General features: G+C 68.7%; 40 protein-coding genes and 2 pseudogenes (1 of these 42 running past the window's edge). 22 read left to right on the top strand and 20 right to left on the bottom strand.

From position 1 onward, the window contains the following. Positions 1 to 58: 58 nt before the first annotated feature. The 4 genes from AC2YHT_RS20885 to AC2YHT_RS20900 are packed head-to-tail and all read right to left on the bottom strand — an operon-like array spanning position 59 to position 2,368. A complete protein-coding gene (locus AC2YHT_RS20885) occupies positions 59 to 589 on the bottom strand; it encodes a hypothetical protein (RefSeq protein ID WP_487291814.1) in 531 nt (176 codons plus the stop codon). Continuing rightward, positions 586 to 1,395, bottom strand: coding sequence for a hypothetical protein (locus AC2YHT_RS20890; RefSeq protein ID WP_487291815.1), 810 nt, complete (start codon positions 1,393 to 1,395; stop codon positions 586 to 588). Before AC2YHT_RS20890 ends, AC2YHT_RS20885 begins: the two co-directional genes overlap by 4 nt. Further along, on the bottom strand, positions 1,392 to 1,958 hold the full coding sequence (locus tag AC2YHT_RS20895) for a hypothetical protein (protein WP_487291816.1): 567 nt from the start codon (positions 1,956 to 1,958) through the stop codon (positions 1,392 to 1,394). The genes AC2YHT_RS20890 and AC2YHT_RS20895 overlap by 4 nt, the downstream gene beginning before the upstream one ends. Next, entirely contained in the window at positions 1,958 to 2,368 is a 411-nt protein-coding gene (locus AC2YHT_RS20900; RefSeq protein ID WP_487291817.1) for a hypothetical protein, read from the bottom strand. The genes AC2YHT_RS20895 and AC2YHT_RS20900 overlap by 1 nt, the downstream gene beginning before the upstream one ends. A 76-nt stretch (positions 2,369 to 2,444) precedes the next feature. On the opposite strand from AC2YHT_RS20900, the gene AC2YHT_RS20905 reads away from it, so the two are divergent. Next, entirely contained in the window at positions 2,445 to 3,227 is a 783-nt protein-coding gene (locus AC2YHT_RS20905; protein WP_487291818.1) for a hypothetical protein, read from the top strand. Here AC2YHT_RS20905 and AC2YHT_RS20910 read toward each other — a convergent pair. The 8 genes and pseudogenes from AC2YHT_RS20910 to AC2YHT_RS20945 all read right to left on the bottom strand — a co-directional run. Continuing rightward, positions 3,220 to 3,668, bottom strand: a pseudogene (locus tag AC2YHT_RS20910) (IS6 family transposase); the annotation flags it as partial. The gene AC2YHT_RS20905 and the pseudogene AC2YHT_RS20910 sit on opposite strands and share 8 nt — an antisense overlap. Positions 3,669 to 4,081: 413 nt before the next feature. Next, the gene (locus AC2YHT_RS20915) at positions 4,082 to 6,598 is read right to left on the bottom strand and encodes an RHS repeat-associated core domain-containing protein (RefSeq protein WP_487291819.1); all 2,517 of its coding nucleotides are present in this window, start codon (positions 6,596 to 6,598) and stop codon (positions 4,082 to 4,084) included. A gap of 50 nt (positions 6,599 to 6,648) precedes the next feature. Further along, positions 6,649 to 10,677, bottom strand: coding sequence for a transglutaminase domain-containing protein (locus tag AC2YHT_RS20920; protein ID WP_487291820.1), 4,029 nt, complete (start codon positions 10,675 to 10,677; stop codon positions 6,649 to 6,651). Between the two features lie 106 nt (positions 10,678 to 10,783). Beyond that, positions 10,784 to 12,991, bottom strand: coding sequence for a beta strand repeat-containing protein (locus AC2YHT_RS20925; RefSeq protein WP_487291821.1), 2,208 nt, complete (start codon positions 12,989 to 12,991; stop codon positions 10,784 to 10,786). Positions 12,992 to 13,701: 710 nt separating this feature from the next. Next, the gene (locus AC2YHT_RS20930) at positions 13,702 to 13,884 is read right to left on the bottom strand and encodes a hypothetical protein (protein ID WP_487291822.1); all 183 of its coding nucleotides are present in this window, start codon (positions 13,882 to 13,884) and stop codon (positions 13,702 to 13,704) included. Between the two features lie 166 nt (positions 13,885 to 14,050). Beyond that, entirely contained in the window at positions 14,051 to 14,890 is an 840-nt protein-coding gene (locus AC2YHT_RS20935) for a hypothetical protein (protein ID WP_487291823.1), read from the bottom strand. Next, positions 14,887 to 16,251, bottom strand: coding sequence for a hypothetical protein (locus AC2YHT_RS20940; protein ID WP_487291824.1), 1,365 nt, complete (start codon positions 16,249 to 16,251; stop codon positions 14,887 to 14,889). The genes AC2YHT_RS20935 and AC2YHT_RS20940 overlap by 4 nt, the downstream gene beginning before the upstream one ends. A 29-nt stretch (positions 16,252 to 16,280) precedes the next feature. Continuing rightward, positions 16,281 to 20,378 carry a CHAT domain-containing protein gene (locus tag AC2YHT_RS20945; RefSeq protein ID WP_487291825.1) on the bottom strand — a complete coding sequence of 1,366 codons (4,098 nt, stop codon included), beginning with the start codon at positions 20,376 to 20,378 and terminating at the stop codon, positions 16,281 to 16,283. Between the two features lie 267 nt (positions 20,379 to 20,645). Between AC2YHT_RS20945 and AC2YHT_RS20950 the strand changes: the two genes are divergently transcribed. The 6 genes from AC2YHT_RS20950 to AC2YHT_RS20975 all read left to right on the top strand — a co-directional run bounded on the left by AC2YHT_RS20950 (position 20,646) and on the right by AC2YHT_RS20975 (position 29,347). Next, entirely contained in the window at positions 20,646 to 20,999 is a 354-nt protein-coding gene (locus AC2YHT_RS20950; RefSeq protein ID WP_487291826.1) for a trypco2 family protein, read from the top strand. Between the two features lie 12 nt (positions 21,000 to 21,011). Then, complete coding sequence (locus AC2YHT_RS20955) at positions 21,012 to 22,478, top strand: S1 family peptidase (RefSeq protein ID WP_487291827.1); 1,467 nt, start codon at positions 21,012 to 21,014, stop codon at positions 22,476 to 22,478. Then, positions 22,475 to 23,608, top strand: coding sequence for an AAA family ATPase (locus AC2YHT_RS20960; RefSeq protein ID WP_487291828.1), 1,134 nt, complete (start codon positions 22,475 to 22,477; stop codon positions 23,606 to 23,608). The genes AC2YHT_RS20955 and AC2YHT_RS20960 overlap by 4 nt, the downstream gene beginning before the upstream one ends. A gap of 4 nt (positions 23,609 to 23,612) precedes the next feature. Further along, positions 23,613 to 27,674, top strand: coding sequence for a hypothetical protein (locus AC2YHT_RS20965; protein WP_487291829.1), 4,062 nt, complete (start codon positions 23,613 to 23,615; stop codon positions 27,672 to 27,674). Between the two features lie 384 nt (positions 27,675 to 28,058). Beyond that, on the top strand, positions 28,059 to 28,772 hold the full coding sequence (locus AC2YHT_RS20970; protein ID WP_487291830.1) for an alpha/beta hydrolase: 714 nt from the start codon (positions 28,059 to 28,061) through the stop codon (positions 28,770 to 28,772). A 32-nt stretch (positions 28,773 to 28,804) separates the two neighbouring features. Next, positions 28,805 to 29,347: a nucleoside 2-deoxyribosyltransferase domain-containing protein gene (locus AC2YHT_RS20975; RefSeq protein ID WP_487291831.1), complete on the top strand. Its 543-nt coding sequence runs from the start codon at positions 28,805 to 28,807 to the stop codon at positions 29,345 to 29,347. 164 nt (positions 29,348 to 29,511) lie between these two features. On the opposite strand, the gene AC2YHT_RS20980 is transcribed toward AC2YHT_RS20975, so the two are convergent. Beyond that, the gene (locus AC2YHT_RS20980; RefSeq protein ID WP_487291832.1) at positions 29,512 to 31,092 is read right to left on the bottom strand and encodes an ABC-F family ATP-binding cassette domain-containing protein; all 1,581 of its coding nucleotides are present in this window, start codon (positions 31,090 to 31,092) and stop codon (positions 29,512 to 29,514) included. A 141-nt stretch (positions 31,093 to 31,233) separates the two neighbouring features. Then, positions 31,234 to 31,905: a hypothetical protein gene (locus tag AC2YHT_RS20985; protein WP_487291833.1), complete on the bottom strand. Its 672-nt coding sequence runs from the start codon at positions 31,903 to 31,905 to the stop codon at positions 31,234 to 31,236. A 258-nt stretch (positions 31,906 to 32,163) separates the two neighbouring features. On the opposite strand from AC2YHT_RS20985, the gene uvrA reads away from it, so the two are divergent. After that, positions 32,164 to 35,073, top strand: a complete 2,910-nt coding sequence (gene uvrA, locus AC2YHT_RS20990; RefSeq protein WP_487291834.1) for an excinuclease ABC subunit UvrA — start codon at positions 32,164 to 32,166, stop codon at positions 35,071 to 35,073. 86 nt (positions 35,074 to 35,159) lie between these two features. On the opposite strand, the gene AC2YHT_RS20995 is transcribed toward uvrA, so the two are convergent. From AC2YHT_RS20995 to AC2YHT_RS21010, 4 genes are all read right to left on the bottom strand, one after another. After that, positions 35,160 to 36,089 (bottom strand): hypothetical protein, encoded by a 930-nt coding sequence (locus AC2YHT_RS20995; protein WP_487291835.1) that lies wholly within the window; start codon positions 36,087 to 36,089, stop codon positions 35,160 to 35,162. Positions 36,090 to 36,170: 81 nt separating this feature from the next. Continuing rightward, positions 36,171 to 37,031: a hypothetical protein gene (locus tag AC2YHT_RS21000; protein ID WP_487291836.1), complete on the bottom strand. Its 861-nt coding sequence runs from the start codon at positions 37,029 to 37,031 to the stop codon at positions 36,171 to 36,173. 2 nt (positions 37,032 to 37,033) lie between these two features. Next, entirely contained in the window at positions 37,034 to 37,813 is a 780-nt protein-coding gene (locus AC2YHT_RS21005; RefSeq protein WP_487291837.1) for a hypothetical protein, read from the bottom strand. Positions 37,814 to 37,896: 83 nt separating this feature from the next. Beyond that, entirely contained in the window at positions 37,897 to 38,892 is a 996-nt protein-coding gene (locus AC2YHT_RS21010) for a hypothetical protein (protein ID WP_487291838.1), read from the bottom strand. Positions 38,893 to 38,980: 88 nt separating this feature from the next. Between AC2YHT_RS21010 and trmFO the strand changes: the two genes are divergently transcribed. The 3 genes from trmFO to AC2YHT_RS21025 all read left to right on the top strand — a co-directional run bounded on the left by trmFO (position 38,981) and on the right by AC2YHT_RS21025 (position 44,972). Next, positions 38,981 to 40,381: a methylenetetrahydrofolate--tRNA-(uracil(54)-C(5))-methyltransferase (FADH(2)-oxidizing) TrmFO gene (trmFO, locus tag AC2YHT_RS21015; protein ID WP_487291839.1), complete on the top strand. Its 1,401-nt coding sequence runs from the start codon at positions 38,981 to 38,983 to the stop codon at positions 40,379 to 40,381. A 126-nt stretch (positions 40,382 to 40,507) separates the two neighbouring features. Beyond that, a complete protein-coding gene (locus tag AC2YHT_RS21020; RefSeq protein ID WP_487291840.1) occupies positions 40,508 to 41,212 on the top strand; it encodes a hypothetical protein in 705 nt (234 codons plus the stop codon). Positions 41,213 to 41,576: 364 nt separating this feature from the next. Further along, positions 41,577 to 44,972: a TonB-dependent receptor gene (locus AC2YHT_RS21025; protein WP_487291841.1), complete on the top strand. Its 3,396-nt coding sequence runs from the start codon at positions 41,577 to 41,579 to the stop codon at positions 44,970 to 44,972. Between the two features lie 28 nt (positions 44,973 to 45,000). On the opposite strand, the gene AC2YHT_RS21030 is transcribed toward AC2YHT_RS21025, so the two are convergent. Both AC2YHT_RS21030 and AC2YHT_RS21035 read right to left on the bottom strand, forming a co-directional pair. After that, positions 45,001 to 45,807 (bottom strand): DUF1365 domain-containing protein, encoded by an 807-nt coding sequence (locus tag AC2YHT_RS21030; protein ID WP_487291842.1) that lies wholly within the window; start codon positions 45,805 to 45,807, stop codon positions 45,001 to 45,003. Next, positions 45,804 to 47,144: an NAD(P)/FAD-dependent oxidoreductase gene (locus AC2YHT_RS21035; RefSeq protein WP_487291843.1), complete on the bottom strand. Its 1,341-nt coding sequence runs from the start codon at positions 47,142 to 47,144 to the stop codon at positions 45,804 to 45,806. The genes AC2YHT_RS21030 and AC2YHT_RS21035 overlap by 4 nt, the downstream gene beginning before the upstream one ends. Positions 47,145 to 47,285: 141 nt before the next feature. Here AC2YHT_RS21035 and AC2YHT_RS21040 point away from each other — a divergent pair, with 141 nt between their 5' ends. From AC2YHT_RS21040 to AC2YHT_RS21090, 11 genes and pseudogenes are all read left to right on the top strand, one after another. Continuing rightward, positions 47,286 to 48,386: an SAM-dependent methyltransferase gene (locus tag AC2YHT_RS21040; protein ID WP_487291844.1), complete on the top strand. Its 1,101-nt coding sequence runs from the start codon at positions 47,286 to 47,288 to the stop codon at positions 48,384 to 48,386. A 21-nt stretch (positions 48,387 to 48,407) separates the two neighbouring features. After that, positions 48,408 to 48,818, top strand: a complete 411-nt coding sequence (locus tag AC2YHT_RS21045; protein WP_487291845.1) for a DUF2177 family protein — start codon at positions 48,408 to 48,410, stop codon at positions 48,816 to 48,818. A gap of 89 nt (positions 48,819 to 48,907) precedes the next feature. Continuing rightward, positions 48,908 to 49,438 carry a sigma-70 family RNA polymerase sigma factor gene (locus AC2YHT_RS21050; RefSeq protein ID WP_487291846.1) on the top strand — a complete coding sequence of 177 codons (531 nt, stop codon included), beginning with the start codon at positions 48,908 to 48,910 and terminating at the stop codon, positions 49,436 to 49,438. Continuing rightward, positions 49,435 to 50,163 carry an anti-sigma factor gene (locus tag AC2YHT_RS21055; RefSeq protein WP_487291847.1) on the top strand — a complete coding sequence of 243 codons (729 nt, stop codon included), beginning with the start codon at positions 49,435 to 49,437 and terminating at the stop codon, positions 50,161 to 50,163. The genes AC2YHT_RS21050 and AC2YHT_RS21055 overlap by 4 nt, the downstream gene beginning before the upstream one ends. A 227-nt stretch (positions 50,164 to 50,390) precedes the next feature. Continuing rightward, a complete protein-coding gene (locus tag AC2YHT_RS21060) occupies positions 50,391 to 51,485 on the top strand; it encodes a mechanosensitive ion channel family protein (RefSeq protein ID WP_487291848.1) in 1,095 nt (364 codons plus the stop codon). 351 nt (positions 51,486 to 51,836) lie between these two features. Next, a pseudogene (locus AC2YHT_RS21065) lies at positions 51,837 to 53,075 on the top strand (allantoate amidohydrolase); the annotation flags it as partial. Between the two features lie 79 nt (positions 53,076 to 53,154). Next, on the top strand, positions 53,155 to 54,384 hold the full coding sequence (locus AC2YHT_RS21070; protein ID WP_487291849.1) for a pyridoxal-phosphate-dependent aminotransferase family protein: 1,230 nt from the start codon (positions 53,155 to 53,157) through the stop codon (positions 54,382 to 54,384). 145 nt (positions 54,385 to 54,529) lie between these two features. Continuing rightward, positions 54,530 to 55,444: an allantoinase PuuE gene (gene puuE / locus AC2YHT_RS21075; protein WP_487291850.1), complete on the top strand. Its 915-nt coding sequence runs from the start codon at positions 54,530 to 54,532 to the stop codon at positions 55,442 to 55,444. Further along, entirely contained in the window at positions 55,441 to 55,962 is a 522-nt protein-coding gene (uraD, locus tag AC2YHT_RS21080; RefSeq protein WP_487291851.1) for a 2-oxo-4-hydroxy-4-carboxy-5-ureidoimidazoline decarboxylase, read from the top strand. The genes puuE and uraD overlap by 4 nt, the downstream gene beginning before the upstream one ends. Beyond that, complete coding sequence (locus AC2YHT_RS21085) at positions 55,963 to 57,147, top strand: urate hydroxylase PuuD (RefSeq protein WP_487291852.1); 1,185 nt, start codon at positions 55,963 to 55,965, stop codon at positions 57,145 to 57,147. A 35-nt stretch (positions 57,148 to 57,182) separates the two neighbouring features. Next, positions 57,183 to 57,671, top strand: partial view of a TetR/AcrR family transcriptional regulator gene (locus AC2YHT_RS21090; RefSeq protein ID WP_233248149.1) — the 5' portion only. It continues 174 nt past the right edge of the window; the window shows 489 of its 663 coding nt (coding positions 1–489); the start codon lies at positions 57,183 to 57,185; the stop codon falls past the right edge of the window.

Here is a 57,671-nt window from a genome sequence, read left to right on the forward strand (position 1 = left end):
CCGGCGGCCGCCCAGGCGGCGACGCCGAGCGCCAGCCCGACCGGCGCGGCGGCGAGGATCAGCGTGAGGCGGCGGTCCAGCAATAGAAGCGTCCCTTGAGAGCGATGCGGACGGCGGCGGCGTCCTCCGCGTGCAGATCGACGGCGTCGGCATAGGCCAGGGCCGGGCCGCGCTGAAGGGCGTCCACCAGCCCGACCGCGGCGGCGTAGGGGCCGCGCGCGGCGATCTCAAAACCGGCGGGCGACAGCGGATCGCCGAACGCGGCCTGGCTGGCCGCGACCTCGACGCGGACCTCGCTCAGCCCGGCGGCGGCGGCCAGGCCGTTCAGGCGGGCGCGCAATACGGCCAGATCGGCGGCGCCCGTCGAGGGGCAGACCGCCTCGGCCGCGTAGACCACGCTTCCGCTTCGCCCAGCCAGCAGGCCCTGGGTTCGCTGCTGCACGGCGTCGACGGCGGCCAGCCGCGCGTCGAGATCAGCCGGCTGGGCCAGGCTGGCCAGACCCCAGGCGGCGACCAGCGCCAGGCTCGCGGCGACGACGAAGCCGCCGAACATCAGCACCGGTCCGGGGACGGCGAGGCGCGGGCTCATGGCCGGACCTCCGCGGCGGTGGGGGCGGCGGGCGAGCTGGCGCCCACGCCCCAGAGCCAGACCCCGCGCCGCACGGGCGCGCCGGAGCGCTCCACCGGCCGGTCGGAGGCGACGAAGGGCGAATCCTTGCCGCGGCTTTCCACGGCGGTCAGGCCCGGCTCCCAATGCCAGGCCAGGATGCGGGCCTCGGGTCGCTTGCCGCGGGCGCTCCAGGCCAGTTCGGACAGCGGCGCCTCGAAGCCCGGCCCGCGGTCGCGATCCTCGATCGCCGCCGACAGCTGGCGCTGACGGCGCAAAACCTGGGCGCGCCTCAGGTCGGCGGCGGCGCGCGTCTCCAAGGCCGAAAGGCGCTGCTCGGCTTCTTCGCCGGCGTGCCGGGCGGCGGCGGCGGCGAGGATCGCACCGAACACCAGAAGCCCCGCGCCCAGGCCGACCCCGACCAGCAGGCGCAGGCGGCGACGCTGCTGCTCGGCGGAGACGAACACCACCTTGTGGCGCTCGCCGCTCAGCAGGACCTCGGCCTCCAGCCGTTCGCCGACCTCGGCGCGGCGGACGTAGAAGGCGGCGAAGCGGGTGGGACGGCCGGCGCGCCAGGCTTCCAGTCGCCGCACCTGGTGGGCGACCTCGCCGAACGGCAGCGGCGCGGCGTGGCGCGCCTCCAGGCCCGCGGCGCGGACCTGCTCCCAGGGCCAGCCGGGCGGCGCCGTGATCGAGCGCGCGAAGACCCGGGCCTCGGCGACCTCGGGCTCGGGAGCCGCGTCGACAGCCTCGGCCTCGATGAGCTGGAGATTGGCGGGGGTGATCAAGACGCGTTCCTGCACTGGCCGGACACCCCGTCGAACTGGCACGCGCCCGGCTGACGCGACCAGATCCGCCCCACGGCCAGGGGACGCCCACCCCGCCCCGCGTCGACCACCGCCACGGCCAGCAACGGCCGGCGCGGGGTGGGCGAGGCTGGCGGCCAGGCGTCGTGGACGCCGGCCGCATCGACGAAGCGCAGCACCGGCCGGGCGGCGCCGAACACGACGCTGCGGCGCACGCCGCGCGCATCGACCATCGACAGGACCCCGCCGTCCGCGTCGCTCGTCAGCGCCAGGCCGCAGACGGCGTCGCCGCCGCAGGGCAGGCTGGCGGCGCCGGCCGAGCCTTCGGCGGGCCCGGCGTCGGACCAGGCCGGGCCGACCTGGGCCATCTGCCGGTCGAGCGCCTGCTGCAGGCGCCCCTGGCGGGCCTGCGCCTGGACGCCGGCGGCCGCGCCGGCCTGCAGCCGCCCGATGACGTGCACCGCCTGGGAAAGGCCGCCGATCGCCAGCCCGATCATGACGATCGCCGCCAGCGCCTCGGCCAGGGTGTAGCCGTCCTCGCGCATCAGGCCGCCTCCGGACAGGGGCGCTCGGTGGAAAGCTCATAGCGGCGGCGGCTCTTCTCGCCGCGCAGCCGGACGACGACGCGGCACAGCCGCGGGCGCAGGGTCTGGCCGGTAATCGCAGACACCTCGCGCGACCACGCCAGGCGGTCGCTGCGGCCGGAGGCCTGGTCGATACGGGCGGGCGCGGTCTCGGCCAGATAGCGCAGCAGGGCCTGGGCGGCGGCGATCTCGGCGGCCGTCTCGGCGGCGCGCCGGGCCGCCTGGGCCGCGGTCAGCACGAGCGCCAGACACATGGACAGCACGACCAGCGCGACCAACGCGTCGACCGCGGCGAACCCGTCAACGCCGCGCGGGTCGCGATGAAAAACGCCGGTGGTGATGGCAAATCCGGCGCGCGTCGCCCCAGACACGCACCGCCCCTCGTACAAGAACTTCCGAACGTCGAATCTATCATATAAGCCCGGCGCGCAACCAGTGGTTACTCGCTTGATCTTCGCCCCGAACGCCCGCCCCGCGCGAAACCGCGCCCGCCGCGACACACTGGCGATCGCCGCGTCGGTCGGACTGCACGCGGTCCTGCTGCTGGCGATCTTCGGTCTACCGGGCGGCGAATTGGCCGCGGCCGGCGGCGGCGAGGCGGAGGGCCCAGTCGAGCCCTATGTGGCGGTGGAGCTTTCCGGCCGCGCCGGCGCCGAGCAGCCCGATCCGGCCGAGACGCAGGCGGCCCAGATCGCTCAACTTCTGGCCAAGCTGCGCCAGGCCGATCCCGCAATCGCCATTCCCGTGCCCCAGGACCAGCCGCGCGCCAGCGCCCGCAGCCTGCTCGAGGCGGTGGAGGCCGCGCGCACCGAACGCAGCCGCGGCGAGGCCGACGGCGTCGGTCAGGGCAAGGGACAGCGCGACGACGGCGGACAGGGCGCGGGGCGCGACCGCGAGGGCCAGACCGCCAAGCCCTCTGCCGGCCCGCGGTCGTCGGCCCCGACCAACGGCAAGGGCGCCGGCGCGGGCGGCCTCTTCGGCTTCGTCGAGCCCTGCTGGAAGAAGCTGCCCGGACGCTCGGGCGTGGCGGTGAAGCTGGAGGTCACCCTCGACAGCCGCGGCCTGATCGCCAGCCCGCCGAGGATCCTGCGCCCCGACAGCGCCCCGCCGAGCGACGCCCGCCTGATCGCCGAAGCCCGCGCCATCGCGGCGCTTAGCGGGTGCCTGCCGTATACGGGCGGCGGCGGCTTCGCTGGGCGGCCGCAGGCAGTGGACTTCCCGGCGAGGTGAGGAATCTCTGGGCGGAGGCCTGGGACTTGAAGCCCTGCATCTTTCGCTCCCGTCGCCGGATCGGCAGGCGGCCATTTTCGGCGCGATTGTTTTCGCGCAATCGACCGGGACGATGCAGGTCGTGCAGGTCCAACTCCCAGAGCGCGGCGGTGCAGGAACCAAGGCCGTCGGTTGTGATCGACAGCGGCCCGACGGGCTGGTTACGCAGCAAGCGCTTGATTAACTTCAGCGCGGCGGCCGCCTCCGCTTCAGATTCTTGGCGATCTGCGGTCCGAACTTGATCGTCTAGCAGCGGATCGCCTCGTAGCTGACCTCAATCCCACGCTGCGCCAACAACTCTTGGAGGTCACGGAAGCTCAGGGTGAAACGGAAATAGAGCCAAACGGCGTAGCGGATAACCTCGGCCAGGAACCGGTGACACTTGAACGACAGAGCACGCATGGCGCGCTCCTGCCGCTTCCAACAAGCCACGTCCTGCCAAAGCGCCTCGCAGCGCTCCGGCTAAGCCGACAACACCTCACAGCCCTCCATTCCTAAACCATGCCTGAAATCGAATAGGGTCCGCACTACGCTTAGCCTCTTCTGCCAACTCCTCCACCCTCGCGGAGATAGACTGAGGCAAGGAATCGCATCCTTCAATTACAAGATCATCTATGTGGAAATTGAAATCAAAATCTGCATACTCGAATTCACCCTTTATTCTATAACCCTCCATTGCCGACAAAATACAACCTTTTTCATGTGCATATCGCCACAAACAACGCAACTCATCCGCATCTAAGAGATCAGTTCCCTTAGCCGACAACCCTCTCGTTAGTCGCCCTTCCAAAATTATATTGTCCATAATCTCGATCTCATGGCCCAGAAGGTTTTTCAGGGGGCTTTTCAGGAGGCTTCGCGGGCGGCTTTTGCCTTGGGTTATTTCTATCGTTTACCTGTATAACCTGGCCGGTTCGGTTGTTTACTCGAACGAAATTGCCATTTTTATCAACGTAAACCGTAGTCTTGTCTTTCGGATTGCTGTTGTCTTTACCCTGCTCATATTTGTCGTCGTGGTTTTCGATAACATCGTCAACCTGCCCTGGCGTCCAGCCTTTGCCCTTGAGATAGTCGCCTCCGTCTCCTCGCGAGCCGTGGTCTCTAACTTCCCTCCCGTCTGGCGTCGTGAACGGCTCACTGGGATGAAAATGATCCCAAACTTTCCCGCAGAATGCAGCGCACAGCACGCCGCCTAGCTCAATCGTAGCGGCCAACCCAGCACCAATGACAGCCCCTGGCGCACAACCCAATTCGATGGTCGCGGCACAGCCGGCCCCTGCCATCGCCGGCATAAGCGGACCTAGTCCACTGGGATCGGTCTTATTAAGCGGGTCTCCACCCGTGTAGGCATAGAGGTTGAGATCGTCCCGATACCCGATGGGGTCGGTCTGCAGGAACCAGCCGCGCGCCGGATCATAGGCACGAGCCTTGTAATAGTAGAGCTTCATTTCCGGCAAGGCGATCTGGCCGGTGTAGCGGAAGCGACTGCCCGCGCCCCAGCTGTCGCCCGGCTCGCCATAGGGGCCGTAGGTGTAGACGGTGGCGACGGCGCCGGTCGAAGATGCGATCACCGAGCCCTGGCGATCGGCGTGCAGGCTGCGCGGATCGGAGAAGCCCGCGCCCTCCCACCAGAGGATCGCTTCGTCGACGCCGTAGCTGGGCACGTAGCGCCGCAGCACGTTGCCCGAGGCATCGTACTCGGCCACCAGTTTTTCGCCAGCATAGAGGAACTGGGTGACGGTTCCGTTGATCGTAGCCTGGTAAAGCCGGCCCGTCGGGTCGTAGGCCATGCTGGCGCTCGCCGGTCCAGCCAGCGCCGTCAGCCGGTTCTCGCCGTCATAGGCGAAGTTGCGGCCGGCCCCGTCGTTGATGATGTTGCCGTTGCAGTCGTAGCCCTTACCCGAGGCGGCGCAGCCGCCGCCGCCGATCGCCACGATCGCCGCGTCGCGGTTGAGGCCGTCAGCCGTAGCGCTGAGACTGGTGCTGGTCGCCCCCCAGACATAGGCGTTGTTCGAGATCGACTGACTGGTGGCCTGGCCGGCTGGATTGTAGCCAAAGCCGAAGGTCACGTCCTGAGACGTGCCCGGCAGGTCGTGTGACAGGCTGGTCAGGCGATTGCCGCCATCGAAGCCCCAAGTCGTCGAGGTTCCGTTGAAGACGTTGGTCGCCGAGGTCCGCCGCCCCAGATCGTCGAAGCCGTAGGTGACGAACGGACTGTTGGTGGTCAGCGCCACGGACTTCAGGCGGCTAACCGCGTCGACCGTGTTGGCGACGTAATACCCGTCTGGCCAGGTCATCCGGATCTGGTTGCCAGTCTTGTCGTAGGCGTAAGCCATGGTGCGGCCGAAAGTCGTCTCGCTCACCCGGCGGCCGGCTGTATCGTAGCCGTAGGTCACGGCCTGACCGCTCGAAGTGAACACCGCTATGGTCCGGCGACCAGCCAGATCATAGGCGAAGTTGACATCGGCGATGCTGCTGCCGCCCTTGGAGACCATCCGATTGAGGGCGTCGAAGCCGTAACCGAAGGTCGATCCGTCGCGCTTGCGCCAGTTGGTGCGGTTGCCGTCGACGTCGTAGCCGTATTGCTCGAAGTCGGTCGTGCTCGACACGCCCGCCCCTCGGGTCGTCGACGGGAAGTTCTGCTGAACCAGCCGGTCGAAGCCGTCATAGGTCAGCGTGGTCTTGTTGCCGTTGGCGTCGGTGGTCGTCTGCTGCTTGCCGTTGGCGGTATAGGTGTAGGTCGCGTAGGTGCGCTGGGCGCTCGTTCCGACAGCTTGCAGGGTCTGCAAGGTCTGGCTCGCAAGATCGTAGACCGTCTTGGTCACACGGTCTGGACCTTGCGATCCGGCGGTCTGCAGCGCGCAGGCGTCGGGGCGATCACTGGCGTTGTAAAGATCTGTGAAGATCCCGCTGTTCATCCGCACGGCCGTGCAGACGGCCTGGTTGACGCTGTCGTAGCTGGTCTGGGTCAGGGTCGCCGCGCTGGTCCCCGGATAGGCGTAGACCTGAGTCTTGTTGCCGCTGGCGTCGTAGCGCGTCAGCGTCGACTGGCTGATCACGAAGTTGGTGTAGCTGACCACCCCCGCGCTGAGCGCAACCGAGTCCACCGTGCCGACATCAAGGCGCACCACGCGCCCCGTGGCGTCGTATGTCGTCAGCTCCGCCCGCCGCTTGAGCGCCCCCGAAGACCCGTCCGGATCCGGCCCGATCTTCATCGTCGGCCGCCGCATGGCGTCGTACTGGGTGTAGCTCGTATAGTCGGCCGTCGTGTAGGTCTGCGCTCGCACAGCGCCGACACTGAACAGATTGGCCAGAACGGTCGCGACGACCATTCCAGTAGCCCAGGGCCTCAGCTTCATTTCTTTGCTTCCCGTCGGCCGGCTCACGGACACACCCCCGCGCGCGGATCGGTCTCGCTGACCACGTTGCCGGTCGCGTCGAAGCTCTTGCAGCTGGTCGCCGCCACGCCGGTCGGATCCAGCGTCGAACTGGTCGGATTGCCCAGGGCGTCATACGCAGTCGTCGTCACCACGCCCGTCGGGTCGGTGACCTTGGTCCGCTGGCCGTAGGCGTTGTACTCGAAGGACCAGACCGGCCGGACGCCGCTGACCGCCGGCTGGGTCGCCGTCGAGACCTCGCCAACGCCGTTGCCCGAGGCGACATAGGCGAAGTCGGTCTGATTGCCGCGGGCGTCCTTCACCCACGACGGCTTGTTCCAGGTCGCGTCGTAACCAGCGGTGACGCTGATGGCGGCGAGGCTCGAGCCGGACTTGGCCGTCTTGTCGAGCTGGATGACGTTGTCGCTGCCGTCGTACTTGAACTGGTCGATGTCGCCTTCCGGATAGGTGCGCGACGCGACACGGCCAAGGCCGTCATAGGTGCTCTTCACCGTCCGCCCGAGCTCGTCGATGTGGCGGACGGACCTGCCGCGCTGGTCGTAATAGACCACGTAGCCGCCGCCGAGCGGGTTCACGCGCTCGCCACGCCCGCCTTCACCGATGTAGAAGGTATGGCTCTGGCCGGTCTGGTAGCCGACGCCGTCCTGCGCCGCCATGACCCGGCCCAGGCTGTCATAGGTATAGGCCGCGGTGGGAACCGTGCTTCCGGGCTCGTAGGTGCGAACGATCTGCTTGTAGGGAATAGGCCGCGCCGTGGCCGAACGCGCGACGACCGGCGCATATTCCACTCGCCACCAGCCGCCGTTCGCATCCTTCCAGGCGTCGCCGGCGGAGTCGAACGTGTAGTCCGTCGTGGCGATCAGCGATCGGCCCAGGCTCGTCTTGCGCGTGCTGTAGTCGATATAGACGCCCGACGGCCAGGTGCGGCGGACGACCGAGAAGCCGTAGGCGTTGGCGCACTCCATCTCGGTGTCGTAATTGACCTTCCAGGGCGACATCGTCACCGTCTCCCCGTCCGCGTGGCGCAGGGAGAAGCTCATGCTCATCTCGTCCCAGCGTCGCGAGGTCGAGATCGTCTTACGGATGGTGCCGGGCCATTCGGAGTGACAGACGTCGCGCACCTTGGCCCGCGCGCCCGTCTGGGTCAGCACGCCCGGCGATCCCACCGGCGCGCGCCAGGTTCCGTCGGCGAGCTTCACGTACTGCGCGCCCTTGAAGCCGTAGGTGAGCGTCGCGACGTTGCCGACGAACTGCCGACGCCACCAGTCGGCGGCAAGCGTCGCATAGACGTCGCGCGAAAGATCGCTCAGCCCGCTCTGGGCGAAGATGTCCTGCTGGACGGCGAAGGCCGCCAGCGACTGGGCGGCGGCTTCCGGCCGGGTCTGGCCCATGGCCTCGAGACCTGAAGCCGAAACGGTGAACCACGGCGTCTCGTCATTGGTCCAGCTGTTCTGCGGCGGCCCGCCGCAATAGCCGAAGAAGCAGGCCGTCGGCCCGGCCTTGTAGGTCTTGCGGTTCTGGACCGCGAAAGGCTCCTCGCCATTGCCCGTCGAGGCCAGGACCGGCGTCGAATAGGTCATGACGCCCGTCTTCAGGTCGACGCCCATGACCGAGCTTCGATCCACGAGCCTGTCCTTCAGGCGATCGGCCGCACGGCCAGGATCGAAGACGCCGGCGAGTTCGGGCTCGTTGCCGCCGCCGCCCTTCGACATGCCGTCGTAGCCGGTGATGACGTGCGCCACCTGCAGCACCTGGCCGTCGGCGTCACGCCTGGTCGCCACGAACGCGCCGCCGCGCTGGCGGGTCGGATCATAGTTCGAGGTGCACCACTTCGAATTGAAGAGCCACAGGATCACACAGTTCTGCTCTCCCGAGATCGGACCGAACCGGGCGCCCGGACCGAGCATCGCCTCGCCAGGCGCGGTGATCGAAAATCCGGCATCGACGAAGAGCTGAAGGTCGTAGTTCAGCTCGGTCTTCAGGTTGGTGCTCAGCGAGAAGTTGAACGGCGGGCTCGACGAGCAGCCGTCGGTCGCTCCTTCGTAGACGATCGCCGAGCTGATGCGGCCGGCCTGGGTCGAGCCGGAGAAATCATAGAAGCGTCGCTGTCCAGCGGCGCACGGATCCTCGTCGTCGGGCGTGTTGGCCCAGGCGAAACGGGTCGCCGTCGACGAGGTGTCGGGCATGCCTTCGACCTGCTCCAGCATGCTGCCTTCGAGCGCAGCCGCGCTGGCCGCCACCGAGCGCGAGAGCGCGGGAACGCGGCTCTGGTCCGAGCCGGCGCCGCTCACCGCCAGGGTCGTGTCGATGTTGATCGAGGTGAACTGGTCGGCGACCTGGAAGTCGTAGGGAAGACTGGAGTTCTCTGGGTGGTTCTGGATGACCGTCAGGCCGTGACGCCAGGCGATCAGACCCAGGCTGTGCTGATGGTCGATGCGCGCGTCGCCGACCGCCCCCTGCAGGGCGAACATGCGGGTGACCTGCGCCAGCCACGAGGCGGCTATGCCGTGGCGCTGCTCGACCTGCAGCGGTTGGTCGCCCTGATAGCAGACATAGGACGGGTCACAATCGTTGGGCGGTGGAGCCACCCAGCTCGGAAGCGTGCGCTTGTCCTCAGCCTCGCCGCTCCACTTGGAGGCCAGGGCGGACGAGACGTTGCCGAAGCCGGCGACAATGGTCAGGGGCACCGTGAACAGGGCGTCCTTGGTGACGCTCTGGTCCCCAAACGTCCCGCTCGAGGCGGCGTAGGGGTGGTTGATGGCCAGTGTCACGTAGCCTGACGGCCGCGACCCACAGGCGCCCTGCTTCGTGGTGTCCTTGTCCTCGGTGTAGGTCTGCAGCGCGACGTCGTCGACGACCAGCGACACCGTCTGGTGGCAATAGTCCGTCGGGACCTTGACGCTCGTGGAGTCGAAGTTGGTGTTCAGCCCGAAGCGGCGACCATAGAAGTCGTCGGTGTAGAGCACGCGGTCGAGCAGCGTCACCGGCACGGTGGCCGCCTGGGTCACGGTGACCTGCAGGGTCGTGCGGTACTGGTCGGGGATGTCGCCCGTGATCGTCTCGGCCGAGCCGGTGGAATAGCCGGCCGGGGTCGCGTTGCGCCAGCCGCCGGTCGGCGCGTACTCCTGGACGATCTGCGGCAGGCCGACGACGTCGTCGAGGTCTCGCCCCGCCGCCTGGGCCGTCAGAACGGCCTGGAGTTGCGTGCTGCGCGCCTGGAGATAGGCCTCCAGGCCGGTGGCGTTGATGCTCTTGATGTAGGCCGAGCCGGAAGAGGTGTCCGAGCCAGACGACACCGTCGAGCCGGCGGTGCTGGCCGCCGCCCCGGTAGTGAAGCCCATGTCGGTCTTCACGTCGCGGAGGCTGGTGGCGGCGCGGGCCTTGAAGCTGGGATCGAAGGCGTACCAGGCGCCGCCGATCTGGACCTCGGACCAGACGTGCAGCAGCGTGACTGATGAGATCGCGCCGCTGGTCGCACAGCTGGCGTCGGTGGTCCCGTTGACGCTGGCGGGAACGCCGCCGCCCGCGAGCAGCTTGCAGGCGGCCTTGGCGTCGCTGATCCCGGTCCAGGAGGCAAAGGCCTCGCCCGTCATAGTGACGGGGCCGATGCGGTAGCGGGCGGTGTAGCCGGCCTGACGCACCAGCTCGACGAACAGCAGGTTCTGGTCGAAGGGCGTGCCCGAACGGTCGATCATCGCCCCCAGCGCGCCCTTGCGGACCCCGAAGGCGAACTCGGTGGTGATCTGGTTGTGGACGTATTCGTAGATGTTGTCGGGGCTGCCGCGCAGCGCCCGCGCGCCCTCGACGATCTCGGGCGGCCGGCCTTCGAAGCCGCTGACGCCGACATAGGACGAGGAGTGGGTCGTGCCGGTCCCGTAATAGGCCTGGGCCTGGCTGGGCGAAACCGCCTGGGCCTGCAGGAAGCTCATCGCGGGAAGCGTTTCACCACAGGCGCCGGTGGCCCACAGCAGCGCGAACGCGCCCGCCGACGCCAGTCGTGCAGATTTCTTCAAGCAGCAATCCCCCGATCACAGATTGGGTGAGACAAATTGGGAAGAGCGGCGGGACGAGCCGTGATCTCGTCCCGCCTTTGGCGGTCGCCGGTTCGCGGCGCAGCGATCACTGAACGATGCCGTTGACGGTGCCTTCGACGTCCACCCAGGCGGTGGCGGTGTGGCCGTTGCCGTCCGAAATCGTGTAGCTGAACTCGTTCGAGCCAGCGACGACCTTGCTCAGGGTGACCGTCGTCGAGGTGAAGGTGACCTTCGCCCCCGTGCTCGGCTGGGTGACCGAAATGATCGTCAGGGTGTCGCCGTCCGCGTCGGTGTCGTTGGCCAGCACGGCCAGCGTCTTGGCGGTCGATGTCTTCTCGATCTCGTAATAGTCGCTGTTGGCCAGCGGCGCGGCGTTGGCGTTCACCGTGACGCTGACGGTCGCCGCCGCGCTGGTCCCGCCAGGACCCGTGGCGGTGTAGGTGAAGCTGTCGGACCCGACATAGCCGGTGGTCGGCGTGTAGGTCGCCGTCGTGCCGCTGATCGAGACCGAGCCGTGGCTCGGGGTCGAGGCCGCCAGGCTGGTGTAGACGCCGCTGGGCGACAGGGTGATCGCCTTGGCCTTGTTGTAGGCCGTCGTGGCCGAGACGGCCGCCACGGTGGGCGCGGCCGGGACGTTCACCGTCAGGCTCGCCGTCGCCGCCGAGCTCGTGCCGCCCGGGCCGGTGGCCGTATAGGTGAAGCTGTCGGACCCGTAGTAGCCGCTGGTCGGCGTGTAGGTCGCCGTCGTCCCGCTGATCGACACCGCGCCGTAGCTGGGCGACGAAGCCGTCGCCAGGCTCGTATAGACGCCGCTCGGCGACAGGCTGAACGAGATGGCGGTGTTGTAGGCGGTCGTGGCCGAGACGGCCGAGACGGTCGGCGCGGCCGGTGTGGCGACGGTCAGGCTGACGGTCGCCGCCGAGCTCGTGCCGCCGGGGCCGGTGGCGGTGTAGGTGAAGCTGTCGGCCCCGTAGTAGCCGCTGGTCGGCGTATAGGTCGCCGTCGCCCCGCTGATCGACACCGAGCCGTGAGCCGGCGACGAGGCCGTCGCCAGGCTGGTGTAGACGCCGCTGGGCGACAGGCCGAACGAGGTCGCGGTGTTGTACGCCGTCGACGCCGAGACCGCCGAGACGGTCGGCGCGGCCGGGGTGGCGACGGTCAGGCTGACGGTCGCGGCCGAGCTCGTGCCGCCGGGACCGGTGGCCGTGTAGGTGAAGCTGTCCGAACCATAGTAGCCGCTGGTGGGCGTATAGGTCGCCGTCGTCCCGGAGATCGACACCGCGCCGTGACCCGGGGTCGAGGCCGAGAGGCTGGTGTAGACGCCGCTCGGCGACAGGCCGAACGAGGTGGCGGTGTTGTAGGCGGTCGAGGCCGAGACGGCCGAGACGGTCGGCGCAGCCGGCGCGGCGACAGTGATGCTGACGGTCGCGGCCGAGCTCGTGCCGCCGGGACCGGTGGCCGTGTAGGTGAAGCTGTCCGAACCGTAGTAGCCGCTGGTCGGCGTGTAGGTCGCCGTCGTCCCGCTGATCAACACCGAGCCGTGAGCCGGCGACGAGGCCGTCGCCAGGCTGGTGTAGACGCCGCTCGGCGCCAGGGTGATCGCGGCGGCGGTGTTGTAGGCCGTCGAGGCCGAGACCGCCGAGACGGTCGGCGCAGCCGGGACGGCGACGGTGATGCTGACGGTCGCCGCCGCGCTCGTGCCGCCCGGACCGGTGGCCGTGTAGGTGAAGCTGTCCGAACCGTAGTAGCCGCTGGTCGGGGTGTAGGTCGCCGTCGTGCCGCTGATCGACACCGCGCCATGGCCCGGGCTCGTGGCGGCCGCCAGGCTGGTGTAGACACCGCTGGGCGACAGGGCGATCGCCTTGGCCGTGTTGTAGGCGGTCGAGGTAGAGACGGCCGCCGCGGTCGGCGCCGCCGGCGTCGCCACGGTGACGCTCACGGTCGCGGTCGCCGTCCCGCCTTTGCCGTCCGAGATCGTGTAGGTGAAGCTGTCGGCGCCGTAGTAGCCGCTGGTCGGCGTATAGGTCAGCGACGCGCCGCTGTTGATCACCACCGAGCCGTGACCGGCCGAACCGACCGCTGTGATGGTCAGGCCGTCCCCGTCGGTGTCGGCGTCGTTGCTTCGCGGATCGAAGGTCAGCGCCCCATTGTAGCTGACACTGATGGCGTCGGCGCTGGCGGAGGGAGCGCGGTTGGCCCGTACCGCCGACTGTTGGGTCCGGTTGCCCGCCGCATCATAGGCGTAGGTCACCGTATCACCGGTCGAATAGGCGACCGCGACGACCCGCCCCAAAGCGTCATAGCTGTAGGAAACTGTTTGCTGAGACCACGCTACAGCCGGCGCACTTGCGATCAAACCAGCGCACATCAGGCGCCAGCCCTTCCCCCGAAAGGCCATATTCAACACCGCCCCAAGCGCGTCTTAATCACGCATACAACCCGAGACAGCAGTACTATCAGTCGACGCACTCAAACAATGCGAGATTGAGTTATTTTTAAATACAGAATGGCTACAAATTGACACTTATCGCAATAAGTGTAAAAATTAATTCGCCACACCTTATGCACAAAAGTACAACGATACTATAAATCACAATTCTTTATCTTTAAATGATTACAACACAAATATGTTGATGAGTAAAATACTATTTTATAATACATAACATTGCATTTTATTCTTAAATAAATAATAACTCTACGCGCAACAGTCATCGTAAATCTGATTGTTTCGGAAAAATACGTCGCCGGAAATGGATGCATGCAGCCGACAATCATTGACTGACGAATGCATCCCGCCGCCTGTGCGATTCGATCGCCGGGCCTTGCGCCGCAAGCTCCAACAGGCCCGACCAAATATACAATGGGCACAGAAGGGCTCGCGTAGCCTCACCTTAGCGACGCACATGCACAGCGACGTCGGAACCCAAGACGCCAGCACCGAAGCTGTCGCGGCCAGGGTGAAAGAATACACCCCGAGTTGAATTAATCAGTTGTACGCACGCCTCACCGGCTTCCCTTACGGCGCGCACCTGGTGAGCGCGCCTCGCACAGCCGCTTGATCGAGGGAAAGCAGGCCCAGCCGTCGCCGTCGTCGCGTGCGTGCTCGGCCAGGGCCACCAGCAGGAACTTGGCGCCGGAGCTTTCAATGGGCGTGCGGAACGCCCAGCGGATCGCTTCGAGGGCCATCAGCAAGCCTCATGACGGAGGCCAAAGACGTTAGACAGAGACCTGAAATTCCTTAGAAAAATCAAAGCCCGACTTGAAAGCGTTAGACAGCTCAAGCCCTTGTTCTCATTGGGCCGCGGGACACCCTCCCGGGCCGCGATGCGGCTGCGGCCGCTTGTTGTCGGCGTCACTGCTCCATCGCGCAGGGGGAGGCCGCCTGCGGGTCGGACCAGTACCAGAGAAGGCTCGCCGCCGTCTTGGGGTCGGACGCCCGCTGCAGGGCCGCCAGGCCGTAGCGGCGGACGTCGAGGCAGGCGAGGCCGAGGGCCTGGTCCGCCGGCGAAAGGCTCGCCCAATCCTGCCCTCCGGCGAGCGTCGGCGGCGCGTCCGCCACCTGGAAGCCGCCGGTGAGCGAGGTTTCGGCATTGTCCAGGACGAGGCGCCAGCGCCCCACGCGCGGGCGCCAGTTCAGCTCGATCAGGTCGCTTTCAGGGGCGACCGAGGCCGTGGCGGCCAGGCGTCCGCGCGGATCGTAAAGGGACAGGCGCGTAGGCTGCCCCGGAGGCGTGATCGGCACGCGCAGGCGGCCCGTATCCTTGGTCAGCACGGCCGAACCGTCCGACAGGCCGGCCACGCCGAACATGTAGGCCGACGGCCGCAGCGACCCCGTCGAGCGCGCCGTCTCGGCCTGCTCGTCGAGAAGCCCCTTCAAGGCCTCGCGGGCGAGGCCGATGATGTAGTCGATCCGGGTGGGAACCGGGTAGCTCGTATTGGCGGCGACGATCTTGGGCGCGAAGCGCCCGTAGAGCGAGAGATCGACCTGGCGCGCGCCGGCGAACACCAGATCGCCCACGCACAGGTCGTCGCGCACGGTGACGCGGATCGATCGACCGTTCCGTCCCACGACCACGGACGTATCGGCCGGCTGCAGGACGCGCCCGGCGGTCTGCCGATCAGGGCAGCCCTGGGCCGCCGCCGCGCCGGCGACCCCCAGCGACGCCAGGAGAACGAGGACGGGCAGTTTCATGGCTTCTCCTTGGCTCCCATCACGTCCACCAGGATCGAGACGATGGTGACCGACAGCAGCACCATGGCGATCCCGGGCCATGCGCCGATCGGCGCGAACCAGGCGGCCAGCGCCGCCAGGGGCCAGGCGCAGGCCACGGCGCTGAGGATGCCGGTCACCGTGGAGTTGGTCAGGGCCAACGCCGCAACCGACGAAGCACCGCCGCCCTGCTGCTTTGGCCAATGGCGCAGGCCGAAAACCGGCTGCTTCTCAGACAGCTTGTCCCTCAGCCAGGCGCAGGCCGCGAACATCAGGCTGGCCGCCAGGCTCAAGACCGGCGACAGGAGGATGTTGGCCCAGGCCGGCCAGCGCGGCGCGTTCATGTAGCGCACCGTCGTGTCCAGGTGGGCGGCGATGAGGATCGCCCCCGAGATCGGCGAGTCCCAATAGGCGCGAAAGTGGTCGGGAGCGCGGCGCGTGTCCTGGCCGATCACGACAACGGCCCCCGCCAGGGCGCCGACGGTCTTGCGGGGCTGGGCCAGCATCGCCGACAGGCCGATGACGGCCGGCTCCTCGGCGGCGCTCCCCGCTCGGCCCCGCGCCTTGACCACCGGCTCGGGCGGGCGCGCCTCGCGCTCGGCGCCGTTGCAGGCCGCCAGGAGATCGGGCGCGGCGTCGCGATAGAAGTCCGACGTCCAGGCAGGGCCGAGCTGTCCGCCGCCGCTCCGCGTGAACTGCTCGACGATCCAGCCCAGGGAGGAAAGGCCGAACGGCCGGCCCTCGCGCAAGGCGCAGCCATACTGGTGGAACAGGCGCACGGCGCCATCGACCGTCGGCGCCGGGATCGAGCAGGCCCAGCCGAGGCGCGTGGCGCTGGTCGCGGTCGGGCTGAGCAGGTCGTCATAGGGGGTGTCATGCCACCGCCTCAGGTTCTGCACGCCCGCGGCCCGTCCCGCCGGCTCGCCGCAATCCTCGGACCGGATCATCAGGAGCGGCGGCGCCCTGGGCGCCGAACGCCAGCGCTCCAGGGCCTGGCGCAGCACGGCCTCGTCGGCTTCCGGCGCGATCGGGGCCACGTCGATGTCGAGCACCACCATCGCGGGCGGAGCCGGCGCATCGAGCACCGTGTTCAACAGGTTGGCGATGACGACGCGGTCGAAGGCCTGCACGGGCGGACTGCGGCGCGCCGTGTCGACACGCGCGTCCCAGTCGGCCTGGTCGGCCAGGATCACGACCAGCGGCGCGAAGGCGGGCGTGCGGTTCAGCCGCCCGGCCTTGCTAAACAGATCGTCCGCGTTTTCCCGCACGGCCCCGCTGAAGACGGCCGGCAACAGGCCGACACGCTCCAGACCCATCGCCAGCCAACAGAGCAGCGTGGCCATGACCGCGACGAACAACCATCGCGGCGGCGTCATACTTTGAGGCCAGGCGGCTTGGGCGGCCCAGCCGGCGGCGCCCCCTCGCCCACCACCTCGAACTGTCCCCAATAGGCGGGAGACTCCAGGTCCTTCTGCGCGCGCAGCCGCGCCAGGGTTATTTGCAGGGCCTGGGATGCGCCGCGCCGCCTTCCCGCCAGTTCCTCGACCACGATCGGCGCGAAGCGGGAGGCCGCGCGATCGGCCACCGGCATGTGGGCGGCGATGACGCTGTCGGCGCCGCCCAGCAGGAAGGCGCGGGTCATGCCGCCCAGCGGACCGAGCGTGTCGTCCGGCGCCGCCGCGGTGGCGCAGGCCGCCAGCACCACGACGCGGGCCTTCAGGCGCAGCGCAGCGGCCTCGTCGGTGCTGAGCAAGGCCTCGCCGCAGCTCCGTGTCTGGTAGAGCGCCAGGGCCTGGGCGACCGGACGCCCGCACTGGACGCCCAGGCGCCCCGCCACGCCGTGGGTGTAGAACAGGGCCACGTCGAAGGCCTGCCCCCTCATCCCCAGCAGCTTTGACTTGGTCGCGTTCTGGTCGCGCAGGATCACCTTGTCGCCGCCGCTGGCGGCGCCCGCGATCTGGTCGAGCGCGCTGCGCGCTCCGGGCGTGGGCGGCAGGGTGTAGTTCAGGTCGAAGTCCACCTGCCCGCCCCTCTGCTGCCCCCGGAAGACGATGTCGCCGACGGCGAGCACGCGGTTGCTGGGAGCGACAGCCTTCATCGACCGCATCGAAAGGAAGGATTCCAGCGAGGGCGAAACCATGATCTGGCGGTCGATGCCGAGCCATCCGCTCTCCCCCAGGCCCGCGACGGGCAAGGCGGTGATGGGGAAATCGGAAAGCTCGCGCGGCGGGACCCAGACCAGCCGCTGGCCGGCCTTCAGATAGTCCTGGGCGGGCGCGCCGATCACGCGCCAGAGCTCGGCGGCGTTGGCCCGGTTGAAGGTGCGGGGCGCGCCGCCCGACACACTAAGGGTCATGTCGCCCTTGTAGACAGCCACCAGGCGTCGCAGCTGGTCGTAGGAGATCGGCGCGGTGACGATCTTCGGCGCCTTGTCCGGCGCCATGGCCAGCATGATCACCTGGTTGTTCAGAACCAGGCCCGTCAGCAGAACCTCCTCCGGGGTCAGGGAGGCCTGAAGCGCACGGTACCCCACCGCCTTCTCGACCACCCCGGCCCCCCTCAACGCCGTCTGGTAGCGTGTCCAGGCCTGCTCCTCGGCGGCCCGGAGCATATCGAGCTCGCCGCCGCCCACGGACAGCGCCATCGCCGACCCGGTCAGGTTCAGGTCCCGCTGGGCGTTCACCGTCGCGCTGAGGCTGGCGGCTTCGAGCCCTTGCGACTTCTGTGACCAGTCGAAATAGGCCTGGCGCACGGGCGCCGACAGCTGAGCCGCCTGCAGCCGGGCGCTGAAATCCGCGCCCGCGACGTTGCGGTTCGCCCCGTCCATGGCGTTCAGCACGACATCGATGTCCTGGGTCGACGGCGAGGTCATGCGCTGGATGCGCGAGGTCGCGAGCCAGGCCTGGATGCTCCAGGCCTGACGGTCCTGCCGCCAGGCGCGCATCTGCGCGGCGACCGTGGTCCGCGGGATGGCGTAGACCGACTTCCGGGCCTCGACCCAGAAACCGGCCACGGCTTCGGCCTCGTGCGGCCGGTCATAGAGGATCAGCCACTCGACGGCGTAGCGATAGACGGCTTCCGGCACGATCGCGCCGTAGGAAAGGCGGGTCTTCGGCGGAACCGCGCTCCACCAGTCGACCCCGGCAGCGACAAGGTCGCCCATGAACGCGGCTTCCTTCTTGTGGCCGCTGCGCTTCAGGGCGGCGAGATGCACCGTGGCGACGTAGAGGCTTCGCTCCAAGAGGGGCTCGAAGCCGCTCATCGCATTGACGACGTTGCTCGTCGTGATCTCGGTGAAGGGCTCCAGCCCCGTCGGATTGAGCGCCTTCCTGAACTCGACGTCGGGCTTGCTGTCGCCCATGCTTTTCATCGCGTAGGCGACCAGCGCGGCCATGGCGTCGGCGTTGACCGGACGGCTCGGCGAGACGCCCCACAGGAAATCCCCGCCGACGGCTTCGACCGCCTGCCGAACCTCGGCGGCCGCCAAGGGGTGGTCGCTATCGATGCTCGTGTCGAGAAGCTCGTCCCGATCAGCCGCATCGGCCAGTTGGCCGAGAACATCCAGACCCGTGGTCTGGTAGAGATCCTTCTGGACCGCCGCCAGCATCGCGCTGGCGAAGACCCGCGAGGCGGCGTCGTATTCGGACGAGCCCGGCGTTCCGGAGAGCAGTTGGGCCTGGGCCCTCTGGATCTCGGCCGAAGGATTTTTGCGGGCGAGATATCCCCCAATTCGCTTGACCGCGATCGCGTTGGCGCGCGTCGCCGCGGGCAGGTCGTTGTTGGCGATCGCGGCCTTGACCACGAAGCCGTCCGACAGGCTGGTGACGAGCGGGAAAACCCAGTCATAGGTCCCCAGGGCTCCGGCGATAATCTCGTCCTTGTCGGAATCGTCCTCGTCGATCTGCTTCGCCAGGAAGTTGGCGAGCGTGATCCTGAACGGCCTCTGATTGGAGTCCAGCCAGCCGCGCAGCGCCTCGGCGTCGCGTATCGTCTTGGGGCTGGGCTCGCGCAGCATGTTGGTGACGACCGGCCGCAGCTTCTGCGCCAGGCCGCCCGCATAGGGCAGGAACTTCGCCAGGGCCTCCTCTTGCTCCTCGTCGCCCTCCGCGGACTTGGCGAGGGATTTGCCGATCTCCTTGAAGACGGCGTCGCCCATCGCCCTGTCCAGGACGTCGGCCAATCGGGTCATGTCTCCCGAGGCGTAGGTGGCGACAAAGCCGCCCAAGCTGAAGCCCAGCCAGGGAACGTCATCCTCTTCAATAGCGAGCAGGTCGGTCGCTTCGGGGGCGTCGTATTCGTCCGACGTGTTGTATCGCTTGCGGATCAGATCGGCGACGCTCTGGGAATCGACCTGGTCGAGCGCGGTCCGGAAGTTGCGCAGGCCCGCGCTCGTGTCCCACGCCACGAAGGCCTTGCCGCTTTCGACCAGGCAGCGGCCCAACGCCGGCGCCCGATCCTTCACCGCGCGCGCCGGGCCGAAGGATTCGACGTTGGCGGCGCTGTCGTCCGAGACCGCCACCATCAGGGACAGCGTCGAATTGACGATCGTGGCGAGGCTGTTCGCCCCTTGCCTGGGAAGCGACGGCGAAGTCGTCGCCTGGGCGAGGCTCATGGACGTGCCGCCCGGCAGCGATCCGATCAGCAGCGGGACCAGGTTCTCTATCGAGTAGGCCGAGCGTTGACGGAAGGTTTCGGCCTGCTTGCGCAGCCGCGCGGCCTCGGCGCGCGCGTTCCCGATCTGCTTTTCGCCTCCCGAGATGCCGTCGACCTCCAGGGCGATCGACAGGTGTTCGTAGTGTTCGGCGAGCCGGGTCGAAACCGTCTGTATCGACATGCTGAGCGGCCTGGCTAGCTTGGGCCGGCTCATGGCGATCCGGAGGAACTCGCTGTCGGCGACAGCCGCCTCGTCGGCCAGGGCCTCCTTGCGCAGCCCGTCGGACAGCACCAGCAAGATCGGCAGAAGCCTCGGGCTGTCGGCGCCCCAGCGCCGACGGCTCTCGACCAGCAGCTGCCTCAGGTCAGGCGTGACGCGCTTTCCATCCTTGGCCGCCAGGATGATCCGCGCGTTGATCAGCCGCTTGACCACGTCGAAGGGGTGGTCCACCGGCAGCGCCAGCGCGGTGACGTCGAAATCGTCTGGCAGGTTCGTGTCGTCGTACGAGATCGCAAGATCCGCCTCGTCCGAAGGCTTGTCCTCGATGAAGCCGGTCTCATAGGCCGTGCGGCTCGCGGCCAAGCCTACCTCCTGCATGGCCAGGGCGCCACGCAGGACGTAGGCTTCTTTCTGGCCTTCGCGATTGAGCGTCCTGAGCGAGGGGTTGGCCAGAAGGAAGCGGGTGAAGGCCGGACTGGCGAACACGGCCTGCTCGCACGCGATGCGCGGATCCCGGGCGGCGGCCGTCGGCGCGCTCGACGGCGTCAAAAGCACCAGAGCCGCCACCGCCGTCACGCCGGCGCGCCATTGAGACACGCGAAAACGCCATTGCCGCCACATCTCCGCCCCCCGCAGAAACAAGACCCGCCAAAATCTGACGCTCGCCCCTAGGTCGAGTCAACAGCGTTATCCCAAGCTGATCCTCAATCTGAGCCGGCGCCGGCGCGAGATCGGGGGCGGCTCATCGTGAGCGGGATTTGGGCAATCGACTCAATCGATAATTTTACAGAGCACCACCTCTTGCCAAAGTAGAGTGATTTCGAGGATCATCGTTATGCGAATTGGTCTTCAGGGGCAGTGATCATGACGCGTCAAACCATTCCGCTGGCCGAGGCCGTGCAGGCGCTGCGGCTGGAGCTGGAAGAGGCCGTGGCCCAGGCGGACGGCCAACGCATCCGCTTTGACCTGGGACCGGTGGAAGTCGAATTCACCGCGGTGGTGACGCGCGAGGCCAAGGGCGGGGCCAAGGCCTCCTTCAAGGTCCTGGGCGTTGGGGTCGAAGCCGAAGGCGGCGGCCAGTACGGTCGCGAGGACACCCACAAGGTGAAGTTCACCCTGACGCCGGAAATCACCCGCGCGCCGGGGGCCACGCCTGAGCGGGTCAAGATCGGCGGCAAGGCCAAGAAGGCGCTGGGCGCGCGCCGCCAATCGGGCTGAAGGGAACCGCGGATGGATCCGAGACGCGTCGCCCGTATCGGCTACCAGCGCAGCCTCGCACTCGGTTCGGGCTACTTCCTGTCCGACAGCCTGGTGTTGACGGCCAAGCACTGCCTGGCCCCCAAGGACAAGAAGGACACCTGCCTGGTTCAACCGCTGGGCGGCGGCCAGCCGCTGAAGGCAAAGACGCTCTGGACGGACGACCTTCTGGACGTGGCGCTGTTGCAGACGCTCGAAGCCAAGGGATGCTGCGGCCTGGCGCCCCATCCGGCCCAGTTCGGCAAGGTGCCGATCACGACCCTGGACAGTTGTCGCGTCGTCGGACGCGGCTTTCCCTCCGCACAGGTGCTGGATGGCGAACAGGGAGACTATCAAGTCTCCGGCGTGCTGGCCTGGGCTCACGCCTTCAAACACTTCGACCTGCAACTGACCTCGCCGGTGCCTTACCAAGATACGGACGACGGCTCCGGATGGGGCGGGCTGTCGGGCGCGGCCGTGTTCGCCGACCGCATGCTGCTCGGGCTCGTTCTTTCCTACCCCGTCAATTTCAAGGGCAGCGTCCTGCAGGTGCTGCCGATCGCCCGGCTGTTCGAGACCCCTGACTTCCAGAGACATGTCAGCTCCGCGACCCTGAAGGACTGGGGCTCTAACCGAGACCTCAAGGAGTCGGTGACTCCGCTGCTCAATCACATCGACCGCAGCCGCCAGGTCGGGGATGTGGAGCGCGCCGCACAGCCGCTGCTGACCCGTCGCCAGGGACGGCCGATGCGCTTCGTGATCGATTGCAAGGCCGAGGACGAACCGCAGCGGCTGATGGAACGGCTGGCCGGCGCCCCTCTGCTGCAGGCCCTGCTGGGAGACGCCCAGGCGACCGAAACCATCACCGCCCTCGAGTGGCCGCGCTCGACCCACATCGATCCGAACGAGGAATGGGCGCTGATGCTCGAAGCCCTGGCGAGCCAGCTGGGCGCCCCGCCGGGAGAAGAGGCGACCCCCGCCAACGTTCGCAAATGGTTGGACGGCCAACCCCGCGGCCGGGCCTTCTGGCAGCTGATCCAGAGCTCGGGCGCCGGGCGCGGGCATGGCGCGCTGCTGGCCCAGTGGCTCGATTTCTGGCGGCAGGTCGACGCCCTGGGCGACGGCGTGCCGGCGCTGCTGTTCCTGTGCTTGATGTATGACGGCGAGCCCGCGGCGGAGCGGCGCTTCTTCGCCCCCCGGCGCGGTCCGCCAGGCCCCGAGCTCATGGACGTCTTGCATGATGCCGAGGCGTACGGGATGTCGTGGATCGAGCCCCTGGGGCAGATCGTCCGCATCGTCGATGTTCCGGCCTGGATCAAGGAGCTGATCCGCCGTTGCCCGCAGATCGAGCCCGGATTGTTCCGGACGTTCGAGGACAGCCTGAACACGCGCCTTCCGGGCGAGCGGATCAGCATGAAGACGTTCTGCGACAACGCCACCGCCACCTTGGAGGCCCTATGACCAGTTCGGACTCGTCCCGTCCCGACTGGTGGGTGGCGCCGCGCGCGGATCGCACCGGAGCCCTCGCCCTGCCAGAGCCGGTCTATGAGCGCTACAGGGACCCGGCGGGCTACGATCCGGGCGATGAACTGACCGCGGCCGTCAATGTCGCGCTGTTGCTCGGCCAGCCCCTGCTGATCACCGGCGACCCGGGCTGCGGCAAGACCAGCCTCGCCTTCTGGCTCGCCACCCAGATGGGCCTGAAAGGCCCGCTCGTGCACGTCGTCAAGTCCACGACGACCGGCAAGGAGCTGCTCTACAGCTTCGACGAACTATCGCGTTTTCGCGACGCGCAGAATCAGACGCCTCCCCGCCCTCACCAGGATTATCTGGAGCTCAACGCGCTGGGCCAGGCCATCGTCTTCTCCGCCGCGCCGCGGAAGAACCTGAAGCGCTCGACCGCCACCCACACCGAGACGGCGACGGTGGGCCCCGGGGCCTCGGCCAGCGCCTCCATGCCCCTGGAAGGCCATGCGGGGCCGCTGATGTCGGGCCATGCGGCTGCGATCCAGGCGCCCGAGCGCCATCAGGACCTCTATCAGGGCCCCTTCCCCAAGATGCGCCGGCAACTGGTGCTGATCGACGAATTCGACAAGGCGCCGCGCGACACGCCCAACGATCTCCTGACCGAGATCGAGCGCATGGCCTTTCGCATTCCCGAACTCGGGGTGACGGTAGAGGGCGACAAGGCCAATCGGCCGGTCTTGGTGATCACCAGCAACTCGGAGAAGACGCTGCCCGAGCCGTTCTTGCGACGCTGCGTCTACTACCATATCCCGCCGCCGGACGCGAAAAGACGCCTCGATATCATCGCCCGGCGACAAGTTCCCTTCGCCCGGCGAAAGGGTCAGTATCAGCAGGCCATGGACCTGTTCGAAGCCAAGCGCGCGAGCCTGGGCCGCCGCCCCGGCACAGCCGAACTGCTGGCCTGGCTCGACATTCTCGATCACGTGCTTTCGCCGGACGGCTCGATTTTCAGCCAGTCCGAGGCGCTGAAGACCAGCTTCACCGCCCTGGCCAAGACACGGGAAGATCTCGAGATCGCCAAGCGTTTCGCCCAGGCGGAAGCCACGACGTCCACGGCCGGTTAGGCCGATGACGGCGGCCGCCCTGGACCTCGAGACCGTCGCGGCCCAGCTTCGCGGCGGCGGCTTTCGGCTCAGCGTGGCCGACGACCTGCGCATCGGCCTGCTGCTGGAGCGGCTGGGAGAGGCGGGCCTGACGGGATTGAGCCCCCGAGACCAGGTTTCGTACCTGGGGCCGATCGTCTGCCGCGTTCCCGAAGACTGGCCTCGACTGCGCGAGCTCCTGGGCGTGACGGAGACGCCCGTCGTCGCCCCGCCCCCCAGGGATAGAACGGCGTCGCGAGAAGAACCGGCCTCGACCAGGACGCGGGCCAAGGTCGACGGGCGCTCGGCGCTCGGCTGGCGGTCCAAGGCGAAACGATTTTTCTCCTCAACCAGGCTCCGCCTTGCCTTCGGCGCGATCGGGCTCGTGATCGCCGTGAGCTCCCTGGTCTGGTTCGGCGTTCGGGGATCGCAGCCCTTGGCGACCGTGGCTGCCCCGCCGCCCCTGGCCGAGAGGCCCGCCGACCCAGCGGTCGAGGCTCCGGCCGCCGCGCCGGTGTCGCGGTGGCCCGCCCGGCTGATCCTGGGCGGCGTGCCCTTCCTGCTGGCGGTCAGCTACATCCTGGCCGCGCGAGCGGAACGGCGGGCCAAGGGCCTGATGCGCGGCCCAGCGCCCGATCGAGCCGAGCGCCAGATCCTGGACCTGGCGCTGGACGATGAAGATCTCTTCGCCCGAGGCCTGGTGGCGGCCGACCTGCGCGACCTGCGACGCCACAAGCTGGTCGAGAGCGACGAACTGAACATCAACGCCACCCTGGACCGAACGGTGCGGTCGGCCGGCTTCGTCGAGTTCGTGCACGCCCTGCGGCCCGCCGCGCCCAGCTATCTGGTGCTGGTCGACCGCACCAGCCGTGACGACCACCAAGGCCAGTTCGCCGACCTGATGGTCCAGAGGCTGCGCGGCGAACAGGTCGATCTGGTGCGCTACGACTATCGCGGCGACCCGCGCAGCCTCGCCCGCGCCCTCGAAAGCGGCGAGTCCGAGTTCATCGAGCTGGAAACCCTGCGCGCGCTGGCCGACGATCGACGGCTGCTGATCATCGCCGACCCGGCCTCCTTCTGGGACCCCGTGCGGCGCGTCTGGCGCGACTGGGTCGAGGGCCTGCTCGGCTTCGAGATCAGCGTGATCGTCTCGCCCAGGCCGCGCAACGCCTGGACGGCGCGCGAGCAGGAACTCGCCGCCCTGGGTTTCGACCTGATCGAGGCTACGCCGACCGGCTTGAGCGAGCTGGCGCGGCGGACGCGGGCGGAGCCGGCCTCCGTGCGCGCGCCGCTGACGGCGCAGCCCAGCGCCCTCGACCGACGGCTCGCCAACCAGCCCTATCGCTGGCTGTCGGACGCAGCCCCCCGGCCCGACGAGATATCGGCCCTCCTCGTCGACCTGAAGGCCGCTCTCGACGCCGAGACCTTCCTGCATCTCTGCGCCGTCGCGGTGTTCCCCGAGCTCCAGGCGCGCCTGACCATCGCCGTCGGTCGCGCCCTGCGCGACGGCGAAGGAAGGCCGATCCTAACCGAGGCCCGCTTGGCCGATCTGAGCCGGCTGCCCTGGCTTCGGCAGGGGCGTATTCCGGACTGGCTGCGCCTGGCCCTGGTGCGCGATCTGGTCGGCCGTCCCAAGGACGAGGAAAAGGTGCGCCAGATGTGGGCGGCGGCGCTGAATCCTCCGGATGAGGCGCAAGAAGCGGCTCGCCTGAAGCTCGACGTGGCGGCGATCGCCGGCTTGCAGCGCGGCCTGGCCGCCGTGCGATCGCCGACCAGTCGCCGCGAGACGCTACTGCTCGATTTTCTCGATCGCGCCAAGCTGCCGGAACTGGCGGTAGGCCTGGACGGACGCCGCGCCACGCGGGCCCCCGCCTGGGCGGCCCGAGACCTGTGGGCCCTCGGCCTGTCCTTGACCGCGGCGCTCTGCCTGGGCGCCCTGGGAGGCGTCACGCCCGACCTCGTGGTCGCTCTGGCGGACGGACCCGAGCAGGCCGTGTTCGGATGGGGCGGCCTGGGGCTAGCCTGGCTGGCGGTGCTCACCTGGACGCTCATGGCCGTAACCCCGCCCCGGCTGCCGCCCTGGCTGCCACGCGCCCTGGCGGCCGCGGGACTGATCCTGGCGCTGCTGGCCTTGGCCACCAGCGAGAAGTTCGGATCGATAGTCGGCGTGGCCGCCACCCTGATCGCCCTTTGGTGGTGCTATCCCGCGCCGGCCCGACCACCGCCCGTCGCCCGGCTGGATCCCATGCGCCTGTTTCGTGGCGACCGCTCGCTGCTGACAGCCGCGGTTCTAATCGTAACCAGCCTGTCGATAGCCTGGATCGGCTTGTGGCTCGTTCCTGACGAGCCGCTGCTCGCCAGCGCCGCGACCTATTCGGCGCCTTTCGTTTGCGTCAGCGTCTGGATCGCCAGCACCTATTTCGGAGCTCGCCTAGGCCTCGCCCCCAGGCAGGAATGGGCTGTCGCGACAGCCTTTATCGGCGGCGCAATGCTCTCCGCCCCGTTCATCAAGGAGATGCGCCATCTCTACGTCGTCATAATCGGGGGCCTGGCGCTTGCGGGCCTGGCCCTCTGGCGCGCCGGAGTCATCAGGTCACGGTTCGTCGTCGCCGTGTTGGCCATGACCCTGGTGTGGAGCCTGGCGTTCATTTCGTTGGGCGACCTCGATACCGGCCTGGCTTTCGGCGCTGCCTTCATACTGTGCCTCTACATTTTCCCCGGCGGCGCGCTGTTGCTCGCCAGTCGCACGGCGCCGGTGGAGCATCCGGGCCGCGTCGCGCTCGGCCTGCTGACGCCAATGGCCATCGGCGCCGGGGCCGTGCTGCTGTTCAGAGACACCACCAAGGGAACCCTAATCAACGTGCTTGCGGCGACCGTGATGCCCTGCTTCTGGCTCACCTTGCGGGTGGCGCGGCCGGAGCTCTGGCGCGCTGGGCCGGCCCCGGCGCGATCGCCAAGGCCGTGGCGAGCGGTGGCGCTCTGGCTGCCGATCGTATTCGTCGTGGCAACCGGCGACGGCGTGCTCGAAGAACTGTCGCTTTTCAGCTCGCCGCTGATCCTGCCGTTTGCGGCCTGGTTCGGCCGTCGCTATGGCTGGGGACCGGCCGCGCTACTCATCGGCCTCGGCGGCGCGCCGTTGCTGGTCAGCATCACCAACCGCGGAGTTCGCAACGACGATTTGGGGCTGTACCTGGCCGCCTTGGCGGTGGCCCGGCTCGCCTCCAGCCCGACCTTGGTCAAGGCCTGTCGCGACGCGAACACCCTGGGCTGGCCGCAAACGCTGGTGTTGCTGGGACCGCTGATGATGTCAGTTTCGGCGGAGGTCAATTCGGGCCTTGGTCTCGGATGGCGCCCCTACGTTCTGGCCCATCTGCTTTTCCTGCTGGTCGGCGTCTCCAAGGCGTCGTTGCGGAACCTGGTCACGGCCGGAGGCGTCGCCGCAGCGATATCCATCGCCCTCCACACGGTGCTGCCGGACCAACAGCTGTCGGCCCTGTATTGGAAGATCACGATATCGCCCCTGCTCAGCAGCCCGTCACAGGTCTCGACCGCCGCGCTGATGCTATTGTGCGGCCGCGAGCTACGTTACCCTGGCTTTCTCGCCCAGATCGCGAGCCGATGGCTCGGGTATCCCAAAGGCGCTGTGGCCATCGCCGAAGCGGCCCTTCTCGGCGGCGCGGCCTTGGCTTCGACCATCTTCCCGCTGCCGCCCCACGGCGTACTCATCCTGTCCCCCGACGCCCTGCCGGCGCTAGCCTTACTGCTTGTCGCCGCCGGTTGCGGTCGGCGCGAACTGATTGCCGCGGCGGGGCTGCTAGCGGCGCTCTACGCGGTCGGGCTGTACCTTTCCCTTTTGCCAGGCCCATTGCTGATATTCCGCTTCAACCCCGGACCGGTGCTGAGTTGGGGCGTGACCGCCCTGATCGGCGCGGAACTGATGCTGCGCTGGACCAGGCCTTCGGAGCCGACCTATCGGGCGATGCTCGAAAACCTGGTGCGCAGGCTGCTGTCCCTCCGTCGAGATCGCCGCCATGCCGAAGCCGCCTGAGTATAGTTCGGTCAGGGAACGCCTGGAGGCTAGGCGGCAGGCCAAGAAAGCCGTGCCGTTCCTGCCGCCCACGCCCGTGGCCTGGGTGCTGGCGGCCCTGGCGCTGGGCCTTTCGTTAGCCAGTTGGCTCAACAATGCGCGAGCAATCCGCCTGCCGTGGTGAGCCCTCCCCTCGCGCCGGAGGCGTCTCGCCCGGCGCGCTTCAGGTCTTGTGGCCCAGACTGAAGAACAGGTTCAGCGCCACGGCCGAGACCGTGGCAAGCAGCACGCCCGAGCCCAGCAAGGGCTCCTAGACGCCCCCCACGAAACAGCCTGAGCGGTATGGGAATACTGGCTTGGCGGACTCTCTCACCGCCACTACTCTTCCTCGCGGGGAAGCCTCACATGACCTTAGTCGATCCGACGACCCAGGATGACGGCCGCGCGCGGCAAGGCGTGCTGCTCCTGCATGGCCACAGCCGCACCGGCCGGTCGATGGGCAAGCTGGCGACGCGGCTGAGGGCCGCCGGCTTCGCGACCTGGGCGCCGACCTATTCCTTCCGCGCCCCGCTGCCCAAGGTCGTGGACCGCCTGCTGCCCGAACTCGCCGCCTTCGAGCGGTCCTTCGACGGCCCGCTGCACATCGTCGCCCACTCGCTTGGCAGCCTGGTCGCCCGCGCCCTGCTGGTCAGGCAGCGGCCCGATCCCCTCGGGCGGGTCGTCATGCTGGCCCCGCCCAACGGCGGCAGCGAATGGGCCGACGTCCTGTCCCGCGTGCGGCTGAACCGGATCGCGCTGGGGGCTATGGCGCCGCACCTGCTGACGGCGAGACCGCAGGACGGCGCCAGCCTGCCCGCCGCCGTCGATTTCGAGCTGGGCGTCATCGCCGGCGACCGCGCGCTCGATCCGATCCTGCCCCGGCTGATCCTGCCCCGCCCCAACGACGGCAAGGTCTCGGTGGCGGCGACGCGCATCGCCGGGATGAGCAAGCACGTCGTGCTGCCGGTCACCCACACGCTGATGATCTTCAATCCCCAGGTGGGCGAGCAGGTGCGGGCCTATCTGGAAACCGGGCGGTTCCTCGACGTGGAAAACGACGCCCTCCGCCGGACCGCGTGACCATGCGGGTGCGCCTGGCGTAAAGACGCGGCATGATCCGCCCACCCCTCTATTTTTCCGCCCTCCTCGCCGCCCTGAGCCTGTGCATGACGACCAACGCCCTGGCCGCCCCGACCGTCGTGACCTCGCCGCAGACCCTGCCCGCCGCGCATGATCGGCCGCGCGTGTTCCTGGGCGGCAGCATCGACATGGGCAAGGCGGTCGACTGGCAGGCCCAGGTGATCGCGGCCCTGGCCGACCAGGACGTGGTCGTCCTCAATCCGCGCCGGCCCGACTGGAACCCGGCCTGGAAACCCGTCGCCGACGAGCCGGAGTTCCGCCGCCAGGTCGAATGGGAACTGGCCGCCCTGGAGAGCGCCGACGTCATCGTGCTCTACCTGACGCCCGGCTCGCAGTCGCCGATCAGCCTGCTGGAGATGGGCCTGCACGCGCGCTCGGGGAAGCTGGTGGTGCTTTGTCCCGAAGGCTTCTGGCGCAAGGGCAATGTCGACATCACCGGCGAGAAGTATGGGGTCAAGCAGGTGGAGAGCCTGGAGGCCCTGATCGCCGAGGTGAAGGCGCGGGTTAAGCGGTAGCTCACCGCTCTCGGGACCTCTTCCCGTAAAATCCCCGCGAAAGCGGGGACCCAGGTGTTTTATCGTCGAGCGCCGTGGGTTTCAGAAAAAGCCTGGGTCCCCGCTTTCGCGGGGATTTCACGGAGAGAACCGGTGAGAAACGGAGAGAAGGCGTCACCTCCTCTCTACAGCTCCACCTCCCGCTCCACCCCGATCCCGGCCAGGAAATCGGGGTCGTGGCTGACTACCAGCAGCGCCCCGTCATAGCCCGCCAGCGCCGCCTCCACGGCCGCCACCGAGTCCAGGTCCAGGTGGTTGGTCGGCTCGTCGAGGATCAGCAGTTGCGGCGGGGTGGGTCCCGCCAGCACGCAGGCCAGGGCCGCGCGCAGGCGTTCGCCGCCGCTCAAAGACCCGGCCAACCGGTCGGCGGCGCTGTTGCGGAACAGGAAGCGGGCGAGCGCGGCCTGGGCGGCGTTGCGGTCGGCGGCGGGGTGCAGGCGTTGGAAGGCCTCGCGCAGGGTCTCGTCCGGACGCAGGATGGCCAGCGACTGGTCGAGCATCACCGCCGGGACGCCGCGCGTCACAGTGCCCGCCGTCGGCGCCAGCACGCCGGCCGCCAGGTTCAGCAGGGTCGACTTGCCCGCGCCGTTGGGGCCGCGCACCGCCACCCGCTCGGGACCGGCCAGGCGCAGGTTCACCGTTTCCAGCACTGGTGACCGGCTAGGCCAGCCGAAGGCGACCTCCTCCAGGGCCAGCACCAGCCGCCCCGCCGGCAGGCCGGTGGGCGGCAAATCAAAGCCCAGGGTTCGCGCCCTCTCGACCCGCTTTTCGGCCGCCTCCACCGCCTCGCGGGCGCCGGACTGCAGCCGCTCGGCCAGGCGGCGCTCCTTGCCGCCGGTGTTCTCGGCGCGCTCGGCCCGGGCGCCGAGCAGGATCTTGGGCTCGCTGCCCTTGGCGGCGAAGCGCTTGCCGGCGGCGTCACGGCGCGCCTTGCGTTCGAGCGCGGTCTGGGCCTCACGGGCGGCGCGGCGCTCGTCGCGTTCGGCGCTGTCCAGAGCCCGGCCGGCGGCCTCCACCTCGGCGGCCTTGCGCTCGGCATAGAGGTCGTAGCCGCCGCCGTAGCTGGCCGCGCCCAGGCTGGAGATCTCGACAATGCGGTCCATGCCGCGCAGCAAGGTCCGGTCGTGGCTGGCGACGATCGCCCCGCCCTTCCAGCGGGCCAGCACCAGCGCCACGAGGTCTCGCGCCTCGGCGTCGAGGTGGTTGGTCGGCTCGTCCAGCAGGATCAGGTCGGGCGCGGCCAGCAGCAGGGCGGCAAGGCCCGCGCGGGTCTGCTGGCCGCCGCTGAGGGCGCTCGCGGGCCGGTCGGGATCGAGACCGGTCAGACCGACCTCGGCCAGGGCCTCGTCCAGCCGCACAGGCAAGGTCCAGTCGGCCTCGGCGAAGTCGGTGTCGTCGCCCTGCCCCGCCTCGATGCGCGACAGCCGCCGCCAGGCCTGCCCGACGCCCAGGCGGTCGGCCAGGATCGCGTCCGGCGCAAGCTCCGGCGTCTGGTCGAGCACGCCGATCGTCCCGGCGCGGGCGATGGTCCCGGCCAGGGGCGCCCGCGCGCCGGCGATCAGCGCCAGCAGGGTCGACTTGCCCGCGCCGTTGCGACCGACCAGGCCGACGCGCTCGGCGCCGACCGACAGGTTCAGGTTTTCGAAGAGAACGCGGCCGTCAGGCGCGGCGGCGGAAACGGAATCCAGTGTGATGAAGGCAGGCATGGGAAACCACGAACAGGGAAACGGGAAGGACGAAGCGGTCTTCCGTCTGGCTGATCATGGCGGCCTCCATCAGGGGTGGAGCCGGGCTTCTACGCCCGCGAACCGGGTTCGGCAAGCCGGGCCCCAAATAGGAGCTTCGCGTCAGCAGATCCCGTCGCGCAGGCGCGGCTGCTCGGCGCGGCCGGCGCGATAGGCGCCGCAGCGGGCCTGCTTGCGGGCGTCTTCGGCGAAGGGCGGCGGGGGCGGCGGCAGGCCCCGGGGTACGAACTTCGCGGGCGGCGGGGCGGGACGGCCCACGGGTCCCATCCGCGGCGACGGAGCCTTGGCGGCGAGACTGCCCCAGCACTTGTCCTTCTCCTCGTCGGTCAGGTGCTCGCTGCTCAGGCCCTTACAGGCACGGTGATAGCGGCCCCAGCGGAAATCCGGATTGCCTTCGGTCAGCTTCCAACGATCGACGGCCCGGGAATCGAGGCGCCAAGCGGGGTCGATCGGCGGCGCGGCGGGGCCGAGCGAACCGGCCGACGACGCGCCCTCCCCTTCGCCCGTCGCGGCGGACGCGACGCCGTCCGGATCCGCCCGAGGCCTGGAAGCGCTGAGCGCTGAAGGGACGGGCGACGTTCTGGCCGCTCGCTTCGGCGCGGGCGGCGGGTCTTCCTCCTCCGTGCGGTCGAGCTCGACCAGCATGGCCGGCGGCTCCACCGGCGGCGGCGTGCGCTCGACCAGCGACAGCAGACCGATCAGCAGCAGGTTGGCCGCCAGCCCCGCCGGGGCAGCGATCGCCCATCGTCCGACCTCGCGTCGCCCCCGCCCCATCGTCCGCCACCGAAGATTGCTCTGACGACGAATGCTCGCGCTTCGATGGCGTCCGAAATTCGACCGCGCGGCGCCCGCTTTGCGCCCTCGAAAGCGCCTCCTGCTGACATCTGATGTCAGCAGGACTGGCAGCAGGATGGCTGCGGCGTTTGTTCGCATGTTGTTCTTGTGTTAATGCCGCGCCAGCGCCCTACATATAGCCGCTGCGCCGCGCCTCGCGCGTGGCTCCCAATCCGACCTTCGAGCGTTCCGGACACCATGGCCGAGCAACTGAACTTCATCCGCGTCCGCGGCGCCCGCGAGCACAATCTCAAGGACGTCAGCGTCGACATTCCGCGCGGCGAGCTGGTCGTGCTGACCGGCCTGTCGGGCTCGGGCAAGAGCTCGCTGGCCTTCGACACCATCTATGCCGAGGGCCAGCGCCGCTACGTCGAGAGCCTGTCGGCCTACGCCCGCCAGTTCCTCGAGCTGATGAGCAAGCCGGACGTCGACCTGATCGAGGGCCTGTCGCCGGCCATCTCGATCGAGCAGAAAACCACGTCGCGCAACCCGCGCTCGACCGTCGGCACGGTGACCGAGATCCACGACTACATGCGCCTGTTGTGGGCGCGGGTCGGGGTTCCCTACTCGCCGGCCACCGGCCTGCCGATCGAGAGCCAGACCATCAGCCAGATGGTCGACAAGATCACCGTCCTGCCCGAAGGCACGCGCCTCTATCTGCTCGCCCCCGTCGTGCGCGACCGCAAGGGCGAGTACCGCAAGGAGATCGCCGAGTGGCAGAAGGCCGGCTTCCAGCGGCTGAAGATCGACGGCGAATACTATCCGATCGAGGACGCCCCGGCCCTCGACAAGAAGTTCAAGCACGACATCGACGTGGTCGTGGACCGCGTGGTGACCAAGGCCGGCATGGAGCAGCGTCTCGCTGACTCTCTGGAGCAGGCCCTGCGCCTGGCCGATGGCCTGGCCGTGGCCGAATGGGCGACGATCGACGAGGGCGAGAAGGAGCCCAAGCGGCTGCTGTTCTCCGAACGCTTCGCCTGCCCGGTCAGCGGCTTCACCATCGCCGAGATCGAGCCGCGGCTGTTCTCGTTCAACAACCCGGCCGGCGCCTGTCCCACCTGCGACGGCCTGGGCGCGAAGCTGGCCTTCGACGCCGACCTGATCATCCCGGACAAGGACAAGACCCTGCACAAGGGCGCCGTCGCGCCCTGGGCCAAGGGTCCCTCGCCGCTCTACACCCAGACCCTGCAGGCCCTGGCGCGCCACTACGGCTTCTCGATGGACGAGCCCTGGTACAAGCTGCCGGAAAAGGCCCGGACCGTGGTGCTGAACGGCTCCAAGGGCGAGAAGATCAAGTTCACCTACGACGACAACGCCCGTAAGTACGAGGTCGACAAGCCCTTCGAGGGCGTGCTGCCGAACCTGGAGCGCCGCTGGCGCGAGACCGACAGCAGCTGGGTGCGTGAGGAACTGGGCCGCTACCAGTCCGACACCCCCTGCGAGGCCTGCGGCGGCAAGCGCCTGAAGCCCGAGGCCCTGGCCGTGAAGGTGCATGGCCTGGACATCGCCGCCGTCTCGAACCTGGCCATCCGCCCGGCCCGCGACTGGTTCACGGCCCTGGAAGGCCACCTGACCGACAAGCAGCTGGAGATCGCCCGCCGGATCCTCAAGGAGATCAACGATCGCCTGCGGTTCCTGGTCGATGTCGGCCTCGACTACCTCAACCTGTCTCGCGGCTCGGGCACGCTGTCGGGCGGCGAGAGCCAGCGCATCCGCCTGGCCAGCCAGATCGGCAGCGGCCTGACGGGCGTTCTGTACGTGCTCGACGAGCCGTCGATCGGCCTGCACCAACGCGACAACACCCGCCTGCTGCAATCGCTGCAAGGGCTGCGCGACCTGGGCAACTCGGTGCTGGTCGTCGAGCACGACGAGGAGGCCATCCTCACCGCCGACTACGTGATCGACATGGGCCCGGCCGCCGGCGTCCACGGCGGCGAGATCGTCGCCGAGGGCAAGCCGGACGAGATCATGGCCAATCCGGCCAGCGTCACCGGCCAATACCTGACCGGCGCGCGCGAGATCGCCGTGCCGGAAGAGCGCCGCCCGATCAACAAGAAGAAGATGCTCAAGGTCATCGGCGCCAAGGGCAACAATCTGAAGGAGGTCACCGGCGAGATCCCGGTCGGCACCTTCACCTGCATCACCGGCGTCTCGGGCGGCGGCAAGTCGACCTTCACGATCGAGACCCTCTACAAGGCCGCCGCGCGCCGCCTGAACAACGCCAGCGACGCCCCGGCGGCGCACGAGCGCATCGAGGGCCTGGAGAACTTCGACAAGGTCATCGACATCGATCAATCGCCGATCGGCCGCACCCCGCGCTCGAACCCGGCCACCTATACCGGCGCCTTCGGGCCGATCCGCGACTGGTTCGCCCAGCTGCCGGAAAGCAAGGCGCGCGGCTACGGCCCGGGCCGCTTCAGCTTCAACGTCAAGGGCGGCCGCTGCGAGGCCTGCCAGGGCGACGGCGTCATCAAGATCGAGATGCACTTCCTGCCCGACGTCTACGTCACCTGCGATATCTGCAAGGGCAAGCGCTACAACCGCGAGACCCTGGACGTGCTGTTCAAGGGCAAGACCATCGCCGACGTGCTGGACATGACGGTCGAGGAGGCCGCCGACTTCTTCAAGGCCGTGCCGCCGATCCGCGACAAGATGGAGACCCTCAAGCGCGTGGGCCTCAGCTACATCAAGGTGGGCCAGCAGGCGACGACGCTGTCGGGCGGCGAGGCCCAGCGGGTGAAGCTGTCCAAGGAGCTTTCCAAGCGCGCCACCGGCCGCACGCTCTACATCCTCGACGAGCCGACCACCGGCCTTCACTTCGAGGACACCAAGAAGCTGCTGGAGGTGCTGCACGAGCTGGTCGACCAGGGCAACACCGTGGTCGTCATCGAGCATAACCTCGACGTGGTGAAGACCGCCGACTGGCTGCTGGACTTCGGTCCCGAAGGCGGCGACGGCGGCGGCGAGATCGTCGCCGTGGGCTCGCCCCAGGACGTGGCCAAGGTCGAGGCCAGCTGGACCGGCAAGTACCTGAAGGAACTGCTCGACCGCCACGAGGAGCGCCGCCTGGCGCGGGTGGGCGAACTGAAGAAGACCAAGCGGGCCTGATCAGGCGTCCGCCCGAAGCGAGCTTGAAACAACAAAGGGCGGCGGGTCTCCCCGCCGCCCTTTTTCATGTCGGTGTCCCTGGGGGATCAGACGTCGAACGGCCCGCTGGGGGCGGCCGGCTTGGCCGCCCGCTCGACGATCTCGCGATAGATGAAGGCCGACGGGGCGTAGATCGTCACGCTGGTCAGCACCGTGATCAGGCCGCCGACCGCCAGGCTGAGCACGCCGGTCGGGGTGAGCAGCGACTCCAGCGTCAGCTTCTGCGACTGCATCAGGTCGTTCAGGGTGTCGAGGTTGAAGCCGCTGAGCGCGCCGCCCAGCAGGGTGATGATCAGGAACAGCAGCAGATAGACGACGACCGCCAGGATGGTGGCCACGAAATAGGCCCCGAACATCGGCCAGAAGCGCCCCTTGGTCAGGGCGAACGAGCCGAAGACGTTGATCTTGCCCTCGGTGAAGGTCAGCACGTTGGCCAGCGACAGGCGCACGCCCAGGAAGATCAGCACCCCGAACGAGGCCGGCACGATCAGCAGGCCGACCAGCGCGGCCAGGGGCGGCGCAATGGCGCCCAGGATGACGAGGATGAGCGTGACCGCGACCAGCAGGACCAGATAGGCCGCGAACAGCAGCAGGCCCAGCAGGATGGAGACGCCGGCCTGGCGCAGCTCGTCGGCGCCGAACCGCAGATAGGCGCGCCGGGAGGCGGCCGGGCGCAGCACCGCGCGATAGATCGCCGCCAGCAGCACCGAATAGAAGGCGACGCTGTAGACCAGCGAGAACAGCGCAAACGGACCCAGCTTGGCCATGGCCTGCAGGGTTTCAGTCGGATCGGTGGAATTGTTCTGGCTGAGCGTCGTGAACGCTTCCAGCTCGGCGCCGAACAGGCCGATCATGGCCACGGACACGATCGCCGAGACGATGGTCGCGATCAGGACCCAGACCGCGACGGTCTTGAAGTGCTCGCGCACCAGGACGAAGCCTGAAATAGCCGCGTCCGTCGCCGAAAAGGTCTTCATCTTGCTCTTGCTCGCCCTGTGCGGTGTGTCGCAGGCAGGAACGCGTAACAAGCTTCGTTGGCCAGGGACAGAGCCCGGGCCTCAAATATCCGGGTGCAGCTGGCGATAGGCGCGGGCCGGGCCGGCGGTCAGGATCACCGTCTGGACGGTGAACATCAGCGGCGCGATCAGCACGTTGGTCAGCAGGCCCAGCAGAACGAACAGCTTGGACCCGCCGCCGACCAGGGCGATGACCCCGGTCAGCAGGCCGCCGACCAGCGAGAAGACGATCGGCGTCAGCACGAAGGCCATGAACAGGTTCAGCACGAACATGCCCAGCAGGCCCCAGAAGTGGCCGTGGGTCAGCACCCAGGCCTCGCGCAGGTTGATCCTGCCCTCGGCGAAGGTCTGGGGCGACAGCAGCGACAGGCGCACGCCCACCCACATCGACAGGCCGATGACGCCCAGACCGCCAACGAAGGCGATCCAGGCCGCGACGCTGCGGGCGCCCGCGCCGGCCACGGTGGCGGTCAGCAGGGTCACCAGGCCGCTGGGAATGGCGGTGACGAACAGGGCCGCGGCCCAGGTGATCAGGGCCACGACGAACAGCCGGACCTCGTCGGCGCCCAGGCGCAGATAGGCGCCGCGGTTCTGCTCGGGATGCAGCACCGAGCGCAGGATGGCGCTGGCCAGCACCGCGCAGATGGCGGCGGCCAGCAGGATCAGCAGGGCCATGGCCCCGCCCAGGTGCGCGATCAGGTCGAGCACCTCCTTGGGGTCGGCGGTGAAGCGGGTCTGGGCCAGGTCGCGCCGCACCTCCTCGCCGAAGGCGACGGCCAGCAGCACCCACAGCAGGATCAGGGCGGCCCAGTAGAAACCGCCCCAGGCCAGCAGCGAGGCGGGGTGGCGGCGCATGGTGCGCGGCCCTTCGAGAGCGGCGGCGATGGGCGACAGGGCGATCATGGTCAGGCTTCCGGCCGCTCGGCGACGGCCAAGCTCGGGCCGTGTCTGTAGACGTGGACGCACGCCGCCGTCCAGGCCGGCGCGACGCAGAAATAGTAGAGACCGACGGCCAGCGCCTGCAGCGCCAGGGCGGCGGGACCGTCGAGGGCGGTGCGTCCGCCCACGGCGATCACCACGCTGGGCAGGTAGAACACCAGGCCCAGGGCCACCAGCAGGCCAGCGCGGCCCTTGGTCAGGTCGAAGGCGCTGAGCACCTGCAGCCGTCCGGCGGCGATGCTGGCTGCGGGGGCCAGGGACAGACGGGCGGCCAGCCAGGCCAGGACCGCGAGGCTGGCTAGCGGCGCGAGACTCGCGGCGAAGGCGGCCAGGGGACCCGACAGCGCCGCCTTCCAGGCCTCGGACGAGGTGGCGTCGAAGCCGGGCGCGGCGGCGCGGGCGACGCCCAGGGACACGGCCCCGACCACCACCAGCAGCACGGAGATCACCACCAGGAAGATCAGGGCGAGCAGCAGCTGCACCCCGGCCATCAGCGCCTCTTCACGCCCCCAGCGCAGGCCGGCCAGGCCCGCCGGGCGGTCGAAGGCGGCGCGATAGAGGGCGCCATAGGCCAGGGCGGCGGCGAGGAAGTCGGCCAGCAGCACCCAGCCCCCGCCGGCGAAGCGGCCGGCCAGTCCGAGCAGGCTGGCCGCGGCCAGGGCGGCCCAGGTGCGGGGCGCAAGACGGGTCACGCCGGTGATCCCGGCCCGCGCCGTCGCGCCGATCGCGATCGATGCCTCGCCCATTTCGCTCCCAAGCCCTCAGCCGCCAGCAGTCTAGCCCGCGCCGCGCCATCAGACGACGAGTCGGCGCGGGCGTGGCGCGGATTTTACGCCGGCGTGGCCTCGGGGTCGCTTTCGACCGGCGGTTCAGGCGGAGCGGGCGGCGGCGGCGCGGTCCCACCGTCGGTCGCGGCGGCGGCCGTCGCGGTCAGCTGCTGATAGGCGCTGGCCCACGGCGCGACATAGATGGTCAGCACCGCCGATTGGACGAGCGCCAGGATCGGCGCGGCTACGAGCAGCCAGGGCCAGAACCGGTGCAGGAACTCGTCCGGTCCGGCGATCTTGGCCAGGTCCTGCCAGGACCCGGCGAGCGACAGGGCGACGACGATCAGCAGGACCAGGCCCACGACCATCTCCAGGGCCATGACCAGCAGCGTGGACAGCAGAGCCATGCCCAGCAGGCGCAGCGACGAGCCCTTGGTCAGAGACCAGGATTCGAACAGCACCAGGCGGCGGCTGGAAAAGGTCATCGGCCAGGCCATGGACAGCCGCAGCAGCGCCCAGACGATAGCGACCAGCCCGGCGATCACCGTCAGGATCCCGAGCGCGATGCCGGCGACCTTGCCGGCCGCGAAATAGGTCAGGAAGCCGACGAGCAAGCCCGCGATCACCGCGACGAAGTAGACGATGTACCAGCCGATGACGAAGATCACCGTCAGCAGCAGCATCCAGCCCTCGCTGGCCCCGACCCGAAGATAGAAGCCCCGGCGGGCCTGCGGCTCCAGCACGGCCCGGAAGATGGCGGCGGCCACCAGGGTCTGGGCCAGGACCTGCAAGACGAAGGTTCCGACGTTGGCCAGCATCATGCGCGCCTGCATGGCCATTACCTGAGCGAAGGCTTCGGGATCCTGCGCCGCCGCCGCGTTCTGGTTCAGCTCGCTCATGCGCACGATGTCGCCGATCAACGGCGCGTAGAGGCCGATCAGCGGCGCGATCATCAGCACCAGCAGCGCCACGCCCCAGACCGCCACCGACGCTGGTTCGCGCCCCAGCAGGTTCCAGCCGGCCACCGCCGCCGTCGTCGCGGAAAACCTCTTCGCCACCCCAAATCCCCCAAATAGAAACACACGCTCGGAGGTGGAGCTTACACGGCAGTTCCGTCTTGGCGAGGGCGGAGGTATGAGGACCGCCATGACCACCTCCCCCATTCACGTGATCGGCGGCGGCCTCGCCGGTTCCGAGGCCGCCTGGCAGATCGCCCAGGCCGGCGTTCCCGTCATCCTGCACGAGATGCGTCGCGACGACGCCGCCGGCAAAGTCACCACCGATGCGCACCAGACCGATGGCCTGGCCGAGATGGTGTGCTCCAACTCGTTCCGCTCGGACGACTGGCAGTTCAACGCCGTGGGCCTGCTGCACGCCGAGATGCGCCGCTGCGATTCCATCATCATGTCGGCGGCCGACCAGCACCAGGTGCCGGCCGGCGGCGCCCTGGCGGTCGACCGCGACGGCTTCTCCGAAGAAGTCACCCGCCGCCTGGAAGCTCATCCGCTGGTCACCATCGTCCGCGAGGAGATCGCCGGCCTGCCGCCGGAAGCCTGGGACAGCGTCATCGTCGCCACCGGCCCGCTGACCTCGCCGGCCCTGGCCCAGGCGGTGCTCGACCTGTCGGGCGAAGGCCAGCTGTCGTTCTTCGACGCCATCGCGCCGATCATCCACCTCGAATCCGTCAACATGGACGTCGCCTGGCGCCAGTCGCGCTACGACAAGGAAGGCCCCGGCGGCGACGCGGCCGCCTACATCAACTGCCCGATGAACAAGGAGCAGTACGAGGCCTTCATCGACGCCCTGCTCGAAGGCCCCAAGGCCGAGTTCAAGGAGTGGGAGAACGTCCCCTATTTCGACGGCTGCCTGCCGATCGAGGTGATGGCCGAGCGTGGCCGCGAGACCCTGCGCCACGGGCCGATGAAGCCGGTCGGCCTGACCAACCCGCGCGACCCGACCGTGAAGTCCTACGCCATCGTCCAGCTGCGCCAGGACAACGCTCTGGGCACCCTGTGGAACATGGTCGGCTTCCAGACCAAGCTGAAGCACGGCGTCCAGGCCGAGACCTTCCGCATGATCCCGGGGCTGGAGAACGCCCAGTTCGCGCGCCTGGGCGGCCTGCACCGCAACACCTTCATCAATTCGCCCAAGCTGCTCGACAAGGGCCTGCGCCTGAAGGCCCAGCCGCGCCTGCGCTTCGCCGGCCAGGTCACGGGCGTCGAGGGCTATGTCGAGAGCGCCGCCATCGGCCTGCTGGCCGGCCGCTTCGCCGCCGCCGAGCGCAAGGGGGCGAGCCTTGAAGCCCCACCGCCCTCGACAGCCCTGGGCGCCCTGGTCGAGCACATCACCGGCGGTCACCTGGAGGGCGCGCACGGCGGATCGTTCCAGCCGATGAACATCAACTACGGCCTGCTGCCGCCGCTGGAGGCCCCCAAGGTCGACGAGGACGGCAAGAAGATCCCGCTGAAGGAACGCGGCCGCGCCAAGAAGCGGCTGATGAGCCTGCGGGCGCTGAAGGACCTGGAGGCCTGGCTGACGGCGGGCTGAGCCGAAGCCAGTCTCCTCCGACTTGAAGAAAACGGCGTCCGCCCCGTCCAAGGCGGAAACGCGCGGCCGTGGAACCTTGGCGTTCCCGGCCGCGCCCCGTCGCGGCGTCTTTCGCGAGACCGCCCCATGCTCCGCCTCATCAGCGCCGCCGTCGCGACCACGGCCCTCCTGACCGCTCCGGCCCTCGCCCAGGACGTGACCTCTCCGGCCAAGGAGACGATCCTGGCCCCGTTCGACATCGTCCGCACCGAGGTGAAGAGCGTCGGTCCCGACGTGGTCTTCCGCGTGCAGGTGCGCGGCAAGGCCGGCGAGCTCAAGCCCAAGGCGACCGGCCAGTTCGCCGGCAGCGCCGTCTGGAGCTACGTCTGGCCGACCTCGCTGGACAGCGGCGGCGTCGGCTTCGAGGGCGGCCAGGGCATCCTGGCCCTGGCGGTGACCTTCCACCCCGACTTCGACGACGCGGCCTATGGCGGCGTGAACCGCCACGTCTGGCATCCGCACTGGGTGGTGCTGGTTCCCGACGACGCCTGCGGCAAGGGCGCGCTGAAGGTCCGCGACATTCCCGAGGGCGCCAAGCCCAAGGTGCCGGCCACCTGGCCCGGCGTGCCGCTGCTGATCGACAGCCCAAGCTATCCGACCACCCTTGCCACGGACACGGTCGAGGTGAAGGTCCCGGCCGGCGTGATCGGCGCGGTCGAGGGGGTGAAGTTCGACGGCGTGACCTCGGCCCTCAAGGTCAACGCCAACCTGCACGCGCCCTTGCTGTGCATCTCCGACATCTTCGACGTCGCTTCCGGCGACCTCAGCCTGCCCGGCCGCATCGGCCGCTGATCTCCCGCCGATCGCGGATCAGGCGCCGGGCGGCCCTCCCCGCCCGGCGCTGTCGTACGCCTCGGACGCGGGCGCCACCCCGGCGGCGAACCCCGGAAAGCAGAGCCGTTTTCCGCCCTGGCGCGACATTTCGCCCCAGTTCGCAAACCACCGGTTTGTTGCCCGGAAGCTACGCCCGACCGCATATTTGCCGTGATCGACGCTCGCGGATCGATTTCGATTTGATCCCGACGCCATGTTTCGCCTTAATGACACCGGTAGCTATTTTAATGACACCGGTAGCGGTTAGCGCTACCAACAAGAAACGTATCACGGGTCAGGCCGCTCAATGAGCCGGGTCCGTCGGGAAGAACTGGGAGGGAATATGTTGCAAGTCACCTCGCGGCGGAGCCGCGCCCGCGTGCTGTGCGACCGAGCGTCGCTCGGCGCTCTGACCATCGCCGGCAGCCTGCTGATCACCGGCGCCGCCTTCGCTCAAGACACCGCACCCGCCGCCGCTCCGGGGCAGACCGAAGAGAACGCGGTCGAGGAAGTGGTCGTCACCGGCTATCGCGCCGCCCTGCAGAGCGCCCTCAGCGTCAAGCGCAACGCCAACGTGATGGTCGACGCCATCAACGCCGAGGACATCGCCGACTTCCCCGACGCCAACCTCGCCGAGTCGCTGCAACGCCTGCCGGGCGTTTCGGTCGACCGCGAGAACGGCGAAGGCCGCACCATCACCGTCCGCGGCCTTGGCAGCGACTTCACCCGCGTTCGCCTGAACGGCCTGGAGGCCCTGTCGACCGCCGGTCCGTCGATCGCCGGCGACGCCGCCAACCGCTCGCGCGGCTTCGACTTCAACACCTTCGCCTCTGAACTGTTCAGCGCCCTGAAGGTGCAGAAGACCGCCTCGGCCGAAACCGACGAAGGTTCGCTGGGCGCGACGGTCGACCTGGAGACCGGCAAGCCGCTGAACTTCAAGGACCGCCGCCTGGCCCTGTCGATCGCCGACGCCTACTACGAAAACGGCGGCTCGCACTCGCCGCGCGTCGCGGGCCTGCTGTCGGATCGCTGGGAAACCAACTGGGGCGACTTCGGCGCCCTGTTCTCGCTGGCCTACAACAAGCGCAACCAGATCATCGACAGCTACCAGCGTCAGGCCGGTCAGTCGGAATACACCTATCGCGGCTCGACCTTCCTGGCGACCAACTCGACCGCCACCTCGCCGCGCCGCCAGGGCTTCGCGACCCCGACCGGCACCTCGTGCAACGGCGGCGTGATCCCGGGCGTCAACATCACCAACTCGGCGATCTGCTCGATGCTGGTGGGCTCGAACTCGACCGCCTACAACCTGGTCAACAGCCCCTCGAGCGCGACGACCAACGCCACGACCCTGACCAACACCGGCACGATCACCGCCGCCGGCCCGCTGGTCCGCATCCCCGCCCTGGCCACGCTGAACCAGCAGGACCTGGAGCAGAAGCGCCTGGGCCTGACCGGCGCGCTGCAATGGCGCCCGACCGCCCGGACGACCATCTCCTATGACTGGGTCTATTCGGAGCTGGACCAGTCGTCGGTCAACTATCAGGTCCAGACCGTCGGCCTGAACCGCAACAACACCAACGCCAACCTCTATACGCTGGCCAACAGCACGGCGGCCGCCACCAAGCGCGGCCTCTACGCCTCGTGCACGGCGCAGGAAGCGACCGCGATCCGCGACGCCATCGACTGCGGCCAGGTGCTGAACGGCGGCGCCTTGGTCTCGGGCACGACCAACAGCTACAACCCCTACAACCTCGACCCGTACGACTACTACAACAGCACCTCGTCGGTCGGTTACGTCGCCAGCACCTACGGCGCCTCGATGGTCGACAAGTTCATCGGCCGCCCCAGCGTGCGCCTGATCGACGCCGCCCTGTCGCCCAGCGGCGCCAACGCCGACTACCTGAAGCTGGGCAATGTGGACCTGCGCTCGGCGGCCGACGCGGCCCTGTTCACCACCTACTTCCGCCAGTCGTCGCTGAAGCTGGACCACGAGTTCACGGACAACTTCTCGATGACCGCCGTCTGGGGCAAGTCGTCGTCGAAGAACAAGACGCAAGGCCTGCTGGCCGACTTCATCCGCCTGGACTCGGGCCAGGGCGTGGCCGGCGACGACTACCTCGTCTACGACGCCCGCGGCGGCGGCGACATGCCGCTGCTGAACCTCGGTTTCGACGCGACGAAGTCGACGGCCTGGGACTTCGTGAAGGGCTATTCGGCCCTGCGCCACTTCCAGCGCTTCACCAACAACGACTACGAGACCCTGCGCTTCGACTTCAAATATTCGGTCGACGACAATCTCGACGTGAAGTTCGGCATCAGCCGGCGCGAATACGGCTTCTCGACCGCCGAATATCGCCGCCTGACCGGCGAGACCCTGAACCCCAGCCTGAAGGAAGCCGGCGTCACCGTCGCCGACGTCAGCAAGGTCGTGAACTGGGGCACCGGCCTGGACGTCCCGGCCGGCACCACCACCGCCTTCCTGGTCCCCGACCTGCAGAAGATGATCAACCTGTTCCAGTTCGACTGTAACTGCGTCAACAAGTGGGGCGACTGGCGCCTGTCCTACCTGGCCAGCGCCGCCAACCGCTACGCGGTCGACGAGAAGGACACCGGGGCCTACGTCCAGTTCGACTACAACACCGAGGTGTTCGGCCGCACCCTGCGCGGCAACGTCGGCACCCGCTACGCCCTCACCGAGGTGGAGTCGTCGGGCCTGACCAACACCTCGCGGCCGATCGCCGGCGAGAACAAGTATCACGACGTCCTGCCCTCGCTGAACGCCGCCTACGAGGTGGCCGACAACATGATCGTCCGCTTCGGCGCGGCCAAGGTCATGGCGCGTCCGATGCTGGCCAACCTGGCGCCCAGCGTCACGGCCATCAGCGTGCCGACCGCGGCCGGCGCGACGACCGGCGGTTCGCTGACGGTCGGCAATCCGAAGCTCGACCCGTTCCGGGCGATCAACTACGACCTGAGCTTCGAGTGGTACTTCACCACCGGGGCCCTGGTGTCGGTCGCGATCTTCGACAAGCAGATCAACAACTTCCCGCAGACCCTGATCAACAACGCGCCGCTCAGCGCGATCATGGACGCCGACGGGATCGCCTCCCTGCGGGCGGCCCAGACCAACGTCAACGCGCTGGCCTATATCGACGCCGACAACACCTTCGACATCCGCCAGTTCGGCAACGCGCCGGGCGGCTACATCCGCGGCATCGAGTTCAACTACCAGCAGGACCTGACCTTCCTGCCCTGGTACTTCAAGAACCTCGGCGTCCAGTTCAACGCCACGCACCTGGAGTCGGAACTGGAGTACATCGTGACTCCGGCCAACAGCCGCACGGGCGCCGCGGCCGTCACGGCCAAGGGTCCGTTCACCGGCGCCTCGCCGGACGCCTTCAACTTCACGGTCTACTACGAAGTCGACAAGTTCTCGGCCCGCCTGTCCTCGTCCTATCGCAAGGGCTACCGCACGACCTATCCGATCGCCGCGGGCACCTGTGAGCCGGGCTTCTGCGACTCCCCGCTGGTCAACGACTTCCTGGGCAGCGAGAAGACCTTCAACCTCGACGGTTCGGCCACCTACAAGCTGAACAAGAACGTCACCCTCTCGCTGGAAGCCCTGAACCTGACGGATCAGAAGGAACAGCGCTGGGCCTACGAGAACGACCCCGTCGTGACCCGCTACGCGGCGACCGGCCGGTCGTTCTTCCTGAGCGCGCGCGTCGTCTACTGACGGCTCGCGAGCGACGCCCTGGGGCGTCTCAACTCCCCGACATCGCTGGCGGCGCGGATATTTTCCGCGCCGCCTTTTTCTTTGGCGCGCCGGTCCCGCCCGGATTGGGGAAGAAGCGGAAGCCCTTGAACAGGATCCGCAGCGCCTCCCAGTGGATCGCCGCCAGCACCCCGATCACCTGCCAGGGGTGACCCAGCATGGCCCGCAGCAGCGCCCGGTCGCTCAGCGGCTCGCGCCGGCCGGTGAAGCTGGCCGCCAGCACCCGGCCCTGATCGTCATGGACGTCGATCCCCACCCGCACCGCCTCGCGCGGCGGGGCCAGGGTGAAGGCGTAGCGCAGGTCCATCGGCATGAAGGGCGAGACGTAGAAGGTCTTGTCGCAGCCCTGCACCACCACCCCGTCCTCGCGGGCGGTGGCCGGCAGCACGTAGTCGTTGCGCTCGCCGAAGGTGTTGCTGACCGCATAGACCACCGCCGCCAGCCGCTCGTCGGCGTCGTGGTGAAAATAGACCGTCAGCGGGTTGAAGCCGTGGCCCAGCACCCGAGGCATGCACAGGGCCGCGATGCGGCCGCCGGGATGATGCAGGCCGTGCCGCGCCAGCAGCGCCTCGATCTGCGGCTTGACCGGCGCGCGCCGACGCTCGGCGTGGTCGCGGTCGTGATAGCTGAGCAGGTTCAGGGCGTTGTGCGAGAAGAGGCGCAGGCGCGCCCCGGCCGCGTCGAGCTCGTCGAGATCGAGCAGCAGCATGAAGATCCGATAGCTCAGCCGGTGCCGGCGCGGCCGGGCGCGGTCGTGGACGACGAGGCCGGAATAGAGCGCCGAGCGCAGGGTCATGCGGCCAGCTCCGGCTGCGCTGGCGTCGTCGCGCCCAGGACGATGCGCCCGGACGGATCGGCGACGGTCCAGGGCCGGCGCACGCCGCCCAGCTGCTCGGCCACGGCCAAACCGGCTTGGAGCCCGTCCTCATGGAAGCCCGAACCGAAATAGGCCCCGGCGAACCAGGTCCGCCGCGCGCCCTGCAGCGACCACAGGCTCGCCTGCGCCGCCATCGCCGGCCCGTCGAACAGCGGATGTTCGTAGACCTGGTCGTGCAGCACCTGGCCCGGCGCGCGGTCGGGATTGAGCGACAGGAAGAAGGGATCCTGACCGGGCAGCGGCTGGAGGCGGTTCATCCAGTAGGTGACGCCGCCGACGCCCTCGCCGTCCCTCCCCTCTGCTCTGCGACGCCCAACGTGGTTCCAACTGGCCCAAGCCTTCGCTCGGCGCGGCATCAGGGCCCGGTCGCGGTGCAGCACCGCGCGGTTGCGGCTGTAGCGGAAGGCGCCCAGCAGGGCCGCCTCCTCCGAGGTCGGTTTGGCCAGCATGGCCAGGGCCTGGTCGGCATGGGCGGCGATCACCACCTGGTCGAAGCGCCGGGTCTCGCCCGCGCCATCCTCGATGGTCACGTGGTCGGGTTGGCGGTCGATCCGCCGCACCGGCCGCGACAGCAGGATCTCACCGTCGGTGTCGGCCGCGATGGCGGCGACATAGCGGGCGCTGCCGCCGGCCACCGTGCGCCAGATCGGCCGCTTGTCGATCGGCAGCATCAGGCCGTGATTGTCGAAGAACCGCAGGAAGGCGCCGGCCGGGAACTCGCGGATGTCGGCCAGCGAGGTCGACCAGATCGCCGCGGCCTGCGGCAGCAGGTGGTCCTCCTGGAACGCCCGCCCGAACCCTTGGGCGTCGAGATAGTCCACCAGCCGGCAAAAGCCGTCGTCGCGCAGGGCCCGGGCGTCGCGCGCCCCCGCCCGATAGAAGCGCATGACATCGAGCAGCATGCGCAGGAAACGCGGGTTCACCAGGTTGCGCTTCTGGGCCAGCAGGTTGCTGGAGGAATATTCCAGCGCCCCATCGTCGAGCGAGACGCCGAACGACATGTCGCTGTCGACCGTCTCCACGCCCAGATGCGCGAACAGGGCCGTCAAGTTGGGATAGTTCGGCTCGTTGTAGACGATGAAGCCAGTGTCCACCGCCGCCTCGCCCACCCGCACGGTGTTGGCGTGGCCGCCCAGCCGCTCGTCGGCCTCGTACAGCGTCACCTCGTGGCGCTTCGACAGCAGCCAAGCCGCCGAAAGCCCTGAAATCCCGGAGCCGACGACGGCGATGTGCTGACGAGAGGGCGAACTGGACATCGATGCTCCTGGGGTGCTCCTGGCAAGGCTCTGCTTGCAGCTACGGAGCAAGGGCGATCCCGGACGCATGCATCCGAACATCGATCGCCGCCGTAGCTCCGACCGAAGGTCGCCGGCGGCGGCCGATCGGACGGAGATCCCATGACCGACGCGACGACGAGCGACCCCGCCCTGGCCGCGCCTGGCGCCGAAACAGAGCGGGCGCGGGCCGGCGGCGGCCTGGTCTCGGCCCTGGTGCGCCTGGCCCAGGACGCGCCGGTTCCTGATTTCGTCGCGCGGCTGGCGATCGAGCGGCTGGTGGCCGGCGCCCGGCGCTCGCTGGAGGGCGCCGAGCCCGACGCCGGCCAGCGCTTCGCCGAGGCCATGGCCGAGCGCCCGATCGCCACCCATGTCGAAGACGCCAACGCCCAGCACTACGAACTGCCCGCCGCCTTCTTCGAGGCGGTACTGGGTCCGCACCTGAAATATTCCAGCGGCTTCTACCCGCCCGGCGTCCGTGAGCTGGCCGAAGGCGAGGTCGCGGCCCTGCGCGAGACCGAGATCCATGCAGACCTGCGCGACGGCCAGTCGGTGCTGGAGCTGGGCTGCGGCTGGGGCTCGCTGTCGCTGTGGATGGCCGAGCGCTTTCCCAACTCCACGATCACGTCGGTGTCGAACTCGGCCTCGCAGAAGGCCTTCATCGACCGCCGCGCCGCCGCCCGAGGCCTGTCGAACCTGACCGTCGTCACCGCCGACATGAACGCCTTCGAGGCCGGGCGGCGGTTCGACCGCGTCGTCTCGGTCGAGATGTTCGAGCACATGAGCAACTGGCGGGCGCTGCTGACGAGGGTGCGGACCTGGCTTGAGCCCGACGGCCTGCTGTTCCTGCACGTCTTCACCCACGTCGCGACGCCCTATCGCTTCGAGACCGACGACCCGGACGACTGGATCGCCCGCTACTTCTTCAGCGGCGGGATCATGCCTAGCCACGACCTGGCGGGGCAGTTCCCCGACCTGTTCGAGGTCGCCATGGACTGGCGCTGGAGCGGCGAGCACTACGCCCGCACCGCGCGGCAATGGCTGGAGCGGTTCGACGCCGCCCGCGCGACGATCGATCCGATCCTGGTCGAGGTCTATGGCGACCGGGCCGCCGTCTGGCGGCGACGCTGGCGGCTGTTCTTCCTGGCCACGGCCGGTCTGTTCGGCCATCGCGGCGGCCGCGACTGGGGCGTCAGCCACTATCGCCTGCGACCCGTCGCCTGATCCCCAATCCAAGGAAACACCATGCTTCGCTACGCCGCCGGCTACCTGGCGACCGCCGTCGTCTTTCTGGCCATGGACGCCGTCTGGCTGACCCAGACGGCCGAGCGCCTCTACCGCCCGCACATCGGCGCGCTGATGGCCGACAAGCCCAACCTCGTCGCCGCGCTCGCCTTCTACCTGATCTACATCGGCGCCGTGCTGGGCCTGGCGATCATCCCGGCCCTGCGGCCAGGCGGCGGCTGGTCGCGGCTGCTGACCAGCGCGGCCCTGTTCGGCCTGGCCGCCTACGCCACCTACGACCTGACCAACCAGGCGACGCTGAAGACCTGGTCGACCGTGATCACCCTGGCCGACATGGCCTGGGGGACCTTCGTCACCACGATCGCGGCCTCGGCGGGCTATTTCGTCGCCAGTCGGCTTGGCGGACGCTAGCCGTTGCCAGCCTCGCGGCCCCGTGCGACCGTCCGTCGCAGATTCAGGCGCCAGGGGACCCTCGGTTGGACGCAGACTCAAGCCGCGCCTTGCTTTCGCGAGCCCTCGCGCGCGTCGCCAACCGCGACCACGACGCCCTCAAATACGTCTATCGGCACACCTCGGCGAAACTGCTGGGCGTGGTCCTCCGTATCTTGAATGATCGCGAGGAGTCCGAGGACGTGCTGCAGGACGTGTATCTTACGGTTTGGAACAAGGCCGACCGGTTCGATCCGGAGAAGGCCAGCCCCATTACCTGGCTGGTCAGCCTGGCCCGCAACCGCGCCATCGACAAGCTGCGCGCCCGCGGAACCCGGGTGATGACCGGCGTCGAGGAAGCCGAGGCCTTGCCCGACGCCGCGCCGCTGGCCTCGGCCCGGGTCGAGGCCGACGAGGACCGCCAGCGCCTCGACGGGTGCCTGGACCAGCTCGATCCCAAGCATTCGGGCGCCGTGCGCAAGGCCTTCTTCGAGGGCCTGACCTATGACGCCCTGGCCCAGGCGGTGGGCGTGCCGCTGGGCACGATGAAAAGCTGGATCCGGCGCAGCCTGATCAGCCTGCGGGCCTGTCTCGAAGCATGACCGACGCGACCGACATCCCGCCGGAAGGTGAAGAACGCCCCCTGGCCGGCGAGTACGTGCTGGGCGTGCTGGAGGCGGACGAACGCGCCGAGGCCGAGCGCCGCATCGTGGCCGAACCGGCCTTCGCCCGGTCCGTGGCCTGGTGGGAAGAGCGCCTGACGCTGCTGGCCGCCGACATCCCCTCGGCGACGCCCTCCGAGGGCCTGTGGCCGCGCATCCAGAACCTGATCGTCGAGCCGCTGAAGCCGTCGGCCTGGAACAGCGTGAACCTGTGGCGCGGCGTGGCCGCCGGCGCCCTGGCCCTGGCGGCCGCCAGCGTCGTCATCGCCGTGCTGCCGCGCCCGGCCGCGCCGCCGATCGTCGCGCCGAGCCCGGCCAAGCCGCAGGCCGCCGAAGTGGCGCTGATCGCCGATCCGACCAGCAACAAGCCGATGGTGGTCGCCACCCTCGACCACGCCACCGACCAGGTGATGCTGACGCCGATGGGCATGAAGATGCCCGAAGGTCGCGACGCCGAGCTGTGGATCATCCCCGAGGGCCAGAAGGCGATCTCGCTGGGCGTGATCCCGACCGACGCGCCCAAGCGGATCCCGATGCCCGAAGGCCTGCGCGGCGCGGGCACCTACACCGCCCTGCTGGCCGTCACCGACGAGCCGATCGGCGGCTCGCCCACGGGCGTCGCCACCGGCTCGGTGCGCGCGGCGGGCAAGTTCCTGAAGGGCTAAGGCCGGACGGGCTCCAGCCCCTCACCTTCCCGCGCGCGCCCGCCCCAAATCCGAGCATCCCCGCGAAGGCGGGGACCCAAGCTGGCGTTCAGGATGTGGCGCGGCCGCGGATCACCCGCGGACTCAGCTTGGGTCCCCGCCTTCGCGGGGACACTCGGTGAATGGAGAAGCCAAGGACAAGACCTCCAGCTTGGAGCCTCTTCGCGCCGCACGCGTTGGCCCCGGTCATGAGCACCATCGCAGACCGGCTGCCTGACTGGCTGAACGACTCCGTCTGGCTGATCGCCTGGGCGCCGCCCTGGATCGTCAGCCTCGTGCTGATCGCCCTGGCCGTCGTGCTGGCCTGGAGCGTCCACGCCATTGCGGTGCGGATGGTGCGCCATTCGCTGTCCAAGCGCGACGCCTTCTGGCAGGCCCTGATCGCCCGCACCCGCAGGCCCACCCGCATGGCCTTCGTGGTCGCCGCCCTAGGCGCGGCGGCGTCGGTCGCGCCGCTCGACGCCGCCCAGGCGGAAACCGCCAAGCACGTGCTGCTGGTGCTGTTCATCCTGCTGCTGGGCTGGATGGCGATGACCGCGCTCGACATCGGCGCGGCCCTCTACCTGCGGGGCTTCAAGGTCGACGTCGAAGACAACCTGCTGGCCCGCAAGCACATCACCCAGATCCGCATCCTGCGGCGGGCGATGGCCATCCTCGTGGGCATCTTCACCCTGGCCCTGGCCTTGATGACCATCCCCGGCGTACGGCAATGGGGGGTCAGCCTGCTGGCGGCCGGCGGCGCGGCCTCGGTGATCGTGGGCCTGGCCTTGCAGCCCCTGCTGACCAACCTGATCGCCGGCATCCAGATCGCCGTCACCCAGCCGATCCGCATCGACGACGCCGTCATCGTCGAGAAGGAGTGGGGCAATATCGAAGAGATCAACGCCACCTACGTGGTCGTGCGCCTTTGGGACTGGCGGCGGATGGTGCTGCCGCTCAGCTACTTCATCCAGACCCCGTTCCAGAACTGGACCCGCGAGAACGCCGCCCTGATCGGCACGGCCATGCTCTATGTCGATCCCGCCACCCCGGTGGACCGCCTGCGCGCCAAGCTGGAGGAGATCGCCCGGGCCTCGAAGCTGTGGGACGGCAAGGTCGTGAACCTGCAGGTCACCGACATCACGCCCGAGGTCATGGAAGTCCGCTGCCTGGTCAGCGCCCGCAACGCCCCGGTGACCTTCGACCTGCGCTGCGAGGTGCGGGAAAAGATGATGGCCTTCCTGCGCGACGAACTGCCCGAGGCCTTCCCGAAGAAGCGGCTGGCGCTGGCGGCGGAGGGCTAAGCCACGTTTCCCCTCCCCCTTGATGGGGGAGGGGCCAGGGGTGGGGGTGAATACGGCGGTTGAAGCCGCGCACGACCGTCAACTCAGCAATCACCCCCATCCCCAACCCTTCCCCCATCAAGGGGGAAGGGAGCGAGACAATCATCAAGTAAGTGATTTATGACTTACGAACAGGCGCCCGCCTCGTTGGCTGGCGCTTGCGCGGGCAATCGGCGATGACTTGACCGTCGCGCCGCTTGCCCAGGGGGACGGGCGGGCGCAGCCTGCTACCCATGGGGGCGACGAAATGCGGGGAGCGTGGTGACGCGGGAATTCGAGATCGGCGTCAGGGCCAAGGCCCGCTGCGACCTGATGGGCGCGGCGCCTTTCAGCGAGGCCGACGACATGCTGGTGCGGCGGTTCCTGACCAGCGCCCACAAGGCCGCCCTCGACACCCTGAAGTTCTGGATGGAAGAGGCGGGCATGGCCGCCCGCCTCGACGCCGCCGGCAATCTGGTCGGCCGCTACGAAGGCGAGACGCCGGGCGCCCCGGCCCTGCTGATCGGCTCGCACATCGACAGCGTGCGCAACGGCGGCCGCTATGACGGCGCGCTGGGGGTGATGCTGGCGATCGACGTGGTCGAGGCCTTCCACCGCCAGGGCCGCCGCCTGCCCTTCGCCATCGAGGCCATCGCATTCGGCGACGAAGAAGGTTCGCGCTTTCCCGCCTCCATGGCTTGCAGCCGCGCCGTGGCCGGCACGGTCGATCCCAAGGTTATGGAGATGACCGACGCGGAAGGCACGAGCCTGGCCCAGGCCTTCGCCGCCTTCGGCCTGGACCCGACGCGCCTGACGCAGGCCGCCCGCCGGCCTGACGAGATCTTCGCCTTCCTCGAAGCCCATATCGAGCAGGGGCCGGTGCTGGAGGCGGAAGGGCTGGCCCTGGGCGTCGTCAGCGCCATCGCCGCCCAGAAGCGGCTGATGGTGCGGTTCAAGGGACAAGCCGGTCACGCCGGCACCACGCCGATGGGCTTGCGCAAGGATCCCGGCCCCGCCGCCGCCGAGGCGGTGCTGGCCCTGGAGCGCATCTGCCGCGACGGGCCGCTGGCCGGGACCGACGGCCTGGTGGGCACGGTCGGCCGCATGACCGCCCTGCCCGGCGCCTTCAACGTCATTCCCGGCGCCGTCGAGTTCTCGATGGACATCCGCGCCGAGACCTCGGCCACACGCGACGCCGCCGTCGAAGCCGTGAGCGCCGAGATCGAGGCCATCGCCGCGCGGCGCGGCTTGGCGGTCTCCGTCACCCTGATGCAGGCCCTGGCCGAGAGCCCGTGCGACGCCGGCCTGACCGACCTGCTGTCGGCCGCCGTGGCCGACCTGGGCGGCCCGGTTCGCCGCCTGCCCAGCGGCGCGGGCCACGACGCCATGGTCATCGCCGACCTCTGCCCCACCGCCATGCTGTTCATCCGCTGCGAGGGCGGGATCAGCCACAACCCCGCCGAAGCCGTCACCGACGCCGACTGCGCCCTGGCGGCGCGGGCGATGGTCGGGTTCGTGGAGCGGCTTTCCACTGAATTTACATCGTCATCCCGGCCGGAGCGCGCCAGCGCGGAGAGCCGGGACCCAGGGGCCGTGCGCACCGCCCCTGGGTCCCGGATCGCCCCTGCGGGGCGTCCGGGATGACGACCTGATGGATAGGCGTATGGACACCTTCAAAGAACTCGACCACCCCGCCCGCCTGCTGATGGGTCCCGGCCCCATCAACGTGCACCCGCGCGTGCTGCGGGCCATGTCGGTGCAGCTGCTGGGCCAGTTCGACCCCGAGTTCACCGGCTACATGAACGAGACGATGGCGCTCTATCGCGGCGTCTTCCAGACCACCAACCGCTGGACCTTCCTGATCGACGGCACGTCGCGCGCCGGGATCGAGGCGGCGCTGGTCTCGACCCTGGTTCCGGGCGACGACATCGTGGTGGTCAACGCCGGGCGCTTTGGCCTGCTGCTGGCCGAGATCGCCGAGCGCTGCGACGCCAAGGTGACCTTCGTCGAGGGCGAGTGGGGCCAGGTCGTCGACCCGCAGGCGGTAGAGGACGCGGTCGCGAGGGCAAAGCCGCGCCTGGTGGCCTGCGTGCACGGCGACACCTCGACCACCATCGCCCAGCCGATCGAGGCCATCGGCGAGATCTGCGCCCGTCACGGCGCGCTTCTGTACGTCGACGCCACCGCCACCCTGGGCGGCATGAGCGTGCCGGTCGACGCCTGGAAGGCCGACATCGTCACCGCCGGTTTGCAGAAGTGCCTGGGCGGTCCCTCCGGCTCGGCCCCGATCACCATCAGCGACAAGGCCGCCGACCACATCTTTTCCCGCCGCCACGTGGAGAAGGGCCTGGCCGTTCCCGGCGCGGCGGGCGCCGGCCGCCGCATCGCCTCCAACTATTTCGACCTGGCGATGATCATGGACTACTGGTCCGACAAGCGCCTGAACCACCACACCGAGGCGGCCAGCATGCTGTTCGCCGCCCGCGAATGCGCGCGGATCGTGCTGGAGGAAGGGCTCGAGACCCGCTTCGCCCGCCACGCCCAGGCAGGCTCCGCCATGACCGCTGGCATCGAGGCCCTGGGCCTCCAGGTCTATGGCGACCAGGCCCACAAGATGGCCAACGTCACCGGCGTGATCGCCCCGGCCGGCGTCGACTACGACCGGGTCAAGGCCCGCATGCGCGCCGAGTTCGAGATCGAGATCGGCGCGGCCTTCGGGCCTCTTGCGGGAAAGATCTGGCGGATCGGGACCATGGGCGTGAACGCTCGCAAGCACGCGGTTCTGCAGACCCTTGCGGCGCTGGAGGCGGTGCTGAGGTGGGAGGGCTTCGTCGCTCCCGCCGGGGCCGGCGTGGACGCGGCGGCGGGGGTGTTCGGATGAGCATCTCCGTACAAAAAACCTCGTCATCCCGGACGGCCGAAGGCCGATCCGGGACCCAGGGGCAAGTGGCAATGCGGCGGCCCCTGGGTCCCGGCTCTTCGCTTCGCTACGGCCGGGATGACGTGAAAATTTTCGGGGGAATGGAATGACCCCCTACCCCCGCGACCTCGTCGGCTACGGCGAACACCCGCCGCACGCCCAATGGCCCAACGGCGCGCGCGTGGCGGTGCAGTTCGTGCTGAACTATGAGGAAGGCGCCGAGCGCAGCGTGCTGCACGGCGACCCCGTCAGCGAATACTTCCTGTCGGAGATGGTCGGCGCCCAGCCCATCGAGGGCGCGCGGCACATGTCGATGGAGAGCCTCTACGAATACGGCTCTCGCGCCGGCTTCTGGCGCATCCGGCGCCTGTTCGAGGAGTTCGGCCTGCCGCTGACCGTCTACGGCGTCGCCCAGGCCATGGAGCGGCACCCGGACGTGGTCGAGGCGATGATGAAATCCGGCTGGGAGATCGCCAGCCACGGCTATCGCTGGATCGACTACCAGCACTTCCCCGAAGACCTGGAGCGCGAGCACATCGAGAAGGCCATCGAGGTGCACAAGAAGCTGACGGGCGAACGTCCGCTCGGCTGGTACCAGGGCCGCACGAGCCCCAACACCGCCCGCCTCGTCGCCCAGGAAGGCGGCTTCGTCTACGACGCCGACAGCTACAGCGACGACCTGCCCTACTGGGACGACCAGCACGGCCGCGCCCAGCTGATCGTGCCCTATACGCTCGACACCAACGACATGCGGTTTGCAGCGCCCCAGGGCTTCAACAGCGGCGACCAGTTCTTCGCCTATCTGCGCGACGCCTTCGACGCCCTCTGGCTGGAGGGCGAGACCGCGCCAAAGATGATGAGCATCGGCCTGCACTGCCGCATCGTCGGCAAGCCGGCGCGGATCATGGCCCTGCGGCGGTTCCTCGAACACGTGACCAGCCACGACAAGGTCTGGGTGGCAAAGCGGATCGACATCGCCCGCCACTGGATCGCGACGCATCCATACGGAGCCACGGCATGAGCGCCCCGCCCCTCACCCTGGCTCGCCTCAACAGCATGAACCAGACGGGTTTTGTCACCGCCCTGGGCTTCGCCTTCGAGCTGTCGCCGTGGGTCGTCGAACGCGCCTGGGACGCCCGGCCGTTCGCCAGCGTCGAGGCCATGCACAGCGCGATGATGGACGTGCTGAACGCCGCCTCCGTCGACGACAAGCTGGCCCTGATCCGCGCCCACCCCGAACTGGCCGGCAAGGCCGCCATCGCCCGGGCGCTGACCGCCGAGAGCACGGCCGAGCAGGCCGGCGCCGGCCTCGACAAGCTGACGCCCGAAGAGTTCGCCCGCTTCCACGATCTCAACGCCGCTTACGGGAAAAGCTTCGGCTTTCCGTTCATCATCTGCGCGCGTCTGAACGACAAGAGCTCGATCCTGCGGGCCATGCAGGCCCGCCTTTCCAACGACCGCGAGGCCGAGATCGCCGAGGCGATCCAGCAGATCGGCCTCATCTCCAAACTCCGCATCCAAGACGCCGTGACGCAATAGATGGACTACGATCTCGCCGCCTGGCTCAACCTGGCGCTCCGCTGGCTGCACGTGATCGCGGGCGTCGCCTGGATCGGGGCCTCGTTCTACTTCGTCTGGCTCGACAATAATCTGCGCGCGCCCGAGCCCCCGAAAGACGGGGTGAAGGGCGAGCTTTGGGCCGTGCACGGCGGCGGCTTCTACCACTCGCAGAAGTACATGACGGCCCCGCCGCACATGCCGGACCACCTGCACTGGTTCAAGTGGGAGGCCTACACCACCTGGCTGTCGGGCTTTGCTCTGCTGTTCGTGCTCTACTACTGGGGCGCGCCGGTCTATCTGATCGACCCGACCAAGCACGCCTTCAGCCACTGGCAGGCGGTGGGCGTGGGCCTGGCCTTCATCTTCGGCGGCCTGGCCGTCTACGAGGGCCTCTGCCGCTCGCCGCTGGTGGAGCGCCCGCGCCTGTTCGGGATCGTCTGGTTCGCCGCCCTGATCGGCGCGGCCTACGCCCTGCAGCACCTCTTCACCGACCGCGGGGCCTTCATCCATGTCGGCGCGATCATCGGCACGGCCATGGCGGCCAACGTCTTCCTGACCATCATCCCCAACCAGCGGAAGATCGTCGCCGATATGCTGGCGGGCCGCCCCGTCGATCCGCGCCTGGGCGCGGCGGGCAAGCAGCGGTCGGTGCACAACAATTACATGACCCTGCCGATCCTGTTCATCATGATCAGCAACCACTATCCGGCCATCACCGGCCACCCGAAGGCCTGGCTGCTGCTGGCGCTGATCGGCGTGGCGGGGATCTCGATCCGCCATTTCTTCAACCTGCGCCACCACGGGATCATCCGGCACGACTTCCTGTTCTACGGGGCCATGCTGATGTTCGCCGTCAGCGTGATCGTCAGCCAGAAGCCCAAGACCCCCGCCGTGCTGGGGCCGGTCAGCTTCTTCGAGGCCCAGGCCATCGTGCAGAAGCACTGCGTGACCTGCCACAGCGCCGCCCCCACCCATCGCGGCTTCTCGGCCCCGCCCAATGGCGCGACCTTCGACAGCGCCGAGCACATCGTCCGCTATGCGCCCAAGATCCGTGAGCGCGCTGTGATCAGCACCAGCATGCCGCTTGGCAACGAGACCCATATGACCGATGAGGAGCGGGCCAAGCTTGGCGCCTGGATCGAATCCGGGGCCAAACTGCCCTGACGCCCTCCCCCTTGGCGACGCTGGAGACCGCCCCCTTGTCCGACGCCGATCACGAGGTCGCCCCCGACGCCCCGGCCCCGCGCAAGCGCAACGCCGAGCGGACCCGCAAGGCGATCATGTCGGCGGCGCTGAAGGAGTTCTCTCAAGCCGGGTTCGCGGGCGCGCGCATCGAGCGGATCGTCAAGGCCGCCAAGTGCAACATCCGCATGCTCTACCACTACTTCGGCGACAAGAAGGGCCTCTATGTCGCCGTGCTGGAAAGCGCCTACGAGGACCTGCGCAACCGCGAAGCCGAGCTGAAGATCGACTTCGACAAGCCGATGGCCGGTTTCCTCGAATTGCAGCGCTTCACCTTCGAGTATTTCGAGAAGAACCCGAAGTTCGAGGGCCTGCTGCGCAACGAGAACCTGCTGCAGGGGCGGTTCGTGGCGCAATCGCGGAAGGTCACCGAGACGGCCTTCCCCCTGCGCCGCACCATCGAGCGGCTGATCGAGAGCGGCCAGGCCCAGGGCCTGTTCCGCGAA

It is taken from the genome of Caulobacter sp. SRI_008 (assembly GCF_057586355.1).

What these genes read in the sequence shown, in the direction of transcription:
- AC2YHT_RS20965 (WP_487291829.1), top strand. Translation starts at nt 23,613, where the DNA reads ATGACGGCGGCCGCCCTGGACCTCGAGACCGTCGCGGCCCAGCTTCGC.
- AC2YHT_RS21035 (WP_487291843.1), bottom strand. Translation starts at nt 47,144, where the DNA reads ATGTCCAGTTCGCCCTCTCGTCAGCACATCGCCGTCGTCGGCTCCGGG.
- AC2YHT_RS21055 (WP_487291847.1), top strand. Translation starts at nt 49,435, where the DNA reads ATGACCGACGCGACCGACATCCCGCCGGAAGGTGAAGAACGCCCCCTG.
- AC2YHT_RS21060 (WP_487291848.1), top strand. Translation starts at nt 50,391, where the DNA reads ATGAGCACCATCGCAGACCGGCTGCCTGACTGGCTGAACGACTCCGTC.
- AC2YHT_RS21020 (WP_487291840.1), top strand. Translation starts at nt 40,508, where the DNA reads ATGCTCCGCCTCATCAGCGCCGCCGTCGCGACCACGGCCCTCCTGACC.
- AC2YHT_RS20955 (WP_487291827.1), top strand. Translation starts at nt 21,012, where the DNA reads ATGGATCCGAGACGCGTCGCCCGTATCGGCTACCAGCGCAGCCTCGCA.
- AC2YHT_RS21070 (WP_487291849.1), top strand. Translation starts at nt 53,155, where the DNA reads ATGGATAGGCGTATGGACACCTTCAAAGAACTCGACCACCCCGCCCGC.
- AC2YHT_RS20935 (WP_487291823.1), bottom strand. Translation starts at nt 14,890, where the DNA reads ATGAAACTGCCCGTCCTCGTTCTCCTGGCGTCGCTGGGGGTCGCCGGC.
- AC2YHT_RS20940 (WP_487291824.1), bottom strand. Translation starts at nt 16,251, where the DNA reads ATGGCCACGCTGCTCTGTTGGCTGGCGATGGGTCTGGAGCGTGTCGGC.
- AC2YHT_RS21040 (WP_487291844.1), top strand. Translation starts at nt 47,286, where the DNA reads ATGACCGACGCGACGACGAGCGACCCCGCCCTGGCCGCGCCTGGCGCC.
- AC2YHT_RS20985 (WP_487291833.1), bottom strand. Translation starts at nt 31,905, where the DNA reads ATGGGGCGGGGGCGACGCGAGGTCGGACGATGGGCGATCGCTGCCCCG.
- AC2YHT_RS20915 (WP_487291819.1), bottom strand. Translation starts at nt 6,598, where the DNA reads ATGGTCGTCGCGACCGTTCTGGCCAATCTGTTCAGTGTCGGCGCTGTG.
- AC2YHT_RS20995 (WP_487291835.1), bottom strand. Translation starts at nt 36,089, where the DNA reads ATGAAGACCTTTTCGGCGACGGACGCGGCTATTTCAGGCTTCGTCCTG.
- AC2YHT_RS20950 (WP_487291826.1), top strand. Translation starts at nt 20,646, where the DNA reads ATGACGCGTCAAACCATTCCGCTGGCCGAGGCCGTGCAGGCGCTGCGG.
- uvrA (WP_487291834.1), top strand. Translation starts at nt 32,164, where the DNA reads ATGGCCGAGCAACTGAACTTCATCCGCGTCCGCGGCGCCCGCGAGCAC.
- AC2YHT_RS20975 (WP_487291831.1), top strand. Translation starts at nt 28,805, where the DNA reads ATGATCCGCCCACCCCTCTATTTTTCCGCCCTCCTCGCCGCCCTGAGC.
- AC2YHT_RS21025 (WP_487291841.1), top strand. Translation starts at nt 41,577, where the DNA reads ATGTTGCAAGTCACCTCGCGGCGGAGCCGCGCCCGCGTGCTGTGCGAC.
- AC2YHT_RS21030 (WP_487291842.1), bottom strand. Translation starts at nt 45,807, where the DNA reads ATGACCCTGCGCTCGGCGCTCTATTCCGGCCTCGTCGTCCACGACCGC.
- AC2YHT_RS21005 (WP_487291837.1), bottom strand. Translation starts at nt 37,813, where the DNA reads ATGGGCGAGGCATCGATCGCGATCGGCGCGACGGCGCGGGCCGGGATC.
- trmFO (WP_487291839.1), top strand. Translation starts at nt 38,981, where the DNA reads ATGACCACCTCCCCCATTCACGTGATCGGCGGCGGCCTCGCCGGTTCC.
- puuE (WP_487291850.1), top strand. Translation starts at nt 54,530, where the DNA reads ATGACCCCCTACCCCCGCGACCTCGTCGGCTACGGCGAACACCCGCCG.
- AC2YHT_RS21000 (WP_487291836.1), bottom strand. Translation starts at nt 37,031, where the DNA reads ATGATCGCCCTGTCGCCCATCGCCGCCGCTCTCGAAGGGCCGCGCACC.
- AC2YHT_RS21045 (WP_487291845.1), top strand. Translation starts at nt 48,408, where the DNA reads ATGCTTCGCTACGCCGCCGGCTACCTGGCGACCGCCGTCGTCTTTCTG.
- AC2YHT_RS20885 (WP_487291814.1), bottom strand. Translation starts at nt 589, where the DNA reads ATGAGCCCGCGCCTCGCCGTCCCCGGACCGGTGCTGATGTTCGGCGGC.
- AC2YHT_RS21085 (WP_487291852.1), top strand. Translation starts at nt 55,963, where the DNA reads ATGGACTACGATCTCGCCGCCTGGCTCAACCTGGCGCTCCGCTGGCTG.
- AC2YHT_RS20895 (WP_487291816.1), bottom strand. Translation starts at nt 1,958, where the DNA reads ATGCGCGAGGACGGCTACACCCTGGCCGAGGCGCTGGCGGCGATCGTC.
- AC2YHT_RS20980 (WP_487291832.1), bottom strand. Translation starts at nt 31,092, where the DNA reads ATGCCTGCCTTCATCACACTGGATTCCGTTTCCGCCGCCGCGCCTGAC.
- uraD (WP_487291851.1), top strand. Translation starts at nt 55,441, where the DNA reads ATGAGCGCCCCGCCCCTCACCCTGGCTCGCCTCAACAGCATGAACCAG.
- AC2YHT_RS20960 (WP_487291828.1), top strand. Translation starts at nt 22,475, where the DNA reads ATGACCAGTTCGGACTCGTCCCGTCCCGACTGGTGGGTGGCGCCGCGC.
- AC2YHT_RS20970 (WP_487291830.1), top strand. Translation starts at nt 28,059, where the DNA reads ATGACCTTAGTCGATCCGACGACCCAGGATGACGGCCGCGCGCGGCAA.
- AC2YHT_RS20930 (WP_487291822.1), bottom strand. Translation starts at nt 13,884, where the DNA reads ATGGCCCTCGAAGCGATCCGCTGGGCGTTCCGCACGCCCATTGAAAGC.